The 57,671-nt window shown below is 44.5% G+C and carries 37 protein-coding genes and 1 pseudogene (1 of these 38 running past the window's edge); 32 read left to right on the plus strand and 6 right to left on the minus strand.

Annotated elements, in window-relative coordinates:
• Nucleotides 1-503: 503 nt before the first annotated feature.
• Nucleotides 504-1,151, minus strand: coding sequence for a hypothetical protein (locus tag GJQ68_RS16935; RefSeq protein ID WP_235941667.1), 648 nt, complete (start codon nt 1,149-1,151; stop codon nt 504-506).
• Between the two features lie 1,482 nt (nt 1,152-2,633).
• On the opposite strand from GJQ68_RS16935, the gene GJQ68_RS16940 reads away from it, so the two are divergent.
• Together GJQ68_RS16940 and GJQ68_RS16945 are read left to right on the plus strand one after the other, a co-directional pair.
• On the plus strand, nt 2,634-3,092 hold the full coding sequence (locus GJQ68_RS16940; RefSeq protein WP_162418493.1) for a hypothetical protein: 459 nt from the start codon (nt 2,634-2,636) through the stop codon (nt 3,090-3,092).
• A 94-nt stretch (nt 3,093-3,186) separates the two neighbouring features.
• Nucleotides 3,187-3,495 carry a helix-turn-helix domain-containing protein gene (locus GJQ68_RS16945; protein ID WP_162418494.1) on the plus strand — a complete coding sequence of 103 codons (309 nt, stop codon included), beginning with the start codon at nt 3,187-3,189 and terminating at the stop codon, nt 3,493-3,495.
• An 82-nt stretch (nt 3,496-3,577) separates the two neighbouring features.
• On the opposite strand, the gene GJQ68_RS16950 is transcribed toward GJQ68_RS16945, so the two are convergent.
• A complete protein-coding gene (locus GJQ68_RS16950; RefSeq protein ID WP_162418495.1) occupies nt 3,578-4,852 on the minus strand; it encodes a tyrosine-type recombinase/integrase in 1,275 nt (424 codons plus the stop codon).
• Nucleotides 4,853-5,256: 404 nt separating this feature from the next.
• Between GJQ68_RS16950 and GJQ68_RS16955 the strand changes: the two genes are divergently transcribed.
• The 4 genes from GJQ68_RS16955 to GJQ68_RS16970 all read left to right on the plus strand — a co-directional run bounded on the left by GJQ68_RS16955 (nt 5,257) and on the right by GJQ68_RS16970 (nt 7,332).
• Nucleotides 5,257-5,703 carry an excisionase family DNA-binding protein gene (locus tag GJQ68_RS16955; RefSeq protein ID WP_162418496.1) on the plus strand — a complete coding sequence of 149 codons (447 nt, stop codon included), beginning with the start codon at nt 5,257-5,259 and terminating at the stop codon, nt 5,701-5,703.
• A 221-nt stretch (nt 5,704-5,924) separates the two neighbouring features.
• Nucleotides 5,925-6,122, plus strand: coding sequence for a DUF6577 family protein (locus tag GJQ68_RS16960; protein ID WP_162418497.1), 198 nt, complete (start codon nt 5,925-5,927; stop codon nt 6,120-6,122).
• Between the two features lie 242 nt (nt 6,123-6,364).
• Nucleotides 6,365-6,877 (plus strand): type II RES/Xre toxin-antitoxin system antitoxin, encoded by a 513-nt coding sequence (gene parS, locus GJQ68_RS16965; protein ID WP_162418498.1) that lies wholly within the window; start codon nt 6,365-6,367, stop codon nt 6,875-6,877.
• The gene (locus GJQ68_RS16970) at nt 6,877-7,332 is read left to right on the plus strand and encodes an RES family NAD+ phosphorylase (RefSeq protein ID WP_162418499.1); all 456 of its coding nucleotides are present in this window, start codon (nt 6,877-6,879) and stop codon (nt 7,330-7,332) included. The genes parS and GJQ68_RS16970 overlap by 1 nt, the downstream gene beginning before the upstream one ends.
• Nucleotides 7,333-7,543: 211 nt before the next feature.
• Here GJQ68_RS16970 and GJQ68_RS16975 read toward each other — a convergent pair whose 3' ends face one another.
• Nucleotides 7,544-10,246, minus strand: coding sequence for a pectate lyase family protein (locus GJQ68_RS16975; RefSeq protein ID WP_162418500.1), 2,703 nt, complete (start codon nt 10,244-10,246; stop codon nt 7,544-7,546).
• A gap of 871 nt (nt 10,247-11,117) precedes the next feature.
• On the opposite strand from GJQ68_RS16975, the gene GJQ68_RS16980 reads away from it, so the two are divergent.
• The 6 genes and pseudogenes from GJQ68_RS16980 to GJQ68_RS17000 all read left to right on the plus strand — a co-directional run bounded on the left by GJQ68_RS16980 (nt 11,118) and on the right by GJQ68_RS17000 (nt 19,135).
• Nucleotides 11,118-11,315, plus strand: a complete 198-nt coding sequence (locus GJQ68_RS16980; RefSeq protein WP_162418501.1) for a DUF433 domain-containing protein — start codon at nt 11,118-11,120, stop codon at nt 11,313-11,315.
• Between the two features lie 194 nt (nt 11,316-11,509).
• Nucleotides 11,510-12,445 carry an alpha/beta hydrolase gene (locus tag GJQ68_RS16985; protein ID WP_162418502.1) on the plus strand — a complete coding sequence of 312 codons (936 nt, stop codon included), beginning with the start codon at nt 11,510-11,512 and terminating at the stop codon, nt 12,443-12,445.
• A 273-nt stretch (nt 12,446-12,718) separates the two neighbouring features.
• Nucleotides 12,719-14,269 (plus strand): Fic family protein, encoded by a 1,551-nt coding sequence (locus GJQ68_RS16990; RefSeq protein ID WP_162418503.1) that lies wholly within the window; start codon nt 12,719-12,721, stop codon nt 14,267-14,269.
• A 380-nt stretch (nt 14,270-14,649) separates the two neighbouring features.
• Nucleotides 14,650-15,351, plus strand: a pseudogene (locus GJQ68_RS23700) (3-keto-disaccharide hydrolase); the annotation flags it as partial.
• A gap of 627 nt (nt 15,352-15,978) precedes the next feature.
• A complete protein-coding gene (locus tag GJQ68_RS16995) occupies nt 15,979-18,468 on the plus strand; it encodes a PVC-type heme-binding CxxCH protein (RefSeq protein ID WP_235941670.1) in 2,490 nt (829 codons plus the stop codon).
• A 394-nt stretch (nt 18,469-18,862) separates the two neighbouring features.
• Nucleotides 18,863-19,135: a hypothetical protein gene (locus GJQ68_RS17000; protein ID WP_092168025.1), complete on the plus strand. Its 273-nt coding sequence runs from the start codon at nt 18,863-18,865 to the stop codon at nt 19,133-19,135.
• A gap of 430 nt (nt 19,136-19,565) precedes the next feature.
• On the opposite strand, the gene GJQ68_RS17005 is transcribed toward GJQ68_RS17000, so the two are convergent.
• Nucleotides 19,566-20,000 (minus strand): response regulator, encoded by a 435-nt coding sequence (locus GJQ68_RS17005; protein WP_162418505.1) that lies wholly within the window; start codon nt 19,998-20,000, stop codon nt 19,566-19,568.
• Nucleotides 20,001-21,045: 1,045 nt separating this feature from the next.
• Here GJQ68_RS17005 and GJQ68_RS17010 point away from each other — a divergent pair.
• A complete protein-coding gene (locus tag GJQ68_RS17010; protein ID WP_162418506.1) occupies nt 21,046-21,759 on the plus strand; it encodes a hypothetical protein in 714 nt (237 codons plus the stop codon).
• A gap of 239 nt (nt 21,760-21,998) precedes the next feature.
• Here GJQ68_RS17010 and GJQ68_RS17015 read toward each other — a convergent pair whose 3' ends face one another.
• A complete protein-coding gene (locus tag GJQ68_RS17015) occupies nt 21,999-23,264 on the minus strand; it encodes an aminotransferase class V-fold PLP-dependent enzyme (RefSeq protein WP_162418507.1) in 1,266 nt (421 codons plus the stop codon).
• Between the two features lie 1,716 nt (nt 23,265-24,980).
• Nucleotides 24,981-28,568, minus strand: coding sequence for a T9SS type A sorting domain-containing protein (locus GJQ68_RS17020; protein ID WP_162418508.1), 3,588 nt, complete (start codon nt 28,566-28,568; stop codon nt 24,981-24,983).
• 186 nt (nt 28,569-28,754) lie between these two features.
• On the opposite strand from GJQ68_RS17020, the gene GJQ68_RS17025 reads away from it, so the two are divergent.
• The 19 genes from GJQ68_RS17025 to GJQ68_RS17110 all read left to right on the plus strand — a co-directional run.
• Complete coding sequence (locus GJQ68_RS17025) at nt 28,755-29,102, plus strand: hypothetical protein (RefSeq protein WP_162340168.1); 348 nt, start codon at nt 28,755-28,757, stop codon at nt 29,100-29,102.
• A 585-nt stretch (nt 29,103-29,687) separates the two neighbouring features.
• Complete coding sequence (locus GJQ68_RS17030) at nt 29,688-30,479, plus strand: hypothetical protein (protein WP_162340169.1); 792 nt, start codon at nt 29,688-29,690, stop codon at nt 30,477-30,479.
• A gap of 692 nt (nt 30,480-31,171) precedes the next feature.
• Entirely contained in the window at nt 31,172-31,372 is a 201-nt protein-coding gene (locus GJQ68_RS17035; protein ID WP_162340170.1) for a hypothetical protein, read from the plus strand.
• A gap of 185 nt (nt 31,373-31,557) precedes the next feature.
• Nucleotides 31,558-32,226, plus strand: a complete 669-nt coding sequence (locus GJQ68_RS17040) for a hypothetical protein (protein ID WP_162340171.1) — start codon at nt 31,558-31,560, stop codon at nt 32,224-32,226.
• A 424-nt stretch (nt 32,227-32,650) separates the two neighbouring features.
• On the plus strand, nt 32,651-35,137 hold the full coding sequence (locus tag GJQ68_RS17045) for a glycoside hydrolase family 2 TIM barrel-domain containing protein (protein ID WP_162340172.1): 2,487 nt from the start codon (nt 32,651-32,653) through the stop codon (nt 35,135-35,137).
• Between the two features lie 114 nt (nt 35,138-35,251).
• Nucleotides 35,252-36,703, plus strand: coding sequence for a sulfatase family protein (locus GJQ68_RS17050; protein ID WP_162418509.1), 1,452 nt, complete (start codon nt 35,252-35,254; stop codon nt 36,701-36,703).
• A 269-nt stretch (nt 36,704-36,972) separates the two neighbouring features.
• Complete coding sequence (locus GJQ68_RS17055) at nt 36,973-38,625, plus strand: arylsulfatase (RefSeq protein WP_162418510.1); 1,653 nt, start codon at nt 36,973-36,975, stop codon at nt 38,623-38,625.
• A gap of 448 nt (nt 38,626-39,073) precedes the next feature.
• On the plus strand, nt 39,074-39,955 hold the full coding sequence (locus GJQ68_RS17060) for a sulfite exporter TauE/SafE family protein (protein WP_162418511.1): 882 nt from the start codon (nt 39,074-39,076) through the stop codon (nt 39,953-39,955).
• 547 nt (nt 39,956-40,502) lie between these two features.
• A complete protein-coding gene (locus GJQ68_RS17065) occupies nt 40,503-41,303 on the plus strand; it encodes a sulfatase-like hydrolase/transferase (RefSeq protein ID WP_162418512.1) in 801 nt (266 codons plus the stop codon).
• Nucleotides 41,304-41,313: 10 nt separating this feature from the next.
• A complete protein-coding gene (locus GJQ68_RS17070) occupies nt 41,314-43,776 on the plus strand; it encodes an alpha-L-rhamnosidase (protein ID WP_235941671.1) in 2,463 nt (820 codons plus the stop codon).
• A 255-nt stretch (nt 43,777-44,031) separates the two neighbouring features.
• Nucleotides 44,032-47,388, plus strand: coding sequence for a SusC/RagA family TonB-linked outer membrane protein (locus GJQ68_RS17075; RefSeq protein WP_162418513.1), 3,357 nt, complete (start codon nt 44,032-44,034; stop codon nt 47,386-47,388).
• An 11-nt stretch (nt 47,389-47,399) separates the two neighbouring features.
• Entirely contained in the window at nt 47,400-49,133 is a 1,734-nt protein-coding gene (locus GJQ68_RS17080; RefSeq protein WP_162418514.1) for a RagB/SusD family nutrient uptake outer membrane protein, read from the plus strand.
• 216 nt (nt 49,134-49,349) lie between these two features.
• Nucleotides 49,350-49,634: a DUF3864 domain-containing protein gene (locus GJQ68_RS17085; protein WP_235941678.1), complete on the plus strand. Its 285-nt coding sequence runs from the start codon at nt 49,350-49,352 to the stop codon at nt 49,632-49,634.
• A gap of 420 nt (nt 49,635-50,054) precedes the next feature.
• Entirely contained in the window at nt 50,055-50,183 is a 129-nt protein-coding gene (locus GJQ68_RS23550; RefSeq protein ID WP_262888120.1) for a hypothetical protein, read from the plus strand.
• Nucleotides 50,184-50,623: 440 nt separating this feature from the next.
• Nucleotides 50,624-51,976 (plus strand): M24 family metallopeptidase, encoded by a 1,353-nt coding sequence (locus GJQ68_RS17090; protein ID WP_162418515.1) that lies wholly within the window; start codon nt 50,624-50,626, stop codon nt 51,974-51,976.
• Between the two features lie 25 nt (nt 51,977-52,001).
• Nucleotides 52,002-54,134 carry a M1 family metallopeptidase gene (locus tag GJQ68_RS17095; RefSeq protein WP_235941679.1) on the plus strand — a complete coding sequence of 711 codons (2,133 nt, stop codon included), beginning with the start codon at nt 52,002-52,004 and terminating at the stop codon, nt 54,132-54,134.
• Nucleotides 54,135-54,256: 122 nt separating this feature from the next.
• Nucleotides 54,257-56,452, plus strand: coding sequence for a M60 family metallopeptidase (locus GJQ68_RS17100; protein WP_162418516.1), 2,196 nt, complete (start codon nt 54,257-54,259; stop codon nt 56,450-56,452).
• A 93-nt stretch (nt 56,453-56,545) separates the two neighbouring features.
• A complete protein-coding gene (locus GJQ68_RS17105) occupies nt 56,546-56,722 on the plus strand; it encodes a hypothetical protein (RefSeq protein ID WP_162418517.1) in 177 nt (58 codons plus the stop codon).
• Nucleotides 56,723-57,105: 383 nt separating this feature from the next.
• Nucleotides 57,106-57,671, plus strand: the 5' end (the start) of a protein-coding gene (locus GJQ68_RS17110) for a carboxypeptidase M32 (RefSeq protein WP_162418518.1). Its footprint extends 1,468 nt past the window's final position; 566 of the gene's 2,034 nt are visible here — the first part of the coding sequence; the start codon lies at nt 57,106-57,108; its stop codon lies beyond the right edge, outside the window.

Below are 57,671 nucleotides of genomic sequence, written 5' to 3' on the forward strand. Positions count from 1 at the left end.
AAATATGGTGCATTCTTATTTACCGAAAGTGGTGCAGTTGTAATTACCGATTACATCACTATGTGCCATTTTTTGCTGGCTTGTAACCAGTTTATTGTTCTTGTGATAAACTAAATATTTAAAATATCATCAAATGGTGAACGATTTCTGTGATCTTTTTCGTGCTGAAATGTGTGTAAGTCTTCGGCGGTTCCTTTACAGGAATTTTTGATTCTTCCACAATTTCTTCATATGCAAGGGTTTTAAAGGTGCTTGTTGTAGATATACAAACCAATACTTCCTCATTTTTAGAATTGCCCTAAGAAATTTCCTCTGTTTTGGAATTATTTTCGTTGGATTTCTACTAACTAAAATCTCATAATTTCATTTTTCCTCCGTAAAATAGCGAAATTTTTGTACTTATTCTGGCTAATGCTTTCCTATGCAGTTAATATTAAGTCATTCAGATGTCGGTTGACACATTTTTTCCCTGTGTTGGGTAATGGTTTTGCTGTGTAGTGGGGTCAATTTTTTTCTTTCATTATTCTGAGAGTCTTTAGATGCTTAGTTTCGATCACAGTGCTAATTTCTTTCAGTCCTTGAAGATTCAATTTAGATGATGGGGTAGTAAGTTGATAAATCAAGATTCTAAACTCCTTCTGATATTGGAATCGATCGTCTTTGTGAAAAAGGGATATTTCACCGTCAACTTTTTTAGGATTATAATAACTCACTTTTCTCCCTTGAATCCCGAGATTTTGGTCTGACACAGCTTTGTCTAGTATTTCGAAAAACCGTTCCCAGTCCAAAATAAGAAGAGTTTTGTCGCCTAGTTCTAATAACTTTTCGTCAAAGGTAGCTAGGTCTTGGTCAAGTTCTAATTCTAACCAATGTAGGGAGCAGCAATGGGTTCTTGGGTCTACTAAGTGTTCAGAAAATTGGCCTTGAAAGTTTCTAAAAACTTTATGGAAATGGATTTCCTTTTCTTCAGTCTTTAAGGTTAGGCGGATTATTTGTTTGTTGTTGACGTTTAATTCCTTTCTGTCCAGTCTACCAGTATTGTCAGGTTTAGGACTTCTGAAATTTTTAATGTTGCTGAAAAATAGGTACTCGTTTTCGTACATGTCAATGATGTGGTTCGCTTTCCCTATTTTGCTTAAAATCAAGTACATCTTAAATTGAGGCTAACCTAAAGAAATTTAAACGCAATTTAACAAAAAAAATAACTGCTGTTCGCCGATGACATGATCCCGTAATCATAACATACCCTTTTTTAGCCTCTGATAATAACAACCAAACCTGAGGTTAAAACCTATCCAATTAAGCTTTTTAAGGGCCTGTAAGGGTTTGTTAAGGGCCCCATGGTTACTGATGCCCCCGTGAGCTATCAATTGCTAGAAGGCCTCTTTGAGGGCTGATTTTTTCTAAACATGGTAGATTTAGCCATGAACCATAATGATTAAAAAGGTTAATTGTGGGAGACGAGAGAAAGGTAGCCGAAATCCCATGTCTATAATTTATGAAAGGCCGGTGATTTCTCATAACGGGGGTAAAAACATTTGCAAACTTGGCATTTTTCAGCTTTTAGGCTTTTTTGTCCAAATAAATCCATTGTTCCAAATTGAAACGTTGAAGCCCCCTTATCTTGAAAAAAGGAGGGCTACCCCTACCTTTGGCTGTTGGGGCGTATATATTTTTTGGTCAATTTTCAGGTTTTAATAATTTTTTCATACCCAGGTAAACCCAAAACACCATTTTTGCCTATACTCTGTAAAGGAGGATAGAGCCCTAGCTTTATGCTGAAAACTATATTTTCATGATGTATCAGTCCAAAGACACAGTTCCTTCATGAATCTTACCAGTGACTAGAAGTGCTCAGGGTCACAGCCGAGAATAAAGCGAAAGCGGTGAGTAAGGATGCAATAACTTTAACGCATTACAATTCGCAAGCCTTTAAGATTTTTAGTTATTTGTCTTAAGGTATGTGGGAACCTCGAAAATAGATTCTCATTTAGTTCTCTCTGTATAAGGGAGAATTATGTGTATTCCTAAAAATATTACCCTTCTTAAGGTGAATTGGCAGGAAAACAAAAAATGAATAAAGGTCACTAATATTTGGTTTTAAACCATATAAGTCCCATAGCTTACATGAACCCCCAAGACCACATGAACCAATTACTGATTTTATTAAACAGGAGTTTTTTAAACCGAAAGCACCCGTTTTTCCTATACTATAGTGATTGAGGTTAATGGCAGGTGTCGCATTTATGCATACCCTCCTAATTGGCCAAATTTTAAACAATATAATTTACGCTAAAAATCGAAAAACATGGTGGAGTTTTACACAGTAAAAGAATTTAAAAATGAGCTTAAGTCACGTGGCATTAATGTCTCGGAAAAAGCGATTCGTCATTTTATTGCAAATGGGAACCTTAAAGCCCAAAAAGAGATCTTGAGGCCTACCCGATGGCAAATTCCAGCGTCTGAATTGGAAAGAATTATTAACTAATTGAATTTTAATGATTTGTTATATCTATAATACAAAATAAAGCTATTATTTTGTAAATATGAATTATAACAAAATAAAAAATTTTAAATAATATTTTTTAATCTTTGTGCAATAATTATGTTTAACAGGAAAAAAAGGAGGAGGTATGGATTTGACAAAAGTCGCAACACTTGGAAGGATTGAAAGAATTATTGATGGAAAGAGTGAATTCTCTAAATATGAATTAAAAAGGGCAGGGGATTTTTTTTATTTAATAGAAAAAAATCCTATTAAGGAAGCTATGGGAGGAAATATAATAATGTTATCATTCCATAAAGAAGAGGTAATAGAACAAGTGGAGGGAAATTCAGGGGTGGCAGGGGATACGTTCGACGAATATCCAGGTGAAACATTCCTGCGGTTCCTTCGTTTCATGCTCTTCTATTTGGATGAATTAGAAGCGAGTAAACTTTACAGAAATTATCAAATATCGAGAGTCTTAAATGAATTGATTGGAACTGAAAATATTACCGATCAAATATCTCTTTCTCTCAGATCAGATGAACCAGAAGATTTTGTATTTTCAATGAATAAGAAAAAATCTATTGATCAATTAAAAGCCTGAATTGGTGAGCCAAGTATAAGGATTTTATTCAAATACATATTAAATGTTTGAGATATTATAATTTTTACAACAATGTTAGAAAGAAGGAGGTACTATGACGATGGAAGACATTATGCAGTCAACAATGGAGTCTGTGATCACGGAAAAATTCTCATATTTTGAGAATCAGGTTCACAATTTAATCTTAGAAGTAACCAGGTTAAACTCAACAATAGGACAATTACTAAAAAAATCTAATCCAGAAGAAAAGCTTACTGTAAAGGAGGCTGCTGAAATTTTAAGGGTAAAGGAGAACACGGTGAGGGATATGTGTAAGAGCGATAAAATTAGTTATGAAAAATTGGGAGGCCAATTTAGGATCAAACGTAGCGCAATAAATGATTATTTGAACAGGCACATTTAAGAACTAAATTTAATATTTAAAGAGCAGGCAAATTGCCTGCTTTTTTGTTTTTAGCCAGTTTAATATGTCAAAAAACCCAATATTATTCAAGGGCAGAAAGTAGCATTTGGTTCCTTTTGTCATCTGTCATTTTTATATAAATTTCAGTAATGACAGTAGAGCTATGGCCAAGAAGTTCTTTTAAAGATTGTAGGGCCAAAGCCCCTTCTGCTTTATTCATTTCTAAAAATCTTCTTGCAAAAGAATGCCTACCTACATGCATTGTAACTTTTTTCCATTTCTCGCAGGTAAAGACCTTTGGCTTTCCATTGTATAGCTTTGTAAAAGAGACCAAATCTTTCAATCCTGCCCCTCTGGCAATCTGTTGGATATCATTATTAATATCATGATTATAAGATTTTGGAATATTGTTTTTATAACGGTCTAGAATTTTAACAACTTTGGGAGAAAGCACAAATTGAATAGATCTATTATTCTTGAAGGTGATGCCCTGAAAATGAAAGGAGCCACCTACCTCCACAATATTATAATCTTTTATTTTGCTGACATTCTGCCATCTCAATCCCGTATAGCAGGAAATTAGGAACAAGTCCTGAGCTAAAATTAAATGATCATGGATAGGCTTATGTTCTTCGATTTTTTTCACCTCTTCCCAAGAAAGAGAAAGCCTAAAGGGATTTTGATACATCCTTTTGAAATTCAAAAAATCTTTAGGAATTCGAATATGGTCGAATCTGGTGATGGCATAGTTACAAATTTTCTTAATTTCCGCAATATGCTTGTCTATTGTGTTGTCACATATCGGTACATCTACTAAATAGCCAATGAAGTAGTCATTGTAAAAGTCCTCTGTAAAATCCTTGAAATCAATTTTGGGGTTATACTCCTTCAGGTGCTTCTCAACCTGATTAAATTTTCTAATAGTTTCCTTAGAATTTTTGGAATTCTTTCTGTAATGCTCCACTACTTCCCAAAACGTGGTAGGTAATTTTATTGATTCCTTTTTTAAAGGCCGAGCTACACTCTTCAGATTTTTAAATTCTTCATCTATCCTAATTTGATACAAGGCCTTAATGTTTTTCTGGTTTGGCTCCACATCCTTTTTTTCCAGCTCTTGAACAGCCTCAATGAGCAATCCCTTTTTCTTTAAAATCCTTTTATTTATTTCAACACCATCAGGGTCTTTACGACTTACCTTTTGACCTGAAATATCCCATGCCTTTACCAATGCCCTTTCATCTGCCCCAATATTAATTCTGAGGCCATTGTAAAAAAATGAAAACCTGAGTGGGGCTTTTCCTTTATTTTTGCCTTGCTTAATTTCACTTCCTTTGATGATGTAAGTATTTATATCCATAGAAATATGTAACAAAATATGTAACAGTAATGACCCAATACAAACCTACATAAAAAACACTAAACATTAACCTAAAACACAAAAAACCCCTTAAAATCGACTTAGAAGCTATTTTTGAGGCTATCATTAGTTTAGTTTATAGCCTATTAATAATGGTAAAAGTGGGGACAGGTGGGCCCACCAAAAGCCTCTTTACGGACTGTAGAGGGGCTTTTTATTTTGTATGTAAAATAGATAAAGCGCAAAGACATTCCAGGTTTTCAAATCCTCCAGTTTTTTTGACTTTCACTTCCAAATCCTCTCCAATGTTTCAAACCTTGGAAAAGGTCCGCCACTTCTTCTCAAACCTTGGTTTCGTTTGTTTCGTTAAGTACCTTCACATTAGCAACGTAATTTCGTTTATCATGGCAATATCCCTCAAAAACAAGTTAACGGAAAAAGATCAAAAATTTGCTAAGGATGCTGTAGGTACCTTGAAAAGAATTACCACAGGCACCAAAACTCATGCCCCGGTGGTTTTTCAGGTGGAGGGGAATTCCATTTCAGTCCCAAGAAAGGCTGTTTTGCTTCTGGAAAAAGTGCTGGATGAAATGGCCGATGGGAAAACGGTGGAAATCGCATCCTTTTCCAAGGAAATGAGCACGCAGGAAGCGGCTGACCTGTTGAAGGTTTCCCGCCCTCACTTGGTAAAACTTTTGGAAACGGGTAATATTCCCTATAAAAAAGTGGGTACACACCGTAGGGTTCTTTTGGAAGATATCAGGAAATATGAAATAACACTACGGAAAATCAGAAAAAAAACGTTGGATAAATTGGCCAGGGAGGCCCAGGAAATGGGCTTGGGCTATTAATCGGACAGCATGATTTCAGCACTGCTTAATGCCAATGTCAATTATCTTGTAACAGCTATTCTAAAGGAGTTTCATAAAATCCTAATCATTGATTTTTTGAAAAGGAACTGTCCCAATATTTGCCAGTATTACGTTTTACTGGCATTTTTTTGATTTCCAATATTTTCCAAAAATCCATAGGTTTGGTATAAATTTGAACGCCAAAGATCATAGACTGATTGATGAATTTAAAAAACCGGGAGGATTCTACCCGAGAAGATCTCTTTGAATTCTATCGATCCTTTGAACTGGACCTGAAAGAGGGCACCTTCGAGTGGAGAATCTATGACCTCAAAGACAAAAATATCATTAGACCACTAAAGAGTGGGCTTTATGTTATTTCCTACAAACCCAAATATAAACCAGAAATTCGTGGCTAACTTCGTTACCAGCAGACAGGTATTCGCTGTGAAACGTTCTCCAAGCTAAAAATACCATCGCCTATCAAAAATCATTCATTTTTATCGTGAAACCTACGTGTATTTGTTCAGTTTTTGTTTGCCTTACGGTGCATAGATAAGATTGTAGCAATTATTGGTGTTTCTCAGGTGTAAAAGAAAGATCTCCATAAATTTTCAAATCTTGGACAAATGTCCTATATTTGAAGACAAACGTCTATATTATGATGTCTGAAGAACAAAAAAAATATTCTGCTGATTCAACGGGTATTGTTAGTGAATTGAGGGATTTACTTTCAAAAGTGGCTAATGTCAAGCCAGAAACGATAGCTGAAGAGTTGACCTATTCAGCATTTTTTGAAAATAAAATGTTAATCATTGGTGTAATCAGACAGGGTTTGCCTTATAAATTATTTAGTAAAATAAAGGATATCACCCCTTTTACAGAGGATGATTGGGCGGAATATTTGAATGTATCTAAAAAAACCTTACACAGACACAGCAATGAGGCTGACTATTTTTTCAAACCGATTCATACAGAAAAAATTATTGAATTAGCCGAAGTTACCAATTTGGGTAAGGAAGTTTTTGATTCCACAGAACAATTCTACCAGTGGCTAAATATACCCTCCTACGCTTTAGGTAACTTAAAACCAGCTGAACTGCTGAAAGACTCCTATGGAAAAGAACTGGTAATGGGAGAATTGAATCGAATTGACCAGGGGATTTTTGCCTAATGAAGGTATTTAGGCTATCAAAGAAAAAATATGCCAACACATTAAGTGGTAAAGGAGCTTCAAAATCTGGAAATAGGTGGAATTCAAAAGGAACGGAAATTATTTATACTGCCGAAAGTAGGGCCTTGGCCATGGCTGAAGTTGCCGTGCATTTAACATTGGCTACTTTGCCTAGTGACTATACCATGATTGAAATTGAAATTCCAGATGCCATAAAAATAAAGGAAATTAAAATAAAGGAACTTCCTGACAATTGGAATAACCATCCACCCAACCGGACTACACAGAAAATTGGGGATGAATTTATCGATTCTGACGAATGCTTATTAAAAGTCCCTTCTGCGGTAGTACAGGGAGATTTCAATATCTTAATTAACCCTTACCATAAGGCATTTAGAGAAATTAAAATTATCAGTGTAGTAGACTTTCCGTTTGATATAAGGATTTTTGAATGATTATTGTAACAAGCTCTGGGCTAATGGCCTATACAGCCATCTGAGAATAAAAAAACCGCCTCCCTATTGAGAAGCGGTTTTTATCTGTTAATTCAAAGTGACTACGGTTTGAGAAGAATGAAATGATGGAACCCTGGAGATGGGGACATCAAGCGTAGCAAAAGCTGATCAGTCGTTGCTGTCCAACTGCCTCCCGGGCCCTTTCCCGAAATCAGTATTGCTCAACTTTAAAATCCCGATAGACAAATTGGCGTGTGGCCATGTGGCGCAAGCCGATGCGGCCCTTTTGGATTTGCCTGGGTTCGATCCCTGCAGCAATGGCGTCGGTGTTCCAGGTATGGTCGATCATGCAATGGCCACTCTCCTTTTCCACCAATCGGAGCCGAAGCGAGGCGGCTCGCTTTTCCACCTGCACCAAATAGGTTTTTCCCGGAAGGATTTTACCATAGTCCACCATCGGTTCGATCAGGCCTCTTCCGGGATACCAATTCAGGTGCTCATCCCGCCAGGGGTACCGCTTGCTACGGAGATTTTCACGGAAACTGAGGCTAAGCAAGTCCATGTAAGTGAAGTAAATTCCCATGTCGGGAATTTCACGAAGGTGGTTCCAGGTGGAGATATCTTCCAGATAGGGAGGGATGCCTATTCCCTGCGCCTGTATGTAAAGCAGCGTGGTACCGTAGTCGCTATCGTCGATCCTGCGCATCTCATAACTGATGTTGATGTCGCCCTCAAACTCCTTTTTGGTCCAAAGCACGGCGTGATGGGCGTGGTACTCCAGGGAATCGTCGTTTTTGGTGACGGTCCCGCCTGCGAAAAACAAACCGTCCGCTGAATTGCGCAGGCTGGCATGTTTCCCATCCAGGAACCAGTTTTCCTGCCAGTCCCCAGTCATCGGGTCTTCAAAAAGTATTTGGGGCTCCGCTTCCTGGCCTTCGTTGAGGACCCGCATCGCCTGCTGTTGTCCGATACGGTCGATGAGTTGCTGAACAAACAGGCTTCGGGGTGTTACCGCAGCGTCCGGGCTTTCGATATGGCCGCTGCCCATCAATGCGTAGCCATAAAATTTACCTTGCTGTGGCGTACCCCAATAGCCGGAACGGGTGTTCGCATACTTGATTCCATTGGAATCGAAACCTTCTTTTTGTTGGCCGGTGTAGCCGATAGCGAAGTTATTTTCTCCTTCCGTTTCGGGATCGAAGACGACGATGCTGGGTGCATCACAATTCCAAATCATGGTATTGGCGGCAGACCATCCATGGCCGGTGCCGGAATCCCCGCGATTGATCGCGGCAATGCTACCGTCTTTTGTGGTGATATTATCGTAAAGATAGCCCGTGCCCCAACGGTGATGCGGTTCGGATTGCTGCCCCCGCACTGCGGTGGAGTTTACAAAAGCAAAAGGACCCATCGTCCGGGCACCCCCCGCAAAATCATGGCGGGCATCCTCTGAATAACACTTATAAACCAGATGGCCCGATCCGCCGCCCATCACGAAGGCGTATCGAAAACCGCCGCGATTCGGGCCAATAGGCTCCAGGTACGCGCAGTTCCGAACGGTAACCTGCTGTGAGCCATTTCCCATAGCAACGGCTGCAAATTGCAGGTGTTTTGCGGTGACGTTCCGTACCCAGCTATCCCGGGCATTGCTAATAGACACGGCCGTTTTATAATTCATAAAGTTAGCCGATTTGCCGGTGTCCTTGACGCCGGTGTCAAAATTTGAGACGAGCAGAAGTGACTCTACGCCGCTATGCGTCGCAAGAGAACCAACATCCGCTTTAAAAACTTCTCCGCCGCCATGTTCTTTCGCAATCGATTGAGGCAGCATTACCTGAAGCGTGAGGGTGTTACCCTGCACCTTTGCAATTTCTCGCAGGTGCATAAACTGGTAGGATTCCGGCTTCCAGGGTTTTTTCTTGGCGCCTTCTTTTCCACCTCGAATGTGACGGAGCCGCTCGCCCATGCCAAGGTCCTCGATCCACTGTTGGTTTACGGTCTTCCGGACAAATACAAAGTCGCCGGGTTTAAACGAAACGGCATTTGTTACTGACAGCTCGTAACTGCCAGAAGGCAGGTATGCGTCCGTGATTCTAACGGAACCCTCCCGGAATTGCTGGATTTCACCCTCGCCTATAGTGATGGCCGTCTCCCCTCCTTTGTCAGTCCGAAAGATCAGTTTGGTGCCATTTTCATCGTTGCCTTCGCCGCGAAGGACCACTCCGGATGGGATATGTAAACTTCCGCTTACGTAGTAGGTTCCGGCCTTGAGCAGGACGGCTCCTTTGATTCCCCGACTATCGGCTTTCATGTCTCCCATCTTGTTCAGGGCTGCCTGAATCGCTGGCTGACTGTCAGGGCCTTTCGGATAAGCCATCGTGCCATCCCGGCTGCTTTCACCCGAAGGCGGCCAAAGTGTTTCTCCAACAGGCACATTGGGAATGGGAACATTGCTCTGCTTGTATCCTGTTCGGGACCAATCGAGTACACGGTCACCCCGATCGCTATAGGATTTGTAAACGAGCTTTCCTTCAGCGCCCATGGAGACCAGGGGCTGGAGCGGATCTGGCTCAAATGTATGGATGGGTATGGTAGTGGGCGCAGGCTTTACCCAGCTCTCGGGAAGGTCAGTAATCGTTTCCGCAGCGGTGGTAGCCGGGCATCTCGAACAAAGCGCAAGTCCCTGTGCCCGCGCCGCTGCCAAGGTCATTTTTTTCATCGCTGCCTGCTCATCGCTGCCAAGTTGCCTAAATCGAATGCAATCCGTAACGTGTACCCGTTTTTTTCCGCCCCAATATACGGTGGTGGTGTCGGCGTTTTGGGCTGCAGTAGGCTGCATGCAGAAAAGGCTCAGGAATATTATGAGCACAGGGATAGGCAGGTTCAGGGCGATAGATCGGAAGATTGTTTTCATTCGATTGGTCGGATATTTTGGGAGAGCATATTAGAACCTATTCATTAACGGTTTAAATGTACAATTGTATTTCTTAATTACATGGTTTTTATTGCAGGAAGCCAGGCGATTACCCGAAAAAACGATCAAAAAAAACCTGATGGTAATGCAAAGGTAACAGCCATCCGGAACCCGTCAAGGCTGACATGAACGGCCTGCCCCAGACACCACAAAGGCTGTCCTTGACTGAATGTCTGACTTGTTGGTCCGCATTTAAGAGCTGCTAAAACCAGAAGAATATTCAATTTCGATATATTGACAAGCAAACTGTTAATCGGCAGCACGTCAATACTGTTGTCATTGGGGCCATTGTAATTTAGCTTGAAAAGGGTGGATCGGGAGTTTTGCTTGTAGCTGCCGCCTTAATGCAGGTCTTTTAATTTCTCAATTATTGCGTTAAGGTTAGATTTTGAAAGGGTATCAAGAACTTCGGTGTAAGACTTTGGAGGGTTCTTTAATCTTTTGGCCATTTTCAGCGATGAAGTTGGACGAATAAATCATTCGTAACCTAGGTTCAATTCCTGGGCTTGCTCTGAAAGAAATCTCAATTTTTCTTCTCTGGTCCTTTGAAGGCTTTTCTCGTAGGTGACCAAACCCCGTAGCAGGATTCTTCGATGGCTCCCTACTTTTTTGAAAGGAATGGTATTGTTTTCCAGTAATTTAATCCACTTTGGTAATGTTCCTTAGCTTTCGTATTTTTATCATAATGCTATTGCCGTTTTGATCACCTGGTGAGTAATGGATGGAACATTTAGCTTAATACCTGATGTTTAAGCTAATAGGAACAATTATTGGGTGTATACATATAAAAGTACTTTAAAAAAGAAGGAAGATGGATTATAAGCAACATATAGAAAGGAACCCAGAGATTATGTTAGGTAAGCCGGTTATCAAAGGGACCCGTATTACAGTGGAACTGTTGATGAGAAAGCTGGCAGGTGGATTTACGCTAACAGATCTTTTAAAGAGCTATCCCAATTTGAACAAAGAGCAGGTTCTGTCTGCACTTTTTTTCCATTCCCAAAGTTAAAAGGGACTGTAAATCGTCAACTCGATTTTACTTATCGCCTGGTAACTTTCCTGCCAATGAAGATGAACGTTAGTTGAAGGTACTGGTAATTTTCCGATAGTTAGAAGTGGTTCCTATACAGGCCAAACTGGAAATAACCGCAATGGTTGCGGTTAGTCAATAGTTGTGCAACATGCTTTAAAAAAAGTGAATACATGAGACAAAGGATATTGATGACATTGTTTGCGCTTCTGATTTTAAGCAGTGCATTTGGACAGAATTTCGAAAAAGTAGTTTTCAACGACAAAGATATAGAAGACTATTACATTCAATTAAAACTCCCAACAGAAAAGATTAATGGCGTTTTGATTTTGTTACCAGGTTACGCTGAAAATGCTGAAAGTATATTTCCGTCTTCTAATTTATTTAACACAGCATATGCAAATGATATTTGGACAATAGCCATCGCTGGTGGAGAAAAAATATATGCTGACGAGAAAGTAATTGATAAGATAAATAGGGGGCTTACCAACTTTATCAAAAGAAATCCTAATGTTCCAAAGGACAAATTTGTAATTGGAGGATTCTCTGCGGGCGGTACAATTAGTTTGAGATATGCACAATATTCAATTGAGCATCCAGAAAAGACTCCTATAATTTTAAAGGGCGTATTTACTGTTGACTCACCAATAGACCTTGTTGACATTTGGGAATATTTTCAGAGAAAGATTAAAAAGAATCATTCGGAAGCAGGAGTCTTTGAAGCCAGATTCATTTCAGAAAAAATGAAGGAAGAAATCGGAACACCGGAGACGCATCCAAAACTATATAATGAATTGACCCCTTTTAATCACAGGCTGACAGAGGTAGGTAATGAGAAGTACCTGAAAGACATGGCAGTTAGAGTTTACCATGATATAGATGTAGAGTGGCAATTGAAACAAAGACGAAGAAGCTTATTTGACTCAAATGAACTTAGTTCTTCAGAGCTAATTAACAGATTGATGTTAATGGGTAATGAAAGAGCTGAGTTTATGACAGCAAAACAACCGGGTATCAGAAGTAACGGAATGAGACACCCTCATTCATGGTCAATTGTTGACGAAGCTGAGTGTATCAAATGGACACTTAAAATATTTGACGCGAAATAGATTTAACCAGAAGCACGAATGCCCAAACATTGGCTAAGAGCAAGCGGGCGGAAAGTGTTAAATTGAAAGTGGTTACCTTTAGTAACCCCAGGTAGTGGCAGGCAGTGAATTGCATTTTAATGCCCGCCTGCTCTTAGCCTTGGCCGTTAGGCTTCAATTTAATTTTCATTCGTATAATTATATTTCATGAGATAAGCGTATTATTAATCATAATTCATGAAAAGTAATTGATTTTCATGGTATATTTGTACTTGTATGTCATAAAAAGGGATAATGCATCACTGTTTTTCACAACAAGTAACTGTATTTCATGGAAGATCTACTCCTGAACCTGGATTTCTTGCCGGATATGCATTATTAGTAGCTATTATTGAGGAAAAGGGGGTGAACGTTCCTTTACCTGACAGACTTGCTATTTTTACTGAAAAACATCAACGGTACAATACCGACCAATGGCAAGTATTTACAATCAGACATAAACCTGACAATGACATAACCAGTCATTTAGCTTTTGCACTAAAATACGAAGGAATAGAGCTCTACATTCTAAAAAAATTCTTTCAACACACGGGGAGCGAGCCTGTTCTGCATATGCTAAAGAAAGAGCCAACCAGTCAATACAGCAGAAAGGTATGGTTTCTTTATGAATGGCTAATGGATAAAGTGCTTGACGTACCAGATCTCAAGGCAGGAACATATGTCGAAATAGTCAATCCCAAACTTCAATACACAAGCTCTTCAATTAACTCTACCCGACACAGAATAAAAAATAACCTACCGGGGACACCAGCGTTTTGTCCCATGATTAATAAAACAGATAAAATCGAAAACTTCATATCTAAAGATTTATCTGGTTCAATGGAAAAAGGCTTAGATGGCAGGGACAAAGATATCATTAGAAGGACTGCTGCATTTCTGTTATTAAAAGACTCAAAAGCTTCCTTTGCTATTGAAGGAGAATATCCTCCAAACCTTAGAGCAAGGAATTGGGGAAAAGCAATTGGACAATCAGGAAAAAAACAACTAACCATAGAAGAATTAGAGCGGCTTCAAGACATCGTTATTGGGACAAAAAAACTGAAGAATATGGGGTTAAGAACGCAGGAAGGTTTTATCGGAGAGCATGATCGCGAAAATTTTTCTCCCTTACCTGACCATATATCAGCAAAATATAAGGATTTACCATCTTTAATGAAAGGACTATTGGATACGAATAAACTTCTACAAGAGTCAGCGTACGACCCTGTTTTAGCAGCAGCCACCATAGCATTTGGATTTGTATTTATTCACCCTTTCTCTGATGGTAATGGCCGTATCCACAGATACATAATTCATCATATATTGACTCGAATGGGGTATACTAAAAGGGGCATGATTTTTCCAATATCAGCAGCCATACTAAATCGGATTGATGAATACCAGTCAATTCTAGAATCATACTCTTCTCCAAGAATAGAATTAGTAGAATGGCAGCCCACACCAGATCATAATGTTAAAATCGTCAATAATACAATTGATCTATATCGTTATTACGACCTAACCAAACAGGTGGAATTTTTATACGAATGTCTAGAAGAAACCATCGAGCAAATAATACCAGAGGAACTGGATTATTTAGAAAAATATGACCGAATAACTAATTATATAAACAATTATTTGTCTTTGCCAGACACCAAGGTGGATTTATTGATCAAGTTGCTAAATCAGAATAACGGTAGGCTACCAAAGAATATAAGACAGAAGGAGTTTGACGATATCACTGATGAAGAAATTTCATCAATTGAAGAGAACTTTCAGTCCATTTTTGAAATAAATAATAAATAAACGTAAGCCGAACAAGAGCTAAACTGCATTGAAACGCGGTTTAGCCAAAAGAAATGATTTATGGTGAGAGACCTAAAGCATAATTTGATTTTCGGTTCAGGTTGAGATTCTGTAAATTTGAAATGGTAAAAAATAATAAGATAGGTGAAAATATGTTCGCTGATTTTTCATTGACAGATGGAAACTTAAACTGCAACGATTACGACTTGATTTTCCCGATTTCTGATTTATATAATGGACAAATAGGAGCATAAAGATTGACTGTATGGTTTACGCCTACAGCTTTCGCATCATACCTCCAATCGACCAGCAAGGAGCTGCCAAAGTTACGGTCTTAATGAAGTTTATTTTTACCAAGGAGTTAGTTAACTGATAGTATAATGCCAAAAAATAAACCCTTTTCCAGCAGGAAATGCCAACGGCAAAGCAATCCTGTTATTGAATCCGCAGAATTCCCCATCACCGCTTTAGCCAGTCAGACGCGGGTAAATTTCCCATTAAACGATTTTCCGTTTATTTACCGGAACGTTGGGTGCTTACTGCTCGTTTTCTTCGCATCCTTGCTGAGCGCATGTGCTCCGTCCAAAGTCCCTTCTGATACGTTTTTTGACGGCCAGTCATTCAGGGGCTGGAATGCCCACACAGAATCGGTTTGGCGCATTAAGGATGGAGTCATCACGGGTGGCAGTTTGAAGGGGAATTCGCGCAACGAATTCCTGGCGACGGACAAGGTCTACAAAAACTTTCACCTGCGGCTCGAGTACCGGCTTGTTGGCACAGAAGGATTCGTGAATGGTGGCGTACAGTTTCACAGCCGGCGAACCACCCATCCGGCGAATGAGATGAGTGGTTTCCAGGCAGACATCGGTGCAGGCTATACGGGCTACCTCTATGATGAGTCTCGGCGCAATCGCTTTTTGGCGGAGGCAGACTCTGATTTCGTTTCTTCGATTGAGCGGGTGGGCCAATGGAATCGATACGAAGTCATTGCCCGTGGCAAGCAGGTGACGATCCTTCTCAATGGTCAAAGGACGATTACCTATCGGGAGCAGGAGGAAGATATTCCGCTGGAAGGACACATTGCCTTGCAGATCCATGGCGACAGCAACGCAGAAATTTCGTTCCGTAACCTTCAAATTGAGGAGTTGGATGATACCGTCTTCCCATCCAATGAGGCTATCATGAGTCGTTTGGGAACCTTACAGACCCGGGCACCCGTTCCCGCCTTCGAAGACGGCACCTTCCAGTTGCTAGAAGAAGATGTGGTCGTATTTGTCGGTCAGGATAATTTTGTGCGTGAGCAACGATCGGGCGAATTGGAGTCGCTGTTGGCGGCAGGTTTTGCCAGGAAACGGCCCCGTTTTCGTTCGATGGCATGGGAAGGGGATGTGGTCTATGAGCAATGGCGTGACCTGAACTTCGGCGATTGGAGCGATCAACTGGATGCGGTGGGCGCTACGGTGATCCTGGCTCAATTTGGTCAGATGGAAGCACTGGATGGACCGGACCGACTGGCGGATTTCGAAGCAGCCTACAACCAGTTGCTGGATCAATTTTCCCGCCGGACCCACAAGTTGGTGCTGGTGTCTCCCATCCGTTTTGAAAAACCGCTCGCTTCCCATGCACCCGATCTTAGGGAAAGGAATGACGATCTTCAGTTGTATGTGAAATCGATGGAAAAGATCGCCTCCCAACGCAACGCGCTGTTCGTGGATTTGACCAGGATGCCATACGGGAATCGGCTCACTGAAAATGGAATCCACCTGACACCGGAGGGACTACGCTTGGTGAGTGAGGAAATTGCCCGGCAGTTGGATGTTGAAATCGGGGAGCTACCTTCGGAGGAGGTCCGTCGCGCCATCGTTCAAAAAAATCGCCTGTGGTTCGATTTTTGGCGGCCGGCAAACTGGTCCTTTGTCTATGGAGACCGTGTGAATCAGCTGTATGGGCAGGGGGCCGGGGCTGAGCCCTCGCTGCAGGTCGCTTTTGAGCAGCAGCTGCCCCTTGTGGAAAACGCAGATGCCGTCATTTACGACCGGATCGCTGGTAAAGAAGCACCAGGAGTCTCGGTCGATCCGGTGGTGTACAGTGAGATGGATGCCTTGACACCAGAAGAACAACTGGCCGGGTTCACGACCGCCGAAGGGTATTCGGTCAATCTCTTTGCTTCAGAGCTGGAAGGAGTCGTGAATCCCGTGCAATTCGCCTGGGACGAGGACGGAAGACTCTACGTCGCATGTTCACCTTCCTACCCGCAGACCCTGGCCGGGATGCCTGCGCAGGACTACATTCAAGTCCTGGAGGATCGTGACCGCGACGGGGTCGCAGATAGCTCCTGGCGCTTTGCCGAAAACCTGAAAATGGTACAAGGCTTAGAACCGGGTGCAGACGGGCTTTACGTGTGCGACTTCGATCGAATTCTTTATCTTCGTGACACCGACGGAGACAAAAAGGCCGATGAGCGGCAGGTACTATTCTCCGGTTTTGGCGTAGGCGATACGCATCAATTGGTAAACAGCATTACGCATGGACCGGATGGGACGCTGTGGTTTACCCAGGGTCTCCACGCCATTTCCCGCGTGGAGACCCCACATGGCGTTGCCCGTCTGGACCGGGCCGGGGTTTGGCGCTATCACCCCCGCCGCTTAAAATTGGATAGTTTCTTCGGAGGAGGAATGGCCGGCGCCAATTGCTGGGGCGTCGCGTTTGATGACTACGGCCAGGTCTTTCACAAGACCGGAGACCGCCCGGAAGGCTATTGGACCGTGCCCGGATTGGTTCCTTTTCCGGAACAGGACGGTTCCCGCTACCATGAGGATCCGAACAAGGCCTACCAAACGAACAATCCGGAGCAATATCACGACGTAGGCCCCCTTTTTGAGACCTCGCCCAAAACCACATCCCTGGAAATCATTGGCACATCAGCCATGCCCGAAGCGCTACAAGGCGCGGCACTGATCGGCGGATACTTCGGATCGGTGGTGGAAGTGCACCAATTCCAGGATGCAGGTGCAGGGTTTGCTACCAGACAGCTTCCCCGATTGATCACCTCGGCCGATAATTCGTTTCGCCCGGTGGATGTCTCTGTGGGGCCAGATGGCGCCTTGTATGTAGCAGATTGGTTCAACCCGATCATCGGTCACTACCAGGCGAGCTATGCCGATCCACGTCGCGACAAGTCACATGGCCGTATTTGGAGGATCACCGCAGATGCCAGGTCGTCCTTAACCTACCCTGAGCTATCCGCAATGGATGAGGGCCAACTGCTTGCACTTTTGGATTCTCAGGAGCGATGGTTGCGCTACCAGGCGAAGCGCCTGCTTTATTACCAGCCAACGGAAACGGTTGTGGCTGCGGCAGATGCGTTGGAGCTTCACGATCGAAAAGACCGGTTTCTCCTCGAATTGATCGGGGTTTATCAGGCGCATGAGACGGTTCGACCGGAGCTGCTCGATCGCCTGTTGCAGTCGAAGGATTTCCGGATTCGGGCTTATGGTGCGCGTGTGCTGGGAGACTGGGCGTCCCGGCTGGAAGGTGGAGCCCTTGGTCGGCTACGGGAACTCGTAAATGACGACCACCCCAGGGTCCGCCTGGAGGCCGTGATAGCCGCCAGCTACCTGCGGGAGACCCCTGCGATCGAAGTGGTAACCGCAGCGCTCGAATACGAGTTGGACCCCTTTCTGCAGTACGCGTTGAGGCAGAGTGCGAGGTCCCTTCAACTTCTCTGGGAGACTCCTTTTCAGGAGGGGGAACTCAACCCCACATCCAAGGTTCAGAATGACTTTCTGCGGGAGTTGCTGGATCAGGGACCTGCGGTCATTTCAGCTGGCGAAGCCTTGTATGAAAAGGCCTGCCTGGCATGCCATCAGCCAGGTGGTAAGGGTCTGCCAGGGGTGTATCCACCCTTGCTGGGTTCAAAGCGGGTCACCGGAGACGAAACGAAGCTTATCAAAATCGTGCTCAATGGGCTTACCGGTCCCCTAGACGTAGCGGGAGAGCAATACGGTGCCGGAACCCAGTCCATTCCCATGCCTCCCATGGGTGGAATGAGCGACCAGGAGATCGCTGATGTCCTCACGTACATCCGCAAAGAATTTGGTAACGGATCACGTGCGGTTGCTCCGGAAATGGTTGCGAAAACCCGGGCCGAGGTCTCCGGACGAACCAAACCCTGGACCGCCCGGGAGCTGGACGAGTAACAAGCCGTACGGGACAAGTACCTGGTTGCGCCTTCAGTTTTGGAATAAGGGGCAGTTGGGGCCCATTGGCCTTTGCCTATCGCATAGAAATCCGATTTTGGGTTGGTTTTACCAAGAAATGCTAAGGGAATTGGTTCTGTTGGGATCGTCTGCCAGGACTCTTTTATTGGTCCAATCCCAAGGTGAAAGGGAGCGGCACAAATCCGCTTGATTTGATCGGCTACCCGGTGACTTTTCGTTCAATGAATAGAAAAATGCTGGTTTAATTTTTGACTAATTTCCCTATATTTGATGGAGCAAGGGTAGTTGACCAAAAGGGAAATAACCGCGCCGATTGTGGTTAGTGAGTAGAGTTGGCTTCCATGCCAAGCAAAAACTCCTAAAACAGCGTACTATGGAAAAGAAAGACCTGTACCAATTGACTGACGAAGAACTAGTAGTCGAGAAGAAGAAACTAAATAAATCCAAGATCTTTAATGCAGCAGCGATTGGCTTTCTTGGAGGCATACTCATTTTCGGTATTGTCTCCTGGAGTCTCTCTTCGGACAAAAACTTGGGATTCTTTATTCCCATGGTAATACCCATTGTTTTTATTTATCGGATGCTCAAAGGTCCAAACAAAACCAAGGATTTGGAAGAGGTTTTAAAAGAACGCAACTTAAATTGACGGATTACTGAAAGCATGTATTGCCCGGAAAACCTTCCAAATGGGCCAATTTCTCGGAAGTATGGGCAAGAACAGAAAGATGCAGTGTAGAAAAACACAGAGGAAAAACAGGTAGTTCAGCCAATAACACGTATCGGCTATGCCTTTGAGGCACTTTGCATGGCAGAGACCATTGAATGACCTTGGAAACCAGTGCACGCACCAATGGCAGAAACCCAAAACATCGGATCTGCGTTGCCTATCAATGGACCGCAGGACCACATTCCCTAGGTCCTAAACACCGTCCGTATAAACGGTTCGAATTGGAAGAAGTAGGTGCCGACCTTGGCAATAGGCCTTTGCAGCGGTTCAGGCAATCAAACAAGCCTCAGCGCATTAAGGCAAAGCTGTCACCCATTATATGGATGAATTATAACCGCTATTCCTATAGCTACTTCTCAACACCCATAATCGGATGCAGGCAGGTTGCCCAGTACCTAATAATAATTTTCAGAAGTTCGCCCTGGGCTTCAATACTATCCGCTTTTTTAAAAAAACCCTGCACATTATACGTATAGGCTTGTTTTACCCTTTCATTGGAATCTTCACTGGAAAAAAAGACGAATGGAATGGATTTTTCACGCAGGTAAGCGTCCTTTTCAATTTCCTTTTTAAAATCCAGACCGCTCATTTCCGGCATATTGATATCGCAAATGATAAGAAAAATCTTGTCGCGATTATCTCTAAGGTGCACGAGTGCTTTTTTAGGATCTGAAATATATTCTACCTCAGGAAAACGGTCTATCAAGTTTAATGCTTCTTTAAGTAATAACTCTTCATAGGGCTGATCATCCACTAGCAGGATCTTTCCTGTTATTTTTTTCATAGTACCGAAATTGTTTCCAGGTTAAACTTTTGTTTTCCAGTGCCTTGATGGATAAGTTAAACATCTTAGCGAATGCCAATTTGTTGTTGAAAATAGTGATAGTATGCAAATAATTTTACTAATCTGCCAACAAATTTTTAAAAAAAAAGCCTTTGGCCGCCTCATTTTTTAGCTTACGGGAAATTACCTGTGGCGATAGTTTTGTCGAAAGGATGCAATCCGCTTTTCTGCCGATGACTATATTCCTGAAAACATATTGGTAGGAGAAGGTACAGGAATTGCCTGTATTGTTTCGCTCTGTAAATGCCGGCCTGAAGCGCCTAAACAATATTAACCGTGGGTGCCGCCTACGGTTGTTTGCCAGCAAAACTATCTCCAACCCCGGATGGGGCTGATTATACCGGAGACGCGTTCCAAAACAGGCAATCCTTCAATCGAGGCATTGGATCCGCCTATGTGCAGCGGGGAAGTTAGATACTACTCGCTGATCTCCTTCCAAACAGGCATCGTCTTTCCGGCGAAACAGAGAAAAGGGTATTTCCTTCAAATTTTGTAGCCTTGATAGCATAGCAGAAAAATGTTTCTTCCGATGATCTTTAAAGGAATAATTACGTGTATTACCTACTAATGGACAGGGTGATTTGGTGGGGAAGATCTATCCGGAGTTCGTTGCCTGGCCCTGACGCAGTCGGGTACCGGCTCATTTGAAGGAGGTGTTCATGAAGGACCCGCTGGTGAAAAAGGAAAGGTGACGGTATCATTTGCTGGTAAATCAAAAAACGGTCAAATTAATTGCTAGACAAAAAACAATAGTTTTTCAAAAATGAAATAAAATAAAGGACTATAGCCACTTTCAATGGTCCGGAATGCGCAATTGTTCCCTAGCAGAGGCACTTCCTGTCACCGGGCAACATCGACTTTACCGTATCCTGGCGGGCAAAGCGGTAGCGGTTCTCAATGCAACGCGACCTGCAGTAATTTTTCATTTTGTTAATTTTGCCTACCTTTAAAAGGCTAATTAGTGGGTAAGCTAAACCATCTACCTATGTTACAAAGGAAATTTGACCAAATAGTAAAAAAGGAATTCCCAAATGCCAGGGATGCGAAAGACACGTCTATTCATTTTTTAGGAAAAATGCAAATCGAGCATCAGCTGAATGTCTCAAAAATTCTTATGGCAACATCCGTTTGTTCGGACGATATCAATGTGCCATCGACTACCTTCTTCAACGTTCTTTTTGGCCCCTTCGTAATGGGCGGACTCGGAGGTATTCCATTTGTTGGAAAAACCGGGATGGCGGCCTATGCCCACCATATTCCGGATGAAGGAAGTGCGTTTATCTTTTATGGGCCTCACATTGGCATTACCTTAGATGGAGAATTGGGCAAAATGTTCCGACCAAGAATGGAGGAAAAGGGCAATTCATGCGGGGCGCTGATGCTTGCTCTGAACCGTTTACAGCATGATGGGTACACGCCCATCGTCAATGACGACGATTACCAACAGATGAAGCTGGAAGAAAGTTTACTTCCCTTTAGAGCGGAAATACTTGCCAGCGAAAATCCCCCAAAAGCCATTACAGAAGCTACCTACGGTATTATCGACAACAAGATTCGCCAATACCTGAAAACCTGTAAAGATGAATTTCATGCGGACAAGGTAACCTTATTGGGAGGTATCATCATCAATACGGACTATGGACTGGATGATTATTTTGATACGAGGAATTTTGAGGTGATCGACCTGAAAAGCCTGTAGCCCGCATGGTGCCCGATAGCATTTGCTAATGCAGATGTGTTTGCCAATTTCTACTCTGCACGGATCAGTATACCCGCCACGTTGGTACTGCTGATTGGAAAAATGGACCCGGAACTACTGCGGAATTCGCCCCTTTTCGGGTCAACAAAGAATTGCTGCCTTTGGGGTAGAACCCATGCTGACCGCTTGTCAATCGGTTTCTTTGGCACGCCCCAAGCAGTTTGCTTGTGGTAGGCTGCTTAGGCTTTTGCCAGTTCGGTACAGGCTTTTACCAGCACATCCAGCTCCTCCAGGGTGGTGTAGAGGTTGGGACTGACCCGGCAGCCGTGCACGTTGGAGCCGTCGATCGCTACCGTGAAAATCTTGTACTTTTCCATCAGGATTTTCGCAAAGTCAGCTGGTTTCAGGCCTTCAATGCCGACGTTTCCGATTCCACAATGCCGCGCAGGATCCTCGGGCGTGTTTACAATGACTCCCGGGATATCCCTTACTTGGCTGGTCCAGTACGTTTGCAAATACCGGAGGCGTTCTTCTTTTCTTTTTCCGCCGATGGCATGATGGTAATCAATGGCATCACTGATAGCCAGATCGGTATAGGCAGGGTAGGTACCAATATGGTTCAGGCGATGAATGTCGTTGGGGTCTCGCTCTCCCTCGGCAAGCAATGGCCAGACATGTTCCGCATTCCCTTTCTTTACATACAAAAGTCCGGCACCAAGCGGCGTGCTCAGCCATTTGTGCAGGCTGGACCCATAATAGTCGCAGTTCAGATCGGGTAGGTTAAACTGGAAATGGGCAAAGGCATGCGCCCCGTCCACCAACACCTGCACCCCTTTGCTATGGGCCATGTCACAGATCTTCCGCACGGGCAAGATCTGCCCGGTAATGTTGATCATGTGGGAGACCATCAGCAGCCGTGTCCGGGGCGTAATGGCAGCAGCGTAGAGTTCCACAATTTCTTCGTCGGATTGGGGCAGGTTCGGAACAGATACCACCTTGTTGACCACCCCATACCGTTTGGCCGCCAGCTTGAACTGATTCAGCATGGCGCCGTAGTCCTGCTCGGCCATGACGGCCTCGTCTCCTTCCTTCCAATGAATGCCGGTAATGATCAAATCCAGGGACTCGGTGGCGTTTCGGGTGATGACCACCTCCTCGGGGCTGCAGCCCCCCAATTCCGCCAGGCGGGCAGTGGTGGCCGCTTTGTTTCCCTTGCGCTCGTTTCGCATGTACCAGGATCCCTGATAATTTACCTCCCGCACGTGCCCGATTAAATTTTCGAGGGTTTCCTGCGGGACAAAGCAATAAAAGCCGTTTTCCAGGTTGATGTAATCGGGTTTGAGCCGGTACCCGGCCCTGATTTCCGCCCAGAAGTCCTCGTTGGAGGCAAGTTGAGCGGGGGGTATATGCTCAAAACGGGTTAGTAGCTGGCCAAAGGAATTGACACCGGGGCTGGCCGTAGCACCCAGTGCTAAAAGGTTTTTCAGAAAGGTTCTTTTTCTCATCTTCTGGAACATTTGGATAAATATAAGAAAAAAACGCCTCGGTGTAAAGGGAGTATTTCACCCCCGGGGAGGATGGAGTGGCACTAGATTATTCCGGAGCATGGGGAGAGGAAAAGGTTCAAAATATGCGTTTCTAAAATAAAAATCGGTAGATCTATAGTGCTTCGCTCAACCATTTTCCTGTTGCTACTTAGGAACTAGAAAATTGATTTAAAGATATAATCTTAGGTTTATTCAAAATAAAAATTTTAAAATTGGTAAAAATAGAAATAATATTCGTATTTTATTCCTAGTCAGAAAAAAGGTAATAAGCTGGGTATTGATCAAATAATTTTTTAGTGACTTATAAATCAGCAGCTCGGATGCCGCAGCCATTAAGATGATTATCATTGGAAGATCCGAGTAAAACAGGCTAAGATACCATACGTTTTTGATAAGATGACGGACAGTAATCTTTTGCCGATGATTTAATTTTGAATTCTACTAACAAATTAAATAATTGTATTGTATAGAGAAATAATACAGGATAAGCTTGTTCATTTGAATTTAATTAAAAATAGCCAGTTCAAGTAGGGTTTTACGCTGCTAATAATTTAGGTATGTTTGCCAGGGATTTGCCCGGTGAAAAATAGGTGCTCTGTTACCTCAACATCACGGATGGTAAAACTTGCTGAAAAGAATTGACTGAGGTTACGCGCATGTTGAAGGTTGGATGGATACTGACCAGAATAGATGGATTTATTTTGAATTAATTAGGTTAATACGTTAAGTGTCTTTTTTATAATCCGATTTTTCAGCATGTGCGGACTTTGGTCGACTTCCATTTATTTAAGATAAAGAGCCCTGTTACTGAGTTCGATTTTAATATAGGACAATTTGGTTCGTTTGAACGGTTTTGTATTTGATTCCGGGCTTTTTGGAAAAAAATATTCAACCCACTTTCGGGGTTGCTGAAAGGAAAGACTGGCTCCTGCACCCCGGGTTTCGCTCGGGGTTATTAGTGTTGAAGCCCTGCAGGCTTCGGAGTTGAATAGGAGCTTGTTTCCTGGGAAGTGATATGGAACTTCACTGCATCTGATTGGGCTCAATTTGGATTAATCTTTCTAGATACCTTTCATGGTCGTTGTTAATTCCCATATAGCAACAGGCCTGAAGGGCCTGAACAACAATAACCGTGGGTGCAACCCGCGGAAAGCTAACAAAAACGAAGCTCCAACCCCGGCAGGGGTTGAACTTACTGTGCATCCGTTGTAAAAACAACTATTTCTATAATCGATTCATTATATCGACCCATGGGAACCATGGGAAATGGTATTAGAAGACGGCATACCGTGTAAGCAGGACTGTGTTCAACTCACTTCGGGGTTGCTGGAAGGATAGATTGGCTCCTGCACCCCGGGTTTCGCTCGGGGTTATTATTGTTGAAGCCCTTCAGGCTTCGGAGTTGAATAGGAGCTTGTTTCCTGGGAAGTGATATGGAACTTCACTGCATCTGATTGGGCTCAATTTGGATTAATCTTTCTAGATACCTTTCATGGTCGTTGTTAATTCCCATATAGCAACAGGCCTGAAGGGCCTGAACAACAATAACCGTGGGTGCAACCCGCGGAAAGCTAACAAGAACGAAGCTCCAACCCCGGCAGGGGTTGAATCTTTTTACGGAAAATAGATCAAGATTAGGTTGTCAGGTTTTTGAAACCTCACAGATTTTTTTTTCTACTCTTTTAGAAACCTGATCCGGTCCGTAAATCCGCTGTTTTCCAACTTGATAATATACAAACCGGTTTTCAGGTGGGCTACCGGTAAGGTAAGTACCGTCTCGTTGGCGGGGAGTACATAGGTTCCTACCACCTGCCCATCCACAGACAGCAGGGTCAATTGGCTGGGCTCCGGAAAGGCGCGTTTTACTTCCAGGGCAGCCAGGCCTGTTGAGGGATTGGGGTTCAGGCTAACCTGGCTTTTCATTACAAAATGAACTGCATTGGTAGTCTGCAACTGACCATCGCTTCCTTTCAGGATTGCTGAAGTTTGGTAGGAACCTGGACGGAGCTGTTCCGGAAGGCTGTGCCAGGTAAGTTCATCGCTTTTTTCCCAGGATATATTTCCCAACTTTAGGTCTTTCGTTAAGGCGATGCTTTCCGATCCATGCAGTGGGCTGCCGGTCTTTAAAATCAATTTCACCTTCCCATCTGTTTCCTCTGCGCGTAAGCTGGCCTCTTGTCGCATCCGCAGGCTGCTTGGGGAAGATTTGCCCAGTTGGATAAGCAGTGGCTTGGAAGACAGGGGTAGCAGCAGTTGGCCGTTTTCATAGCCTACAGTAGCAACTTCCCCCTGTGGGTCCAGTCCGGAAAGGTACCAGGCCGATGCTGCAGGCAATTCGTAGGGAAGGGCAAGGTTTACGGCCACAGAATCATCCCCGGTGACCGGTCTCCAGGCGATTAAATGGCTGTCTTCACCGGCTTCATTGCGCAGCAGGTAAATATAGGCCTTATCGTCTTCCTTCAATACTTCTTGAAAACGTAGGCTGGCCATTCGGTTTTGAAGTGCTTCGGCAGCGAAAAAGGACCTTTTTTCTTTAAAGTTAAAGTTGAGGGATTCCGTAAGGCCGGAGCGGTCGTAGTTTCGTTGGGAGTCCGTACTTTCCAAATCCACATTCGCATAGAAATACCAATGGGCCCGGTCAACGCCCATGCGGCTCAGCCAAAGCAGTCCTCTCACGGCATACACGGCTTGGGAAATGGCCGATACGGCTTCGCTGTTGGAAGCGGTTTCATTGGCACTGGAAGCATCCCAGCCCCATTCGGTGACGTGGACCTCCTTGCCGGGCATGTTATGATCCCGGAAGCGCAGCCCGGCAAAGAGTGCCCGCATCTCCGAAGCCGGATGCTCCGGGTGCACGGCCAGGCGAATTCCCGCTTCGTTTCGGATATAGCTGTACAGGTGCAGGTTGATGCCATCCAGGTACGGAGCAGCGGCTTCCGATAGTTTGTAGCCCATGTAATTTTTGCTGATTCCGGAATTCCCGGCCTCGGGATTGGAGGCCTGAAGCGCTGCGGGCAGCACGGTCAAGGCTGGGTCGGCGGATTTCATACCCTTTGCCATGCCCTCCAGGATAAGCCGGTAGGTCTCATTGCTGTAATCCCAGGGTTCGTTGCCAATCTCCGCGGAACGGATAAGATCCAGGTTTCCAGGTCCGAAGGTGCCGGCAAAAGCCTGTCCCAGGGCCTCCCCCGATTCGTAGGGGCTATCCCAGTCGGACTCCCGAAACCGGTCGAAGGTGTACGTCGCATCCACGGAAAACCCCTTATTTTTCCAATCGGAATATTCCTGTTCCCATTGGGTCCATTTCAGGTGCACCTGCAGGTTGTCCGGATCATAGCTGGGGATCTGATCCGGATCCGGGGTATCCCAGTGGATGTTGTGATAATTTCTGGCCTGGGAAGCCGCCCGGATAAATTTTTGAGCACCTTCGTCGGGACCCTGCAGGTTCGGTACTTTCTTTGTTCCCCAGGCCCAGACGGTATTCAGCCCAAAGAGTTCCCCGAAACTCCGGTCCTGTGGTTCTGGGGCAGGAGGGGGGCCATAGTTGCCGTATTCGTCGTAAACGGTGATTTCCTGTATGGTGGCTTTTTTATAATTTTCATCGGCCAACTGTATTTCCATCCTCAGGTAGCGGGCCGGAATGGGTTCGGGCAATTGGATCGTTTGGAAATCCAGGATGCTTGGGTCCAGGTCTTTTACCCCTACCAGGCTGTCGGGATGGTTTCCCAGGAGCAATGTAGCCGAAATGGCGGTGCCTGCACCGTTCCATTGCCGGGTTCGGATCCAGGAAACTTGCTTTTTCTCTCCCAGATCCATGGTCAGGTGCTCGGTCAGGGGCTGGCTGTAGGCCGCGATTTCCTGAATGCTGAAGGCCGAAGGAGAACTCAAATAAACTTCGGTGACCTGGTCCAGTTCGACGGTAAACCGTTGGTGCCCACTGGTACCTACCGGATAGGAAAGTTCTTTCCTTTCTCCGTTGGCCGTGGTAAGGCGTATGCTAATGGGTTCGCTGAAATTGTTCGAAATCCGCAATCCCAGACGGTGAATGGGCAGGGAAGGAACAGAAAGGCGGTACCAGGCGAGGTTTTCTCCCTCGGGTATTGGAATAGTGGGCGTACTGTTTCCCAATAAACCATCGGTAGCTTTTTCGACAGGGATCGCTCCGGATGCTTCTCCGGCCAGATGCAGGAGCACATTTTGCAGGGGATTGGAAACGTACCGGTCAGGCAGGGGATTATCGGATACCCAGGCCGTGGAAAAATCGTTGTCCAGGACCCTGGAGGCCTGATTTTGCGCTCCGGCTGCGGTGGAACTGGCAACTACACTTGCCTCTGAGGACAAGGCCGGGTAGAGACCGGCATGCGGATCCCATGTAACGGAGGGCGGGGGATTAGGGGCATTTTCCCCAAAAATTTCCAGTTCAAATACGGATACCTTCTTATAATTTTCAGGTACCAGGGTATGGGCAATTCTAACGTACCGTGCTTTTATGGCCTGCGGAAATTCGGTAATAACAAGCGAAAGGTCTGTTGGATTGAGGCTGCCTACCTGTACCAAGCTGTCCAGGTGGGTACCCATCAGCAGGGATGTTGCCGTGGCATTGCCCCAGCCGGCCCAGTGCTTGCTGTGGATTTGCTTTATCCATCGGTCCTGCTCCAGGTCAATGGTAAGGTATTCCACAGCGGCTTGCTCCAGGGCTGCCAGGTCATAGATAAAAAAGGGGGCAGTACTGGAAAGGCTGATGCTGACAATGTTTTCTACATCCGGCGTGTAACGGATCGTGGCGTTATTTTGGATGTCGGTGTAAAGCAGCAAGGTAACGTTGCCGGAGGCATCAAAAAGGTTGATTTCAACATCTTCCTGAAGGCCACCCAAACGAAGGCCCAACAGGTGGATTTTTTTTGGATCGGAGAAGAGCAGTGCTGCAGTTGCCTTACCATCGACTAGGCTGATTTGAGGAGTATAGGTACCTAATTTCCCATCGGTGGCATTGGCCAATATGGTGCCAGAGGGGCTGTTCAGGGCTTGCCCCAACAAAATATTTTGTTCCGGATTGCTGAAATAAAGGTTTGGAAAAGGATTGGCCGATACCCAGGAGGTACTGAGATTGCCGTCAATGGCTTGTTGTGCCGGGGCATTGGCTGCGGCCGAACTTGCGGTGACGGTCCCGGTCACTTTGATAAGCGGATTTTCCCCGGAAAACGCAAAAGAAGCGCTTTCGCAGAGTAGCAAAATGCAAAGGGGGAGTAATCTAAAAGGCATAGGCTAACAGGAATGAGAAGGATGACCCCGCAAGTTAAATCAAATTCCCTGAAGTTGGAATTGGTTTTTTTAGATGAATTGAAAATCGGTTGCCGATTGGCTATTGACTTTTTTAATTAAATGTTTTAACTTCCTGATAGGTAGGTAACTATATATTCTGTTTTCCCCACACTAAACAACAGGGCTATGAAGAGATTACCTCTGCTATCTCCTTACTTTGACCCGGAGGGCAGCGAAAAGAATTGGAGGCCGGCCATTAGAGCAAATTTGTTTGCCGGGATAGGCAGTTATTCCAATGATTTTGGGGGTTCGTCAACTATTCGGGATGATATCGTTCGATTCGGGGGATCTATTGAGCCAGGTATCCTATTTAACCCCCGGAAGGGATTATACCTGGGCATGTACTTCCCCTTATTCTCTTATACACAGACCCGGTTTAGCAATGAATTTACCGCAGAACCCTTTGTCGACAAGCAGTTTAAATTTGGCCTCAACAAACCCGGCCTGGGCATGGAGGTGTCGTTTAGGTTTTAGGTGGATTGTTCGTGAAGTGCCTGTCGAAGCAGTAAACATGGAAATCAGGGAAAGCCGAAAGTGCAGAGCAGAAGACACCCAACCTATCAGTAGCATATATATAGCTTCAAAACAGCATCCCCTCGTCTTAAATCTCAAGGCAACCGTTGGTGAAATCCTATTTTTCCACTATCTTGCCCGCATTGCTTATCGCTGAATCATGTTTTGTAGAATCTTTTTAAGTGGAAGGAATATCCCGGAGAGGCAGTTTTGTTAAAAAGGGGCAGCGGAGATTTGGGCAATGAAAAAGAAATTTTGTATTGTTGAATTCCAATAGCTTGTACGGAGTTAATTCTTTTTAAATAGGAACAATAAAACGAGTTAATTGGCGACCTGGTTCTGTTAATATCTATTTTAAAGTGCTCGTAATAAATAGGTTAATAGAAAGTTAGAAAACAAGGAAGGTCCGAGAAAGCCTACGGAGTCGTAGTCCAGCGGTGTTCAAATGAAATTTTTGCAATGGAAAAGTGGAGTCTAGAACCCACTAAAAAAAACGGGGCGGAAACGAAAAGCCAAACGAGTAGTATAATTTAAATTTTAAAAAAGATGAAAGTATTAAATTTTTCAGTGGTATTTTTTCTATGCTTAGGTGTCATATCTTGTAGTGAAGATGATTTTAAACCAGAAAATTCAGAAAGATTAATTACAAATGCAGAAACAGAAAACCGGAGTAATGAATGGGACATAACAGGTCAACTTCATAATGATTTTTTAGATTTTTTTATAACTCGTGATGATTTTGAAAATAGTGCTTTTCGCAGTAATTTATTGGAAATAACTAGAGAATTTTATTCTATAAATAACCTACCCTACAATGGGAATGAAATCAATGCAACATTTGATGTATTCCAAGAAATGGAAAACGATGGTGTGGATGTAGGAATAGTTTTAGACAATCAATCGTCGACTGGATGTGATTATATTCCGACATTATGCGATCTCTTCCCTTTCAATCCATTTCCAATACCAGATTTTAATTTTATAACTTCCGGTAACAATACCGATAAAGTATTAGATTTTATCGAAAGAACTAAAGAACTAGAAAATGATGTATTAAAAAATGATTCTTTTAGTGAAGAGCAAAAAGCTGTTCTGTTAGAATCTTATGCTGTTTCGAGATATTCACATCAATATTGGCATAATCAGGAAGTTTTGGGGAATGAAAGTCAGTGGGTGGACTCTATACGCGAAATAGATGTAATTGAACAAGCTTGCTCTGTTTGTAAAGCTGATTTTGTCGGAGCAGTTACAGGGGCATTTACAGGTCCTGGAGCATTGATTGGGGCTGGTGCCGCAAGTGCTGCTCAAGCATATGCTAATTGGTTGTTTGGGGAATAATAAATTTTTCTCTTTTTCAGGTGAATAAAAGCTGTTTTAGAATTCTATTGGCTTTAAAACGTTTGAAACCATGGAAAATAGTTGATTTTCTATGATTTGATTTTTAATAGCAATTAAACTTAGAATTATCTAAAACTACCCCATAAACTCACCTAAACTCAGGAGCGGGTTTGCAGATAAAATTACACTATTATACTTAAAATTAAGCCTAGTGATTTTATTGAAACGAAAGTAAGTTAAACCCGCTCCTGCATGTATAAGGCCTGACTTGAAGGGGTCACAGAGCTTTGGAACAGCTCATCGACATGCTGATGTGGGAATCCGACTTTAAACAGGTTGCATCGAGCAGCTTTCTATACAGAAGGGTTGTCAAAATGGCTGCTGCTGTTTTTGAGAATTCATGCTTAAGGGGAGGTATTTATGCGAGTTTTATCGCATTCCGGCAAGTACCGGTGGAAGGGTGTTCCCCCTTTTCCTGAACTGATTAGTTCTAAATAGAAAAAGACATGCTAAGTACGTACTTTTTTCATGTATTTATACGTATTAGTTATAATGAATCATGGATAAAAAATCAACATTGAAACTTGACAAATCCGTATTTGTACCGGATCGTTTCGGACATGGTAATAAAATATCGGGCAAACTTGGTTTATTTTAAAATATTGACCAATTTGTACCAACCTGCAAGAGTTATGAAAAAAATCAAAAGAAAATATATCGTTGACGAGGACCAAAAAAAAGTGGCCGTACAAATTGATATCGCCGATTTTGAAAAAATAGAGCAGCTATTAGAAGATCATGCACTGGGAAAATTAATGGAGGAAAATGATTCTGCTGAAAATCTAGATTTAAATGAAGCGAAAGCCTATTACGATCAATTAAACAAAACCTGATTGGGTGACTGTCCGGATTAATAAAAAATTTTTAAAAGATTTGTCCAAAATCCCCGTAAGTGATCGGAATAGGATAGCCCAATTTGTTTTTGAGGAAAGTGAAAAGATTGTTTCGATCGGATCAGAGGGAATATTTGAAAATGGATACAGACCAACTAGCCAAGGATTTTTTGCCAAAAGAAATAATGTTCAAATTGTACCGAGACATCCCTATTTGGGATTATCGACAGCAAATTGATCTGGTAAACAGCTACGCCGGGACCATTAAAGCAAGCATGGATCGGGAGGTTTTTGATATTAAACTTCATCATCAAATTGGATATTGTTACTGGCAAGGAGGAATTTACCGGCAAGCGATCGTTCATTTTGAAAAAGTAACCAACAAATTAGCCCCACATCACCATCCTTCCCTTTACTTTCAGATAGTAGGCCTTTTGATACGATGCAACCGGCAGATTCAGGAATTCCGCAAAGCACTTAATTGGGCCGAAACCGCCCTAAAGAATCAGGAGACTACTACATCCTCCTTTGAGAAATTGAATATCCTGAAAGAATATGTAGATGCGTTGAACGACTCTACCGAACCCTTTAACAAGGATTACGAACCAATCATTGAATATGTAATTGCCGATTTGGGCTTTCCGGAAACGTTAACCGATCCCATTGAGACCGTAAATGCCATTCGAACTACCCATCATATCTGGAGCCGCAAACTTTCTGATGTTGAGCTATCCCAAGCGCATCTGGAAGAAGATCAAATCATACGGGCCTTTGAAAATTACAAGCAGCACTGCCCGATTGAATGGTATCGAAATTACGCTCAGCATGCAATTGATATTAGAAATCGAGCATGACGAGTGCTCCGCTTTTTACTTAGTGTGGTAAACTGCTTCGATGAATTTTAGGCAGTTACACAGGTTGTATTTCAGTCAACATACTGTATAATATTGTCAAAATAAAGCACACCTTTTAAAGCACAAAATCCTAAAATTGAATATCCTTTTCAACCAATTAGGCAAAAGAGATTTTTCCTAACATTTATTTCCATGAAATCGAGCATGATGGAGGCGACACACAGAGGGATGATTATAAAGCATGCGAGATTCCATATGGCCACTTAAAGACAATTATAAACATATGAAATCGACCATGACGAGATCCTCACACACTGGGATCATTGTTAAACATAGGAAATTCTCCCGAATCAAGTTCGAGACAGGTTATCACGACCTTTCGTTTGGGACAACGTATGATCGTTAAGAAGCAATTATAGTCACCATGAGACAGCATTTTCAGAACTTCCTTTTTATTTTAATAACTGCTTTTTGTTTTGGCTGTGGGAATAGCAATAAATCGGAAAAACCCGGCAGGCAAAAAGAAAGCTTTGATTTTGATTGGCGGTTTTCCAGGGGAGATTTTCCGGAAGCTTCGCAGCCGAATTTTGACGATAGTGGGTGGGAAGAAATCGATGTTCCCCATGATTGGGCAATTCTGGATGAATTTTCACCAGATAATCCTACGGGCAGGCCCGGGGGCTTTTCATCAGGAGGGGTGGGATGGTATAGAAAGACCTTTTTATTAGGGGAAGAGGCTGCCGGGTCCAAAATTTCCATCGAATTTGGAGGAGTATATGAAAATAGTGAGGTCTGGATAAACGGGCATTACCTGGGACTTCGACCTTATGGCTATATCAGTTTTAACTACGATTTAACCCCATACCTGAATGTAAATGGAAACAATGTGATTGCCGTGCGGGTAGACAATTCCCAACAGCCAAGCGCACGCTGGTATACCGGTTGCGGTATCAACAGGCACGTCTGGCTGGTTAAAACCAACAAATTGCATGTTGCCCGACATGGGGTTTTTGTAACCACTCCCCATGTCACCTCAGAAAGTGCCCAAGTAGCTATCCGTACCACCATCAAGAATGATTGGGAGCACGACGAGCCATTTCAGCTGTTTCAGGAACTGTACACTTCCAGCAATGAACTGGTTGGCCAATCGGAAATAACGGCTCAGGTGGATCCCGGGAAGGACACGACCTTCGACCAAAAATTAACCCTCCTTGAGCCCGATTTATGGTCTCCCGATGATCCTACCCTCTATACCCTTAAGACCCTTTTGCGTCAAAAAGACTCCCCGATGGATGAGCTACATACACCGGTAGGCATACGCTATTTCGAGTTTTCACCGGACAATGGATTCTCCTTAAATGGAGAAAGGATGAAAATGAAAGGCGTTAACATTCATGCGGATTTAGGGGCACTTGGTACAGCGTTAAACGACCGGGTGTTGGAACGCCGGCTGGAAATATTAAAAGACATGGGTTGCAATGCCATCCGGACGGCACATTATCCCCATTCGGAGGAATTGATGGAAATGTGTGATAGGATGGGCTTTATGGTGATGGACGAAGCCTTTGACGAATGGCTGGAATCCTGGCCTTTTGGGGGAATAAAGCCGCCGGAAGGAAAAGCAAAATACGGGTACCACCTGCATTTTGACGAGTGGGCAGAAAAGGACCTCACCGAGCTGATCCGTAGAGACCGAAATCATCCGTCGGTCATTCTTTGGAGTGTTGGAAATGAAATTCCAGACGCTTGCTTTGAAATAGGGACGGAGCGATTGAAACGATTGATGGAAGTCGTTAGAGAAGAAGACCCGACCCGGCCGATTACCGCGGGCATAACCCACATGCACCTGGCCAACGAAAGTGGATTTGCCTCCCAATTGGATGTGACCGGATATAATGGAGGAGGTGGCTCTGCGTTTATGTATGAAGCAGATAAGGAGACCTATCCGGACAGAATATTTTTGGCGACTGAAGTTCCCCACTCCTTTCAAACCAGAGGAGTGTACCGGACCCACTCCTGGTACCGGGGACAAAATCCCCTGGGAGGAATAATGAAAGTTCCGAATCTTACGGAAGAGGAGGTCTTTACCGACGTGCCCAAACATTACAGTTCTTCCTATGACAATGCCATGGTACGGATAGGTGCGCGTGATTCCTGGAGGAGAACACGTGATTTACCCTACATGGCAGGCGAGTTTCGCTGGACCGGGTTTGATTATCTGGGAGAGTCGTTGATGGGGTGGCCGGCGAGATTCTGGAATTATGGGATCATAGACATGGCCGGATTCCCCAAAGACACCTATTTTTTCTATAAAAGCCAATGGACCGATGCACCCATGGTACATATCCTTCCTCATTGGAATTGGTTAGGCAAGGAGGGCGTGGAAATACCTGTGGTGGCCTATTCAAATGGTGAGTCAGTGGAGTTGTTTCTAAACGGCAAATCGTTAGGAGAAAAGGAAATGGGGGATAAGATGGACCTGGTTTGGCTGGTTCCTTATGAACCAGGAGTTTTGGTGGCTAAAGGCAAACGGAATGGTGAAGTGGTTTCGGAAATGGAAGTGGTGACCTCAGGAGATCCGGCAAAAATTCAGCTTTTGGCCGACAGGCAAACGATAAAGGCCGACAAGCAGCAAGTGGTTCATGTGGAAGTAAACATTTTGGACAATAACAACCATTTCGTTCCCAATGCTTCCAACAGGATTCAGTTTAAAATAGATGGCGAGGCAAGCATTATCGCAGTAGATAATGGAGATCCGTTAAATGAGGAAAGCTTTGATAACCCCTCACGTAAGGTTTTTAACGGAAAATGCCTGGTTATTGTAAAATCGAACGGAAAACCGGGACAGCTTACCTTAACCGCTAAAGCAGAAGGCCTGGAGGAAGCAGAAGTGACGGTTGTTACCCAATAAAACTTATTCGAAAAAGGTGTACCGAACAACCTGCAGGAAAAGGATACTTATTTGCCGTCCGAAATTTGATGTATAGTAATGAATTTGGGGTAAACAAATCATAAATTTAGCATTATGCCCAAACCTTTAAAAAAGAGAAGTATGATCGGGACTTTTACCCGGCCTGTTTTGGTTCTCCTTGGCCTGCTGTTGCTCCTTTCCTGCAAGGAACAGGCAAGGCACCCCAATATCATTTTAATCCTCACGGATCAGCAAAGCGAGAGCATGATGAGCAGTTCGGGTAACCAATACCTCCATACCCCTGCCATGGATTACATCGCCAACAATGGCATTCGTTTTACCCGGGCCTATGTTACCAATCCGGTATGTTCTCCCTCCCGGGTAAGTTTGATGACGGGAAGGTTCCCTGGCTTTTACAAAGACGCTGAAGGCCGGCAGGTAAGGAACAATGCAGGGGCTATGGATATCCCGGCCAACAGCCCGGAGGCATCGGGTGAAAATCTGGCAAGCTTCCTGAAAAAAGCGGGGTACGATTTGGTGTATGGGGGCAAACAGCACCTGCCAGCATTCCTGGATCCGGATTTGGTGGGATTTCATGTGCTCACCGAAGATGCCAGAGGGGAATTGGCAAGCAAGGCTGCCGACTACATCAGGGCCGATCACGATAAGCCCTATTTTATGGCCGTATCCCTAATTAACCCGCATGACATTTGCTTTATGGCCATACGGGATTTTGCAGATTCCACTTACCAGCAGCAGTTGCAACGAAATTTTAAAACGGAACTCGCACTGCTGGACAAGGCCCTGGAGTTGCCGGAGGGCATCAGTCGGGAGGAATTTTTTGAACAGTACTGCCCACCCTTGCCTCCCAATTTCGAACCCCAGGAAGACGAGGCAAAGGCCATTGAGCTGTTTTTGAACCGTGATCCCCGGTTCTTTCGCAGGGGAGCCCGAGAAGAATATACTGAAGAGCAGTGGCGCATGCACCGCTGGGCCTATGCCCGGTTGACCGAAATGGTGGATGTGCACGTTCAGGAAATTTTGGATGCGTTGATTGAAAGTGGCAAAGAAGAAGAGACGCTGATCCTTTTCACCAGCGAGCACGGAGACAACGACGGCTCCCATCGATTGGAGCACAAAAACGTACTGTACGAGGAGTCGGTTAAAGTTCCGTTTACGGCCATGTGGAAAGGACACATACCCGCCGGGCAGGTAAATGACCGGCAATTGGTGTCGGTGGGCTTGGACTTATTACCTACTTTGGCGGACTACGCCGGCATCGCTGCCGAAACGGATCCACGTGGCAGTAGTTTGCGCCCGCTTTTCGAGGGGGAAAAAGTGGATTGGCGGGAAAGCCTGGGCATAGAGGGGGAAATCAGCAGGGCAGTAATCCAGGAAGGGGGTATCAAATACATCCGATATGATGCAGCGGGATTTGAGGAGCGCCTGATGGACCTGAAGGAGGATCCCTATGAGACCACCCATTTTACCCAGGACCCGGCTTATACGGAGAAGTTGGAAAAAATTCGCAAAGAATTCGAGGAATACTGGTTTGAAGGTCATTAAAAGACTGGGTGAATGTAGTATATTCATTGTCGTACATTGAAAAACCAAAGATGAACACCATTAACAGGATGATGACAAACATCTGCTCGGACACATTTTACGGACAAAGAAGATTATTGCTTAAAGACCCAAATGGAACATTGGTTGATGTTTCCTCACCCATACCAAATTTCGACCATAAGTAAAACGCGGGACGGCGGATTACTTCTTGGCCATTTTGGTCATGGCGAAAAGAAAAGTGCTCCTGAAAAACCCATAACCCAATGATCATGAAAAAAATAGCTCCCGTCTTACTCGCCTGTTTATTTAATGTATGGCTTTTGCCTGAAGTATGGGCTCAAAAAAGACCCAATATTCTCCTTATCATGGCGGACGATATGGGCTATTCCGATATGGGAAGTTTTGGGGGAGAGATATCCACCCCAAACCTGGACAGACTGGCCGAAGGAGGTATAAAATTCACCCAGTTTTACAATGCGGCCAGGTGTTGTCCCACCCGCGCATCCTTACTCACCGGACTGTATCCCCATCAGGCAGGTATAGGCGGCATGACCAACGACCGGGGCGTTCCTTCCTACAGAGGAGACCTGAACAAGCAATGTGTGACCATCGCCGAAACCCTAAAAGAGAGTGGTTACCGAACTTTTATGTCCGGAAAATGGCATGTGACCAAGCATGTGGATTTCTGGAGGACCTGGTTGACCGAAGATCAGAAAATACGAACATCCAAGGATAATTGGCCTTTACAGCGGGGTTTTGAGGAGTTTTTCGGTACCATCCATGGAGCTGGCTCTTACTACAATCCGGCTACCCTGACCCGAAACAATACCCCCATCACTTCCGGGGAAAACTTTTATTATACGGATGCCATTAGTGAGCATGCATCGGAGTTTATCAGAAACCTGGGAGATGCGGAGGGGGATGACAGGCCCTTTTTTGGCTACATCGCCTATACCGCTCCCCATTGGCCCCTTCATGCCTTGCCGGAGGACATCAAGAAATACAAGGGCAGGTATGACCAGGGATGGGACAAGATACGGGAGGAGCGCATGGCCAGAATGACGGCCATGGGCCTGATTCCTCCCGAATGGAAATTGAGTGACAGGGATCCCGATAACCTTTCCTGGGAAGCAACCGAAGATAAGGAATGGTGGGCAGCCTGCATGGAAGTCTATGCAGCCATGGTAGACCGGATGGATCAGGGCATTGGAAAAATCATTCAGTCACTGGAAGCAACCGGACAATTGGACAATACGCTAATATTCTTTCTGCAGGATAATGGAGGTTGTCACGAGGTGCTGACCGATAACTGGCCCAGGTCCCTTCACTTTCCGGCGTTTCAGCGGGATGGAAGTCCCCTGCTCAGGGGCAATGATGTCCGTCAGATGCCCGGTCCGGAGAGTACCTATATGAGTTATGCTTCCGAGTGGGCAAATGTGAGTAATACCCCCTTTCGACTGTACAAACACTATATCCACGAGGGAGGCATTGCTACACCCCTGATCGCCTACTGGACGGAAGGCATTCAGCAAGCTTCCCGTGCTACGGACCAACTGGGACATATCATCGACATCATGCCCACCATTGTAGAAGTAGCCGGAGCCAGTTATCCCGAGGAATACAAGGGAGAAAAGATCCAAGCGATGGAAGGACAAAGCCTGGTGCCGGTGTTCCGAAATCAAAGGTTTGATCATCAGGCCATTGGATGGGAGCATGAAGGCAATAGGGGATTTAGGGATGGAAAATGGAAGTTGGTGGAGCGAAGAAATCCCGGGCTCTCCTGGGAGCTTTACGATATGGAGACCGACCGCACCGAGCAACGTAATTTGGTGGAGGAGTATCCCGAAGTGGCCCAAAGCATGATTCAAAAATACCAAACCTGGGCAGATCGGGTAGGGGTGGTGGATTGGGGGAATCGATAGCTTGCCCTGATCTGCTTACAGTAATCCCAAAGAGTTGGGATGAGGAGCGGCTCTTTCCGGCTTCGCCTCCGAAAACAGAAGGCTTACCATATACTCCCGAACGGCGGAGGCCAGGTTGTTTAATAATCGTGATCGGGTTTCGAGGGTGTCGAATTGGCTGACAGCTTGCAGGATGAGCAGTACGTAAGCTATTTACATTGTTGCTATAAAATAAAAAAACGTATTATGTTCCCAAATTTCTTTGGTCCTGCACGGCTGACCATGATTTTTTAGCGGTTGTATTCCTCCATTTTGTTAGCCAAACCCGCAGGTTAACATACAACACATTTTGGTTAAAATACTGAATAGTCAAGACGAGTCATCTTAGTACTTTTATCGACAACTTAAGTTCGATAATTAAAATGGTATTATCAATTGGGCATGCCGTTACTTTCCAAAGCGATTGGTTATGAGTATCATTCTAAAAGTAATTTTGGGGATCATGACGGGAACGTTTGGGTTCTATTTTATTACTGACGTTTTTAGAAATAGAAAGATGTTTTCCGGCAAACCATGGTCAGGTCTTTTAGGAACCGGATTTATCACCAATTTTTTCGACACCCTGGGGATCGGAAGTTTTGCACAGCAGACCGCTATTTTTAAGTTTTTTAAGCTTGTTGATGACCGCCTGATTCCTGGTACAATGAATGTTGGAAATACAATTCCCACTGTAACGCAGGCTTTTATATTCATGACGGTAGTTCAGGTGGACCCCGTTACCCTGGTCAGCATGTCAACAGCTGCACCCCTGGGTGCATTGCTTGGTGCCGATATTGTGTCCCGGATGTCACGCCGCAGGATTCAGATGGGACTTGGTTTTGGCCTGCTGGCTGTGGCCCTGATTATGATAGCCAGCTTTTTGGATTTGATGCCTGTTGGCGGCGAGGCCATAGGACTGACAGGTTGGAAACTAGCTGTTATTGTTGGTATGAGCTTTATTTTTGGTGCCTTGCAAACTGTCGGAGTCGGGTTTTATGCTCCCTGTATGGCAATGGTCTATGCGCTAGGGATGCATCCGCTCACTGCCTTTCCAATTATGATGACCGCAACTGCCATGTTAATGGCGGCTGGTGGGGCACAGTTTGTTAAAAAAGGAGCCTATGACAGGAAAGTTTCATTATCGCTATCGATTGCCGGGATTATAGGCGTGTTTCTGGCCGCTTTTGTTGTTAAATCGTTACCACTGTTAATGCTCAAATGGGTGGTCTTGTGTATCGTTCTTTATACATCGGTATGGATGTTTCTTTCGGCCATCCGAAAAGAAGGGGAGTCGAAAGTCGAAGTAATTTAATAGGAAAAACCCATTACCCCGTGTTTTAGGTTGTTCCATGGAAAAAACAGCTACTTCTGAGCGGTTAGCTGCCATGTGGGTTAAGAAAAAGCCTGAGAGTCATCGACCATTTTTACGAGTTGCATTCGACTACTTTTTAGAAAATCGGGACAATTTCATTCCTATCGGTATTTTTAAAAGCGTCCTTTGTCAATATACAACACATTTTGGTTAAAATAGTGGATGCCTTGCCTGGAACATCTTAATACATTTAAACAAAAAGATTTTTATCCAAATTGCTATTAGCCTACTGGCGAAAGCGCCTTTAGTTAATTAACTGACTGGTGTGGGATAAGGCACCCTGGAAAAATGACCATTACTATAGCCTATGCGTTATATTACATTGTTAATACCTATTATGATCTTGTCTTTACCAGGCAATCACATTTTTGCTTATGAATTTAATAGGGGAAATTCAACCCACTATTCTCCATCCACATTTCAATTAAATTCAAATGAATCACTGGTTGGTAATAAACCATTTCAAGCCAAGCCAATCTCAATCGAAGTGCCAACTAGAAAAACTCCCCCCAACATCATCCTTATCTTTTGCGACGACCTGGGCTATGGGGACTTATCTGCCTATGGCTCGGTCTGGAATCAAACTCCGGAAATAGACCAAATGATGACTGAAGGGCTGCGGTTTACCAACTTTTATGCCGGAGCACCCGTTTGCACCCCATCACGCGCCGCATTGATGACGGGTTCCCTGGCAAGAAGGGTTGATCTAGACCTGGACGCAGAAAACCGTTGGGTGCTTTTTCCCAATGCCTCAAAGGGTATTAATCCTACCGAAAAAATATTACCTGAGATTTTGAAGGAAGCCGGATATGCCACTGCCATTGTAGGCAAATGGCATCTGGGGGACCAACCGCAATACCTTCCTACCAAACATGGATTTGATTTTTGGTATGGCCTGCCTTATTCCAATGACATGGCGATACGCGTAAATGATGAACCCATACTTCCTTTGATGAAAAATGAAGAAGTTGAAGAAAGAATCAAAGGAGGAGCGAAGAACAGAGAGCATCAGGCCACCTTAACTCAAAAATATACAGAAGCATCCCTTAAATGGATAGACGAACATAACGAGGGTCCTTTTTTTCTCTACCTTTCCCATACCATGCCTCATGTTCCCGTGGCAGCACGGGAGGCCTTTCATCAGCAAACGAACCACCCCAATACCGCATTTGGAGGAAGTATTGCTGAAGTGAGTTGGTCTACCGGGCAGCTATTGGAATACCTTAAAGAGAGGGGACTTTCGGATAATACCCTGGTGGTGGATCGCCCTGTTTTTCTGATCGAATAAAAATGGTACCATGAGTTGGAAAAAAGATTACGTATTACTGAAAAATGAAAGCATGAAAAAATTGACTTTAATCGTTTTGGTTTGGGTTGCCTTTTCTTGCACAGGGTCCGAGGAGTATGCCCTTGATTGCGGGTTATGCCCGGAAACAGGTGCCCAATGGCTGGAGTCGGACAGGCCCTTACCTGAAGCGGACTCTCTTTTTTATGGCCCGCGACCCGCACCCCTGTTCCGAAAGGAGTTTTCAGTGTCTTCCGAGATTGACAGCGCTATGCTTTACATTACGGCTGCCGGTTATTACAAAGCAACCATCAATGGCGATACACTGGGAAATAAGGTCCTGGATCCGGCATGGACGGATTATACCAAACGGGTTTATTATACCGAATACGATGTATCCAATCACCTCGAAGCAGGGGAAAATACCATAGGCGTGACCTTGGGAAATGGCTTTTACAACCCCCTCCCTTTGAGAAAGTGGGGGAGAAGAAACCCGCGGGTGGATTTAAATGTAGGCAAACCTACGTTTATTGCCAGGCTACGGGTGACCTACGCAGACGGTACTGTCTCCGAAATCGTAAGCAACGATACCTGGAAGCATAGCTTCGGACCGCTGATAAAAAACAGTGCCTACCTGGGGGTGGTCTACGATCAAACCAAGGAAATGGAAGGCTGGGATTTGCCCGGATTTAACGACGATGCCTGGAAACCGGCCATTCCCGGAACCGGTCCAGGGGGAGCTTTACAGAAAGCCTTTTTTCCGGCTGTTCAAGTGACACAGGAGATCAGTCCCGTAGCGGTGCATGCGGTAGAACCCGGAAAATTTATCGTAGACATGGGGGTGAATTTTACCGGCACCTATCGAATCAAGCTTTCAGGAAATGAAGGGGATACCCTTACGTTTAGATTTGGGGAGCGCATCTATGAAGATGGTAGCTTGAATCCCATGACCACGGTGGTGGGGCAAATCAAGAAAGAGGGGATTGGTGGTCCGGGAGCTCCAGCCATTGCCTGGCAAACGGATCGCTACATCATGGGTGATCAAGAGGCTTATTTTACGCCGGACTTTGTGTACCGTACCTATCGGTACATGGAAATTGAAGGACTCGAAGAGGCTCCCTTGCTTTCAGATATTCAGGGTTTGTTTATCCACTCCAACATTCCCGATAGAAGTAATTTTACCAGTTCCAATCCCCTGTTGAATGACATTCAAGATGCTGTCCATCGAACCTTTCGATCCAATCTGGTAAGTGTGCAGTCCGACTGTGCGGTGCGGGAAAAGTTTGGATATGGGGGAGATCTGAATGCGACCAGTGAGTCGTTTATCTATAATTTTGACATGCAGGATTTTTACCGAAAGACCATTTACGACTGGGTGGATGCGATGAATGATTCCACCTTTGTGGACACGGCTCCTTATGCAGGGATTAAGTATTGTGGGATTAGTTGGGAGTCTGCTTATTTAATCACCCAATATTACCTTTACCTTTATTATAATGATACCGCAATCGTTAGCGAACTTTACGATTTGAATAAACGGTGGATGGACAAAGCCGCACGCATTCATCCGGAGGGAATGGTAAACGAAGGGCTGGCGGACCACGAGTCATTGGAGCCAGCGCCCGTTCAGTTGACCGGTACCGGCCATTACCTACAATGTGCCAGGATTATGGAAACCTTTGCCGGTCTTATGGGCGATGAAGAAGGTGCTGCTGAGTATGCCCAACTGGCAGCCAACCTAACAGATATATTAAAGAAGAATTTTTGGGACAGAGCCGTTGCAGAGCCTATCAATAAGCAAACCCTTTTTTCAACCCTGCTTTTTCATGAAGTGATACCGGAGGAGGATCTTGATAGGGCAAAGGACTCCTTGTTGATGGCCGTCCAAAGGGGTCCTTCCGGGCAATTTAATACTGGCATTTTTGGGACTAAATACGTTCTGGAAATGCTTTCGGCTCATGCCTCCCCGGATGTGGTTTTTGATGTGGTCAATAGCACTGCATTTCCCGGTTGGGGCTTTATGATTGAAAATGGAGCCACCAGCATCTGGGAGACCTGGAAAGAAAGTGATAACACTTTTACCAATAGCCATCCCATGTTTGGAACGGTCACCGAGTGGTTTTACCGATGGCTGGGAGGAATCCGGCCTGATCCGAATCATCCGGGTTTTAGCGAATTCACGCTGGCGCCATCTACTCCGGAAGGGCTGGATCAGATCAGTTGCCACTACGAGGCTCCACAGGGTACCATTGTTTCCAATTGGCAACGAAAACCGGATCAATCAGTGGTGTTTGAAATAGAAATTCCACAGAAAAGTAAAGCAAATGTTACCCTGCCTTTACGTATCAATCAAGAAATCTCCCTGGAGAAAAACGGCAATCTTATGGAAGCCGGACAACTGGTAGGAATGGATACCGGAAAATTTACCTTGGAGTCGGGATCGTATCTCATTACCCTTTCGGGAGCGGGAAGTTAGGCGCTTCGTAGCTATCAATTGAATTAAATGTTCGATGATCAGCAGTTAAGATTTTGGTAATCAAGTATATAATAATAAAGGCGGATCTTGCTTAAGTAAGGTCCGCCTTTATTATTACAAGTGGTTTAGATAGTGGGTATGGATTGAGAATGGTTATTTGAGTGGTTAATATACCACACATTTTGGTTAAAATATTGGATGCTTTCTGCTGCACATCTTAATAAATTTAAAAATTGTTCATTTAACCAATTTGTTATGAAAACAATTTATACCGAATTAATTAACGTAAAAGATAAAAGGCTGGATAGAAAAATGGCCCCTTTTATTTTCAAAATGAGTGGTTATTTTTTCCTGCAGTTATTGCTGCTGCTGGTGATCGCAGGTGCCCCCGTATTAGCGGAAGGGAAATTTACCGCATCTAATAGCAGCGGTACCAATCCATATGGAGCGGATCCTGTTGAAATCCGCAACTCGGGAGAAGACCTGAACGGTCCGGTAGCAGAAATCCAGGTCTCCGGAACTGTTACTGATGACAATGGGGAGCCTTTGCCTGGAGCTTCTGTCACCGTCGCTGGGACTACCACGGGTACCGTCACGGATATTGACGGGAATTATACCCTGTCGGTAGAGGAGGGGGTCACCTTGGTTTTTTCCTTTATTGGCTTTGAGAGCCAGGAAGTAGCCGTTGGCAACCAGACGCAGATTGACATTACCCTGGAAGCGAATCTATCCTCGCTGAATGAAGTGGTGGTCGTCGGATATGGTACCAAAAAGAAAATCAACCTTACCGGCGCCGTTTCTACGGCTAGCGGGGAAGACATGGCCAATCGTCCGGTCACCAACGTACAGCAGGCCATGCAAGGGCTGGTCAGTAACCTGGTCATTCAGCCCAATACCGCTGGAGGCGAGCCAGGGGCGGATATGGCCATGACCATCCGGGGCTTAGCCTCGTTTGAAGGAAACACGGCTCCCTTTGTTTTGGTGGATGGGGTCCCGATGGGCATCAACGACATCGATCCCAACGATATTGAATCTGTTTCTGTGTTGAAGGATGCCGCTTCCACCTCTATTTACGGAGCTCGGGCAGCTTATGGGGTTATTCTGATTACTACGAAAAAGGGGAGTAAAGGGTCCCGAATTTCTTATTCTACAAATGCCGGGATTAGTTCGCCAACCATATGGCCAAAGTTACAGGGAGGAACAGATTGGGCACATGCCTTAAACGATGCCAGGACCAATTTTGGGGCCTCTCCGTTTTATCCGGAAGAAGCCATTCAGCGCCTGGAGCAAAATCTGGCCAATCCGGGTAGTGCCCCGGGCATGTTGCCCCTTGGATCGGGCGATAATTGGGACCTAATGAATACGGGTACCAGAGGCGTGGCCAATGATGGTATTAGAGATTTGATCATGAAGGACAATTCTTTCAGAGTGAAACACAACCTGTCTGTTTCAGGTGGAAACGATAATGTGAATTATTATTTATCCACTGGTTTCTATGAGGAAGATGGACTGTTGCGTTTCGGGGATGAATCATTTAGTCGATTTAATGTGGATGCTAAAATCGGTGCCAAGGTCACGGATTGGATGAACCTGGATCTATTTGTTAAATACAAATCCGAAAATGAGGATTTTCCCTGGAATCAGAACTTTGGACGCGCCTGGTACATGAACTGGATTGGCAAAATAAAATTTGGTACCCCAGCCAAGTATCCCGGGACCGATATTTGGACCCAGCAGACCCGCGTGGAGGAATGGAGAAAAGTGCGGCAAACGATCACGGATAACCAGATCGTCCTGTCCCCAAAAATAGAGTTAAAGCCGATAGAAGGTTGGGTGACCACTGTACAGCTGAATTACACGTCCACTCAGGTGGAAGACACCAGAACTGGTTTACAATTTCCATGGGTCAGGCCTGGTGATGGTCCTAATTTTTCTGGTGGCGATATTGATTTTATACCGCAAAACCGGGAATCTACGGAATATCACAATGAATTGAGAAGAAATACGTATCTCTCTCCAAATATTTATTCTTCTTACTCCAGGCTATTAGGAAAACACGATCTTCAATTGATGTTGGGATACCAGCAAGAGGAGTATACGTTCAGTAATTTAGGTGCAAGAAGCTTCTTCTTGCTGAGTGATGCCATTCCATCGATCAGTACCGCTGTGGGAGATCAACTGGTAAATGACGGGGTAGGGCACTGGTCTACCCGAAGCTTTTTTGGTAGGTTTAATTATATTTTTGACGAAAAGTACCTGCTTGAAGTAAACATGCGGACGGATGGGTCCTCCCGGTTTGAAGAAGCTGAGCGATGGGGTGTATTCCCATCGGTATCGGCCGGATGGATACTTTCGGAAGAGAACTTCTTATCATCGACTGATTTATTCGACCTGTTAAAATTAAGAGGTTCTTACGGAACCTTGGGAAATCAGGATGTGGCCAATTATCTATTCATTCCTACCATGCCGATTCGTCAAACCAATAACTGGTTATTTGGTGATCAGCGGGCCTGGACCGTTCGTGCCCCTAATCTGAATAGTGTGAATTTATCCTGGGAAACCGTATCTACCTTAGATCTGGGAATCGATGCTTCCTTACTCAACAACCGATTAGGCGTTTCTTTTGGTGTCTATGAAACCAGGACATCCGATCTGGTGGGACCGGGACAACCCCTTCCGGCCGTATTGGGATCCACCGTGCCAAAAAGGAACGAAGGAGAGATCAAAACACGTGGTTGGGAACTGGAGCTTTCCTGGAAAAATCAGGTTAACCCGGATTTCCGTTACGAAATCAGAGGCCAATTGGCCGATTACAGAAGCACCGTGGTGGATTATAACAATCCAAATGGATTGTTGAATACCTTTTACCCTGGACAGGATCTTAATGAGATCTGGGGATATCGGTACGACGGCCATTTTCAGACAGAGGCGGAAATTAACGAAGGGGTAGATCAGAGTTTTATCTATTCCGGCGTGTGGAGAACAGGTGATTTCAGGTATCAAGATTTGAACGGTGATGGTAAAATTGATATCGGAGATAATACCGTTGGTAATCCTGGAGACCTTGAAATCATAGGAAATACGACACCACGATATACCTATGGGCTGAATTTAAACGCCCAATACAAGAATTTTGATGTTTCGGTGTTTTTCCAGGGAGTAGCCAAAAGGGATTGGACATTTGGAAACAGTTCTGTATTTAGGGGACCCGCAGCAGGACCCATGCACAATAATGTCTTAGAGGGACATATGGATTACTGGCGTGACGAAACAAGTGTTTTAGGGGCAAATCCGGATGCTTATTTCCCAAGACCTTATGCGCAGTTCTTCGGCGAAAATGCGAAAAACTACGGCAGGCCGGTCGACCACCTAATTCAAAATGCGGCCTATTTAAGGCTTAAAAATCTGCAGATTGGCTATTCGCTTCCTAAAAAAATTGCCGAAAAAGTGTTATTGACCAATGCCAGGATTTTCGTATCGGGTGAGAATCTGTTAACCTTTACCGATTTGATGTTTTTTGATCCGGAGGCACTTGCAGGAAGATGGTATGGTGCTGGGGACGCTTATCCTTTGAGCACGACCATGTCTGCAGGTATAAACCTTAACTTCTAAAAAAAGACACCATGAAAAGAATATATTATATACTAATAATAGCATTAGCAGCGAGCACATTGCTGTATTCCTGCCAAGAAGATTTCCTGGAGAGATCACCACTCGATCAGATATCCGATCCGGAATTCTGGAATAGCCAATCCGATCTGGAGCTATTTCTTAACTCGTTTTATGACTCCTTTCAGGGATGGCCAGCGTCTGGTGGTGGAAAGGCACCCACCAAGGACGAGGGAACAGACTTTGCACTAGAAGGCCTCAATGCCTTTGGTGGCACGTTTACGCAACGTATGGATGGTGTATTAAACGTTCCGGGTTCTGGTGGCGGCTGGAATTGGGGAAATATTCGAAACATCAACTACTTCCTTGCCAACGTCGACCGCGTTCCCGAAGGGGGAGCGATGCGAGAGCATTATGTCGGGGAAGGACATTTCTTTCGGGCCTGGTTTTACTTTGACCTGTTTAAGGATTTTGGTGCCTTGCCGATCATTACGGTTCCCGTCACAGCAGAAGATGAAGATATCTTGTACGGTGCCCGAGCAAACCGAACGGAGGTGTTTGATTTTATTCTCAGTGACATCGATATGGCCATCTCCAAAATGGACCCAAGCAATCAGTTGGCAACGCCCGGAACTCGGTTGAGTAGAGACATTGCGTTGTTATTTAAAGCCAGAGCCGCCTTATTCGCCGGTAGCTGGGAAAAATACCACCAAGGAACCGTCTTTGCTGGACAAACGGATGGCAGTGGATACATCCAACAAGCGGCTGCCGCTGCGAAGCAGTTGATTGATGAGGGGAATTTTTCTCTGGTACAAGGAGACAGTAGCAGCGTCTATTTTGAGCTCTTTAATCAGGTAAACTATGCCGGCAATCCGGAAGTGATTTTTTACCAACATTTCGACAGAGCAATCGGCGACAGCTTTAGTAATCAATTGTGGAACTGGCCAAACGGTTACGGATATACCTACGATGCGTCAAAATTTTATTTGAGCAATGATGGCATGCCCATCGCTGTTAGCCCAAATTTTGTGGGAGATGAGACCTTAGAACTGATCGAACAGAATCGCGATCCACGGCTTGCGCAGACCTTTATGGTACCTGGGGATATCAGAAGAATACAAGGAACCGATACCCTTTATTATGATGCTCCGGATGTGGACAATAGTGGTACCGGTATCGAATCACAAAAGTTCCGGCACATCGTAGTAGACCCTTCCGTAGGGATTAACAATGGCAATGTCGATTATATTTTCATGCGGTATGCCGAAGCACTGTTGATTTATGCCGAAGCGAAAGCAGAACTGGGCACCCTGACACAGGGGGATGTTGACATGACCATTAATCAGCTCAGGGACAGGGTAGGAATGCCGCACCTTAACTTAAACGACATCACTCCCGATCCCAACTGGCCGGATTACGGTTATCCTTTGACCGACGTGTTACATGAAATCAGAAGAGAGCGCGTAGTCGAATTATTCGCAGAAGGATTTCGTTTTGACGATTTGATGCGCTGGAGAGCACATGAATATTGGATGGGAGAACGATTCGTAGGCATCTTTGCTACGCCCGAATTACAGGAAATATCTAATGTTCCGATCAATGCGGACGGATTCTTTGATCCGTTTCGGGATCGGTTAAGTGGCCCGGACGGGGGATATGGATTTGATCCCGAAAGAGATTACCTGATACCGCTCCCCACCAATGAGCTCACCTTAAATCCAAACCTGGACCAGAATCCGGGTTGGTAGTCGAAACCATTTTTGTGTAAGAAAGGAGCCTGAATTAGCAAAGCTACGTCCCTGCGAATAACCACTTCGCATGGGCGTAGCTTTGTATTTTATAGACAGTTTCATAAAAGACCACCCGATTTTGATTATTTAAACAACGATGAACTCGATTACCGTTTCGTCCACCGGGGATCAGGCATTTGTGGATCGGAACCGGAACTGGAGATTCGCTGGTTTATGAACAAGGATTTTCGAATGGCCACGCTCAGCGACTGGATTGCCCAGACTCCTGAGAAAGTGATCGATTTTACTCGTTACGACCTGGAGGCGAAAGAACCTGCTGACGCAAAACCAGGGCAGCCAATCCGCAACTGGAGCCTGATGAATCGCCTGAACCAAAAGGGTACCCGACCGCAGGATGTGCCCATGAAAATAGAAGCGCTTTATCCAGAAGAACAGGAAATGATCAAAAAGAGGTATCCGGTTTTGTTTGAGGAAGGGCATCCGCTGAGTATTAACTAAATGATAAATAGGATTCATGTCTTTTTATTTGGTTGATTCTTAACTTCTTGTCGGTTTATTGCGCCCCTATAGGGCTTGGATTGGTCATTATCGATTATTTTCACACAGGGCTTCACCCTGTGCTATGGTGTTTCGCCCTGTCAGGGCTGAGTTGGCGAAAGTGTAATTTGTGCTTAGCTTCATTGAATGTATTGATGGCGATGCGCTTCAAATATTGTTAAATTTTTCACTTTAGCACTGAAGAGGCGTGATACTTCTTCCTTTAATCGCTCGATTGAATGACTCAATTGGTCTGAGCCCTGCAGGGGCGGGATATTTTCTTCAGGTTATCAGGGAGCCTTTGCCAACCCTGAAAACTACACTAAGTACCTACAAAAATGCCCTTAGGCTTTCCTTTTCAAGCAGCAGACGGTGCCCAAAATGAGTGACGGCACCCTTTCTTTTGTGGAGAAGGTGATGGAATACGATCGGTATGACAGTCGGTTTTTTCCGCCAGGGAGTGCCTTTGAACTTAAACGAACTGCCAAAAAAGGTGAAATTTTCAGGTAAAAATGTTCTACGCCCCACCTCCGAACCGCAAGCTTGAATATAAGGAGCTGAATGGTAAAATAAACTTCTTTTAGCATCGAATGCCAGGTTAATAGAATTCTGAACCCATTGATGCTTTGGGAAATTTTTTTTGAGTATCACATTTAAGTCTTTATGAAAGTTACAGAAAATGCTTGAACTCAGCCTTCCCATTGCTAACATACCATATTTTTTGGCTAAGATGATTGAGGGTTAACCAGCGCAAACCCGTTAATTTTAAAGAATTATTGCAAATAGGCTCTGCTTCAAAACAACTAGTAAAATAGGTTTATATTGTTTTAATTTTCGTTTTGATCGAATAATAACAACTAATGTACCCATGAGAGGTTACCTGTCTGTCGGTTTTCCAACCGTCTGGCAGGTTTGCAGGCTATATATCCAATGAAAACAATAATAATCACATGATAAAATCTGCTTTCTTTCTAACGCTGCTGCTTTGCTTCACGGCAATTGAGGTAAATGCACAGCTAATCTTTGAAAAGGATGAATACGCAAGCCGAAGGCAGCAACTCATGGAAAGTATTCCTGATGGAATTGCCATCATCCGGGGTGCATCAGAACCTCTGGGCGATACGCCTTTTAGCCAATACAACAACATGATGTATTTTGCCGGGGTTGAAATTCCCGATGCCATTCTTATAGTGGATGGAGAAAGGCGGGAAAGCACATTATTTTTCACCATCGATGAGCGGCATGCCGATGGGGAAAATATATCCCTGGACCTGGTCAGGGAGCCTGTAAAAGTTACCGGAATTGAAAACTATTTTCCCTATGAAGATTTTTCTGAAGCGCTAAAAGACAGATTAAACAGCAGTACGGTAATTTATACGCCATTTAGCCCGGAGGAATTTATAGGCGAAAATTCCATGGAAAAATACCATAAATTCAGACGTTCCGTAACCGAAAATGAATGGGATGGCAGACTTACGCGGGAAATGCAATTCGTGGAGGTTCTAAACCAGCGCTTCCCTGACAATCAGGTTTTGAATTGTACGCCCTTTATCTGGGAACTGCGAAAGATCAAGTCGAAAGCTGAAATTGATGTACTTCGTAAGGCTGCCCAACTTTCCGTAGAAGCACACAAAGCGGTCATAAGAAATTCCAGGCCGGGTGTAGCAGAGGTAAAACTGGCTGCCCTTTTCCAGCAGGTTTGCATGTCCGGCGGGGCAAAAGGATTGGCATTCGGGACCATTATCATGTCGGATAAAAATCATGCCTACGGCCATTACATGCAATATGACCGCACATTGCAGGAAGAAGACTTTATCATCCTGGATGGAGGGGCCAATAAGGAGTACTATGCGTCAGACGTTTCAACCACCTTTCCGGCAAGTGGAAAATTCTCCGAAACTCAGCGGGAGATATACGAGCTGGGCCTTTTTGTAAGGGAAATATGCCAGAGCCTTTACCGGCCGGGGATTTCTCTGACAGAGATCGGTGCGGTCGTTAAAGGAGAGCTTGAAAAATTGGGATTTGACACCACCGAGCCCCGGTTCAAGTTATGGATTCGGGACGGCGGATTCAACCATAGTATTGGCATGGCCGTGCATGACCGAATGCTCGACTTCGACCGGGGAGAACCGTTGAAACCCGGTTTTGTCTTTGCCTGCGATATTATGGGACAAGCGGATGAGGTAACCGGTATCCGGATCGAAGACACCGTGGTGATCACCGAAGATGGCTTTGAAATCCTATCGGAAGGACTGCCACGGACGGTAGCTGAAATAGAGGCATTTATGAAAAATAATCAATAAGAAATCTAAATTAATTCAAAGAAACATGAAGTATCTTTTTGGTTTTCTAATGCTCTTATTGGCTCATTACGGACTGTTTGCCCAACAGATGGATATTTATCAAAGGCCGATTACCCTAGAACCGGACAGGGATTTTGATGCCTTACATTACCGCATAAAGCTGGATATCGATATGGAGAGGAAGCAATTGACGGGACAAAATACCGTTACCCTGACACCGCTCAGGAGTGATCTGAAAAGGGTCAGCCTGGATGCGGTATCACTAGATGTAAGCGATGTGCTCGACAGTAAGGGATTTCCGCTTTCGTATACTCAGGGAGAAGAGAAAGTCCATATTAACCTCTCCCGCACTTATTCCTACGCAGACACCCTGACTTTTACCATAAAGTACAATCTCTCCAAGCAGGTAGAAGGCCTGAAATTTATAGATGAAACGGAAACCAATCCCATGCAGGTTTCTTCCGATTGCTGGCCCAACAAAGCCCGGCAATGGATTCCCTGTTACGACTATCCCCACGACAAAGTGACTCAGGAGATGATCGTGACGGTTGATAATAATTATAAGGTATTGTCAAATGGTAAGCTACTGAGCATTACGGAAAATCAGGAAAATGGTAAACACACCTACCATTGGAAACAAAGCCTGCCGCACTCCACCTATCTCACAAACCTTAGCATTGCAGATTATACGGTCATAGAAGATTCTCTGGACGCATTGCCGGTAAATTATTGGGTCTATGAAAGACATGAGAAGGACGCAAAAAGATCCTTTGCCAAGACACCTTATATGATAGATTTTTTTACCCGGCTATATGGCTATCCCTATCCCTGGGAAAAATATGACCAGGTGGTCTCTGCGCATCAGGGTGGGGGAGCCGAAGCCACATCGGCAACCCTTCTTGGAGAAGGGGCTGTAACTACCAGCGAAGAAGAAATCGACTTTTCTTTTGAAGGGATTCTGGCCCATGAGGTTGCGCATCAGTGGTGGGGAGACCTGGTTACATGCAGAAGCTGGGAGCATAACTGGATCAACGAAAGTTTTGCTACCTATTCCGATTACTTGTATAAACGATTTGATTGGGGTGAAGATGAAGCGGCATATGACCTGCTGCGGAAAAAAAATGCCTACCTGCGTGAAGCGAATAACCGGTATATGCGACCCATTGTCTTTAACCGCTATGAAAACCCGGGACAGAATTTTGACAGCCATGCCTATCCCAAGGGAGCCAATGTCTTGCACATGCTTCGATTCGTTTTGGGTGATGATACGTTTTTCAGAGTTATTAGTCAGTTTCTGCATCAATTCGAATTTCAGGCAGTAAGCACCCAGGATTTTATGCGATGTGCGAAAGAGGTCAGTGGCCTGAACATGGATTTGTTTTTCCAACAATTTCTGTTTCATCCGGGACATGCCGTATTTGAGGTCAGCAAAAACTGGGATGAATCCACTAAGATCCTTGCGTTGGAAATAAAACAAACCCAGGATAAGTGGGAGAATGTGCCAATCTATACAATACCCGTTAATATTGGATTTTACCATACCGATGGAAAGCGGGTTGAAAAAATAGCATTGAAAGATCGTGTCGAGAAATTTGAATTTAAATTCGATACAGCCCCTTTGATGGTCCGTTTTGATGAAGGCAACCACCTGCTCAAAGAATGGACATTTAAAAAAACCGAGGAGGAACTTTTGTTTCAGGTGGAAAACGATGATGTACCCGGCAGATTATGGGCTATTGATCAACTTAAGGCCTTTAGCAGCTCTCCGAAAACGATTCAGAAGTGGACGGAGCTTGCCATGCGAGATAATTTCTGGGCCGTCAGAGAAGCTGCTATTCAGCACTTGTCTGAATTCCATGAAAGCAATAGTAAAGAAGTTTTCTTAGATGCTATCAGCGATAGCAACTCAAAAGTCAGGGCTGCATCTATAAAAGCCTTGGGGCAACTAAAAGACCCTTCCATGATAGGTGATTTCAGGCGTATTTACGAAACGGATGATAGTTTCCTGGTTAGGGCGGAGGCACTTATCGCCATCGGGAAAAATGGCAATGCATCACATCTGAGATTTCTCAATGAAGCCGCAAAAGTCAGGTCGCCCCGTAATACCTTAAAAAATGCTGCTGAGAAGTCGATTGAGCTCATTCGTAATTCAAAATAATAATCGTCTGAAATTTTCTAAAAACCGGGTATGATGAAGGCTACCCACAGAGGGATGCCCTCGAAGGTCGGGAGTATTCAGTAGAAACGAGTTATGGTCCTTGAAAAGCAAATTATAAACACATGAAATTTAAATTACTTATCCCGCAACGATCCCTAAAGGGCATGTTACTTATTCTTCCGATTTTTTCAATCGCGATAAGTACATTGGCTCAGGGACCAGCCGGTTATATGGAATGTAAAGCGGAACACGCTTTTGAGGAGCCAACCAATGTTGCTTTTGGCAGCGATGGGAATTACAAATACCTGTTTAATCAGGTAGGGCCGATTGTTTTTTCGCGGGGACAGTTTTTTGGAGGGCCGAGTTCGGCAAAAGTCGAAAAAGCATGGTATCAAACCATCAGTGAAATGGATGTGGAGACCCCTTCCGCTAATCTTAAACTGGCATTTTCAAAACTAAAGAATCATTTAACAGGGAAATCAGTACTTACACCAGAAGCGATTACCCTACAGGACTCCATTATTCAAGCCAATATTTCAGCGATTGGCATCAAAAAGGAAATCATCGAGCAGGCTTTTGATCTGGTGAGTACCTACGAGAATACCGCTGGCCCCCTATTTGATGTCCAAGGGGAAAAAATAATGTTACCACGGGAAGTACAGCCCGGTATGGAGATTCATTACGCACTTTTTTACATCATGGATGCCATTACCCGCAGCTACAGCGCTTCAAAGCTGGAAGAATTTCCGCAGGTATATCAAGGGGCCATGTTTAAGACGGCTGCCTATTTTCCGGGAGAAGTGAATCCACCAAAGGATCCGGATAATGTTTACCGGGTTAAGGTAAACGCATCACAGGCTCCAAACTGGGGGACGCCGATCTATTTTCACCAGGATGCCTATTCCCGACGTCCTACAGGAGCCTATGTTGCCCCTGGAACTATTGTAAAAATCAAAGTACCACCATCAGTTGTAAATAAGGGATATACCATCAGGGTGGGTACTCATTTTTGGGATTTAAAGTACCGGAACAGAATCGCCCGGCTCGACAGGGCAACCATCATCTATCCGGTAGTCAATGGAACCATCACGGTAGGTTCTCCCCTTGGCGGGAACATCTATTTTGAAGTTCCGGAGGGAAAAGAGGGGAGTATCGTTGAACTGGAAATTACCGGAGCCGTCCGTTCTCCCTATTTTTCGACCAGGGATTATAACAAAACAAGCCTCGAAGATTGGAAAGAAACCGAGCGCGACCATCCCGGAGCCTGGGCCGATTTTGAAACCGATAAATTTCTCATGCAGGTGCCCACAAGTTGGATCGATGATTTTGATGACCCGGAGACCATGCTGAATCGGTACGATACAGCGATGGATGCCGTTGCCGATCTCTTGGGCAAGCCATTGCCACAGGGGACCCACTTTATGTTTCGTCAGGTAGATGCGATCATGCGGGCAGGGGTTCATGCTCCGGGATATCCGGAGATCAACGTTAGGTATGACCCTACGGAAGAATCGGACGGAAAAGGAAATCATATCATGCTGCAGTCACCAGTAAAGCAGCCCTGGGTCATTTTCCACGAAATGGGCCACTCTCATGTTCCTTCCTTTTTTGTTGACGAAACGGAATCTATTGTTAACCTCTTGCATGTAGCCGTGGCAAATGACGGATTTGGTATGGAACTGGATTCGGCTTTCGGATCGTCGATAAGCAATCGGCTTGATGTAGATCTGGACGTGGCAGCTATCAATTTAATGGTAACGGAACCCTTCCGAAACAATCAACCCTTGAACAGGGACCGCATGTCTTACCAGCACCGGGGGCATGCCAAATATGTGGATGTGGTCCGCTTATTTGGATGGGATGCCCTGGGAAATATGTTTAAAAAAGTGAATGAGGATTTTAACCGGGGAATTGTCATTAAAAAGACGCACCATCCTACCGATGATCGGATTTTACGAATGTCCGTGGCCGCCAATGCAGACCTCCGCCCATTGCTTCATTTTTGGGGCAGGCCACCCGAAAACAATAAGGCATTGGCTGACAGCCTTGATGTGGCAGGATTATCTCCATCCAGGGAAATATTTGAGACGCTGGAGCATTATAAATCCATCCTTCCCAAAACACTATCCGAGGCCAGGGCCCATGCAAAGCTAATGTTTCCAAAAGAGGGCCATCCTTCACCGGATGGTCATGACCTGGAGCGGGACATGGGATTTATTTATACCAGTTGGAACGAAGAATTTGCAACGCAATCGATACAACAAATTGAATTAATCCAAACGCTTTATTTCCCGGAAGATTGGCTTGATGGTGAGTAAATCAGAAAAGGAGATTGGAAGTTATTACAGTTTCACGAGGAGTGGGTGCTTGATGGTGGTTGGGAGGATGTACTTGAAAATAATGCAGTCGAATTGTATAACCTATCGGAGGATATCGGTGAAACAACGACCCTTGCAGCTGTCCAGGTTGATAAACGGGATGAGTTGCTTGATGATCTTATAAAGTGGCAAGAGGAGATTGATGCGCCCATTCCCCGGGAAATCAATCCGGAATATGAAACAGAAGTAATGGTAAGCATTTTAACCTGAATAGGATTTTAAAAAGCCTTTAAACTAATTACATGAATTCGACCAAATTTACTAATAAAACCGTCATTCCGAGGCTAAACATTTAAAAAATGCAGAAATCGGGATGACGGTACATATTTTTAACTATCTAAAAAACAATATGTTAAAAAAAAAATAAAGAGTGACATCAAATCACCTCCCCCCAGCCCCCTCCTGTTTTCAGGAGGGGGAGACAGGGGGTGGTAAATATACGGCATCGGTAGGCTTTGAGGAGGGGTCTGCGGTGGAAGCCATGTAAAACGGGACTGCCCTACCATAGCTCCTACAAAAAAGGGTTCGCTGTGACGAATACAGCCGGTTTTAAGGACGGTCTTAAATCGATCGCGTTAATTTTAAATATTAAAATGAAAAACATTAATTACTTAGTTATTATCTCTTTTGTTTTTGTTTCACATAGTAGTTTCGGGCAGGAGATTTTCAAAGACAGTTTACAGAACGATGTAAATCAGGTTACTGAGAAACTATTAACGAAATATGGAGAAGAAAATTCAGAACGCATCGTTCGTGGTGTCAGGCACCTTTCTAATCTTTGGTTTGAAGAAAATGGGAATGGTGTTGAATTTCAGGAGTTTTGTCTGAAGCAGTTTATCCCTTCCGGTCCGGAGCTTGATAATGCATTGAACATTGCTGAACAACAATTTAGTGCCATCAATGGGTATCGGCGGGAACTTTCTTTGGCGCTCGATTACCCATTGGTGACAATGACGAGACCTATCACTGAGCTCGACAGATTATTCAGCGATTCAAAAATCACGATTGATTTTTTCAAAAGCAAACTTGCCCTCGCCATCGCCCTCAATTTCCCCTATTATACCAATGAAGAAAAGGAGGCATTAGGAGCAGGCTGGAGTCGGAAAAAGTGGGCAATGGTCAGATTGGGAGATAAATTTGATTTTAGGTCCGACCCGGA

It is taken from the genome of Cyclobacterium roseum (assembly GCF_010119225.1).
In the GTDB taxonomy this organism is placed as follows: Bacteria; Bacteroidota; Bacteroidia; order Cytophagales; family Cyclobacteriaceae; genus Cyclobacterium; species Cyclobacterium roseum.

Bases quoted from the DNA above. Each gene is read 5' to 3' on its own strand.
- GJQ68_RS17030 (WP_162340169.1), top strand. From the start codon at position 29,688: ATGAAAGTATTAAATTTTTCAGTGGTATTTTTTCTATGCTTAGGTGTC.
- GJQ68_RS23550 (WP_262888120.1), top strand. From the start codon at position 50,055: ATGAGTGACGGCACCCTTTCTTTTGTGGAGAAGGTGATGGAATACGAT.
- GJQ68_RS17095 (WP_235941679.1), top strand. From the start codon at position 52,002: ATGAAGTATCTTTTTGGTTTTCTAATGCTCTTATTGGCTCATTACGGA.
- GJQ68_RS17025 (WP_162340168.1), top strand. From the start codon at position 28,755: ATGAAGAGATTACCTCTGCTATCTCCTTACTTTGACCCGGAGGGCAGC.
- GJQ68_RS17055 (WP_162418510.1), top strand. From the start codon at position 36,973: ATGAAAAAAATAGCTCCCGTCTTACTCGCCTGTTTATTTAATGTATGG.
- parS (WP_162418498.1), top strand. From the start codon at position 6,365: ATGATGTCTGAAGAACAAAAAAAATATTCTGCTGATTCAACGGGTATT.
- GJQ68_RS17045 (WP_162340172.1), top strand. From the start codon at position 32,651: ATGAGACAGCATTTTCAGAACTTCCTTTTTATTTTAATAACTGCTTTT.
- GJQ68_RS16940 (WP_162418493.1), top strand. From the start codon at position 2,634: ATGGATTTGACAAAAGTCGCAACACTTGGAAGGATTGAAAGAATTATT.
- GJQ68_RS16935 (WP_235941667.1), bottom strand. From the start codon at position 1,151: ATGTACTTGATTTTAAGCAAAATAGGGAAAGCGAACCACATCATTGAC.
- GJQ68_RS17000 (WP_092168025.1), top strand. From the start codon at position 18,863: ATGGAAAAGAAAGACCTGTACCAATTGACTGACGAAGAACTAGTAGTC.
- GJQ68_RS17085 (WP_235941678.1), top strand. From the start codon at position 49,350: ATGAACAAGGATTTTCGAATGGCCACGCTCAGCGACTGGATTGCCCAG.
- GJQ68_RS16985 (WP_162418502.1), top strand. From the start codon at position 11,510: ATGAGACAAAGGATATTGATGACATTGTTTGCGCTTCTGATTTTAAGC.
- GJQ68_RS16970 (WP_162418499.1), top strand. From the start codon at position 6,877: ATGAAGGTATTTAGGCTATCAAAGAAAAAATATGCCAACACATTAAGT.
- GJQ68_RS16975 (WP_162418500.1), bottom strand. From the start codon at position 10,246: ATGAAAACAATCTTCCGATCTATCGCCCTGAACCTGCCTATCCCTGTG.
- GJQ68_RS17080 (WP_162418514.1), top strand. From the start codon at position 47,400: ATGAAAAGAATATATTATATACTAATAATAGCATTAGCAGCGAGCACA.
- GJQ68_RS17100 (WP_162418516.1), top strand. From the start codon at position 54,257: ATGAAATTTAAATTACTTATCCCGCAACGATCCCTAAAGGGCATGTTA.
- GJQ68_RS16950 (WP_162418495.1), bottom strand. From the start codon at position 4,852: ATGGATATAAATACTTACATCATCAAAGGAAGTGAAATTAAGCAAGGC.
- GJQ68_RS16960 (WP_162418497.1), top strand. From the start codon at position 5,925: ATGAATTTAAAAAACCGGGAGGATTCTACCCGAGAAGATCTCTTTGAA.
- GJQ68_RS16955 (WP_162418496.1), top strand. From the start codon at position 5,257: ATGGCAATATCCCTCAAAAACAAGTTAACGGAAAAAGATCAAAAATTT.
- GJQ68_RS17015 (WP_162418507.1), bottom strand. From the start codon at position 23,264: ATGAGAAAAAGAACCTTTCTGAAAAACCTTTTAGCACTGGGTGCTACG.
- GJQ68_RS16945 (WP_162418494.1), top strand. From the start codon at position 3,187: ATGACGATGGAAGACATTATGCAGTCAACAATGGAGTCTGTGATCACG.
- GJQ68_RS17020 (WP_162418508.1), bottom strand. From the start codon at position 28,568: ATGCCTTTTAGATTACTCCCCCTTTGCATTTTGCTACTCTGCGAAAGC.
- GJQ68_RS17005 (WP_162418505.1), bottom strand. From the start codon at position 20,000: ATGAAAAAAATAACAGGAAAGATCCTGCTAGTGGATGATCAGCCCTAT.
- GJQ68_RS16980 (WP_162418501.1), top strand. From the start codon at position 11,118: ATGGATTATAAGCAACATATAGAAAGGAACCCAGAGATTATGTTAGGT.
- GJQ68_RS17010 (WP_162418506.1), top strand. From the start codon at position 21,046: ATGTTACAAAGGAAATTTGACCAAATAGTAAAAAAGGAATTCCCAAAT.
- GJQ68_RS17070 (WP_235941671.1), top strand. From the start codon at position 41,314: ATGAGTTGGAAAAAAGATTACGTATTACTGAAAAATGAAAGCATGAAA.
- GJQ68_RS17050 (WP_162418509.1), top strand. From the start codon at position 35,252: ATGCCCAAACCTTTAAAAAAGAGAAGTATGATCGGGACTTTTACCCGG.
- GJQ68_RS16990 (WP_162418503.1), top strand. From the start codon at position 12,719: ATGCATCACTGTTTTTCACAACAAGTAACTGTATTTCATGGAAGATCT.
- GJQ68_RS17035 (WP_162340170.1), top strand. From the start codon at position 31,172: ATGAAAAAAATCAAAAGAAAATATATCGTTGACGAGGACCAAAAAAAA.
- GJQ68_RS17060 (WP_162418511.1), top strand. From the start codon at position 39,074: ATGAGTATCATTCTAAAAGTAATTTTGGGGATCATGACGGGAACGTTT.
- GJQ68_RS17090 (WP_162418515.1), top strand. From the start codon at position 50,624: ATGATAAAATCTGCTTTCTTTCTAACGCTGCTGCTTTGCTTCACGGCA.
- GJQ68_RS17075 (WP_162418513.1), top strand. From the start codon at position 44,032: ATGAAAACAATTTATACCGAATTAATTAACGTAAAAGATAAAAGGCTG.
- GJQ68_RS17040 (WP_162340171.1), top strand. From the start codon at position 31,558: ATGTTCAAATTGTACCGAGACATCCCTATTTGGGATTATCGACAGCAA.